Source organism: Marinobacter persicus (assembly GCF_900114155.1).
Classification (GTDB): domain Bacteria; phylum Pseudomonadota; class Gammaproteobacteria; order Pseudomonadales; family Oleiphilaceae; genus Marinobacter; species Marinobacter persicus.
In genome coordinates this window covers 1-57,671 of record NZ_FOSC01000002.1, presented here as the reverse complement: position 1 = coordinate 57,671, position 57,671 = coordinate 1, and the positions used below count along the sequence as shown (strand labels likewise).

Here is a 57,671-nt window from a genome sequence, read left to right as displayed (position 1 = left end):
GGCGCTGTTGAACATCACCCCGTCGGCAGCGATGGCGCTGTACAGGTTCACCACCTGCGGGTCGACACTGGCATGCTGTCCGGCGGATACCGGAAAGGCAAACTGGTTCTCGTGCATGTACAACAGGCAGGGCACTCCCGCCAGGGTCGGATGAAAGCCCTTGAGCGCCGCCAGGTCCACCATGGAAGTGGCGATCACGAGATCCCACTTTTCCTGAAAGCAGGGCTCGTTCAGCCAGGTTAGCGGGTTACCGCGAATGCGCCAGCGGAAATACCGGGGCGAGAGTACCAGGGTGTGCCATTGGCAATCCGGCAACATCGCCACCAGCTGCTCCCGCCAACGGCGGTGGCTGGCAGCATCGTAAGAAGACAACAAAAGAATCCTTGGCTTCTCATATTTGGGAGATACCATCGTATTTGTTCTGCCTCGGTTCGGTTTCTGTTCCAGGAAGAGCGGGATGCTGGCACTCATTGCGCTGATGATGTTCAGTGTCTTTTTGACGTGCGTCCGAGCGACCAAAGCCCCAGCACCGGGCCCGGCGCCAGCAGAAGCGCCACCCACACCCCCCAGCTACTCCACAGACTCGTCGTCAGCCAGATGGCGGGTAGCGTCAGGCCGTAACCGACAGCGTTCATGGCCGCCAGCGAAGAGCCGATGGACGCCCTTGGGGCGGTCTCGGCCGCCAGTGCCGAGAACTGGGGCGAGTCGGCAATGACCGACAGCCCCCAGACAAACAGCAAGCCGATCAACCACTGTGGCGGCAAACCACTCAGCCAGGGGTAAAGCAGGCACAGTGCCCCGGATATTCGCAAGGCCCAGCGGGCTACCCACTCGCTGCCCTTGCTGCGACTGAGCCAGCCGCCACCAATACAGCCCAGCGCACCAATGCCGATAACCGCGAAGGCCAGCCAGGGCACCCAGCCGCTGCCAAGGCCCAGGCGGGATAATTCGCGGCCAGCCAGCAATGGAATCAGTGTCCAGAGGGCATAAAGCTCCCACTGGTGCCCGAAATAGCCGCCCGCCACCGCTCGAAAACGCGGCACTCGCAGGGCTGCCAGACCATGGCGCAGCGGCACCGGGCCGGTGCTTTTAGGCAGATGAGGGCCATCTCCCAGTAATAACACCAGCGCCGCGCCAATGAACGCCAGTACCGAGGAACCCAGCAATGGCCATTCCCAGGGCAATCCCAACGTAGCCCCACGCATAAGGTGCGGCAGCGCCGTGCCCAGGGTCAGCATGCCCACCAGCCAGGCCAGCGCGGCACCCGCATATTTTGGTGTCCACGCGATCACCATTTTCATGCCCAGCGGGTAGATGCCGGCCAGGCAGAGCCCGGTGGCAAAGCGCAGGATAAAACCGAAGGTGGGCTGACTGGCCGCCAGCACAAAACCCGCGTTCACCAGCGCCCCCAACAAACCGGCAACGGCAAAAATACGACTGGCGCCGAAACGATCAGCCAAGCCGGTCACGGCAATCAATAGCGTGCCGGCAATAAAACCGCCCTGCACGGCCAGTGTCAGGCTGCCCAATTGCGACTCGGGCAGCCCCAGCTCACCGGCCAGCGACAACCAGACCCCGTTGATGCTGAACCACAGGGACGTGCCAAACAGTTGTGCCAGCACAATCACCGGCAAGGGATAACGCCGCAAGAATTCGATCATTATTGTTATCTTTGTTGTCAGCTGTGCATCTTATGACAGCAAATCCGGCCGCTGCTGTCGGTCTCCACGTTACAGCGGCGGGCGAGGGTTGCCCGGAGCCGCTCCCGGGCTCGACGAATGCGTGCCTTGGTGGCGGGGAGTGACAGACCGTGAGACTCGGCATACGCTACCTGAGACATGCCCCCCAGATCACAGGCCTCGATAATGTCTCGATCCGTGTCGGCCAGCAGCGGAAGAGTCCTGTGAATACATTGGTCCAGCTCATCCACTGGCGCCCGATCTACCTCGCGCTCATCCGGCAACTGTTCCGGCACCGGCACCCACTGCTTGCGCAACCGATACCGGTCGGTCAGCGCGTTACGGGCCACCTGAAACAACCAGGCACGCGGGCTGGTAAGCTCACAGAAGGTTCGTCCGGCCCTCATGGCCTTGAAGAACACATCCTGCAGAAAATCATCCGCCGTCGCCGGATCCGACAGCTGGCCGATCAGGAAATGACGAAGTTCTGCCTGATGGTCTTCCCAGGCTTGCAGTACACACTCAAACGCCATGCCGCTCAGGATACCCCGGTGAATGGATTATGAAACCTGGCAGTCATTGTAACCTGCCCGGGTGTTGGCTGCCGCCAAACCCCGGTTTTTCATTTTTTTTGAAAAAAGGCGCATCCTTTTGGGTGGCCGGTCGTCTTCATGGATAACCCTCTATTCTTTATCCATCAGACAACGGGCTTCCCGACTATGCTGGCGATTTTCACACAACTGGCCGACTGGCTCACCTACACCCTGATGGGGCTGAGTCCGGAGACCAAACTGGGCACCTCCATCCATTTCTTCATTGAAGACACCACCAAGATCCTGTTTTTGCTGGTGGTGATGATCTACGTCATCGCCCTGATGCGGGCCTCCCTGAACCTCGATCGGGTGCGCGCCTACATCCAGCGCAAGAATCGCACGGTAGGCTACTTTTTCGGCTCCGGCTTCGGCGCCATCACCCCCTTTTGCTCCTGTTCCAGCATTCCCCTGTTCCTGGGCTTCACCAGCGCGGGCATTCCGCTGGGCATCACCATGGCGTTTCTGTTCACCTCGCCCATTATTAACGAGGTGGCGGTGATCATGCTCTGGAGCCTGCTGGGCTGGAAATTCACCTTGGCCTACATCGTCATCGGCATGGCCGTGGGCATGATCGGCGGCATGATTCTGGATGCCATCAAGGGCGAACGCTGGCTGAAGGATTTCGCCGCCAAGGCTTACCAGAAGGCGGCGGAGCAGGCTCATGATTCACCGCACGACGTTGAAGTACCCGAAGCCCCGAAGCTGACCTTTAAAGACAGGCACAATTTCGCCAAAGACGAACTGAAAGAAATTGTCGGACGCATCTGGAAATGGGTGCTGATCGGCGTTGGCCTGGGCGCGGCCCTGCACGGTTTTGTGCCGGACGGCTGGTTTGCCGAGAACCTGGGATCCGGCCAGTGGTGGAGCGTACCGGCCGCCGTGTTCGCGGGTTTGCCCCTGTACTCCAACGCCACCGGGGTGATTCCGGTCATGGAAAGCCTGATCGTCAAGGGCTTGCCGGTAGGCACCACCCTGGCCTTCTGCATGAGCACCGTGGCCGCCAGCTTCCCGGAGTTCATCATGCTCAAACAGGTGATGACCTTCCGATTGCTGGCAATCATTTTTGCCATCCTGCTGGCCAACTTCATGGTGGTCGGCTGGGTGATCAATGCTATTGGCCCCTGGCTGTTTGCCGGGAGCTGACCTGCCTCAACAAACCCAACCGGGTAAACGATGAAAGGAGAACGCGATGAAAACGTTTGAAGTATTGGGTACAGGGTGCAAGAAGTGCACAAATACCGCCGAGAAAATCGAAAAAATGGCCAGTGAGCTGGGGCAGGATGTCGAGGTGGTAAAAATCACCGACCCGGCCAAAATCATGGAGTACCAGGTGATGTCCACCCCGGCCGTGGCGCTGGATGGGCAGGTGGTTCACAGTGGCTCGATTCCCACGAGTGACGCCATCGCCGAATGGCTCAAAGGCTGAAGTCTTGGCCCTAAAGAGCAGGCACCGGCGCCTGGCCGGTGCCTGCCAGTATCACGCCTCCACCAACCGCCGCTCCGGCAACATCAATGACAGCAACGCCGCAGTGGCCACCAGCCCCGCCGAAATCCAGAGGCAGGCCTCCAGCCCATACGCCTGGTACACCCAACCGGAAAGAATGGTGCCCAGCAGGCGGCCGGCGGCGTTGGACATGTAGTAAAAGCCCACGTCCAGCGATACGCCATCACCCCGGGCATAGCTGACAATCAGGTAGCTGTGCAGTGAGGAGTTGATGGCGAACAGTACGCCAAACAACAACAGGCCGCCGATCACAATGGCTTGAGCCGGCCAGCCGGCCATCAAACCACCGGCAATCAGCGCCGGAATCAACGCCAGCGCGGCCGCCCATAGCACCGCACCACTGCGGCCGTCCGTCTGTCCGGTAATGCGCGGGGCAATGGTCTGGATAAAGCCATAGCCGATGATCCAACTGGCCATGAAGCCACCCACCTGCCAGTGGTCCCAGCCGAAGGCGGTGGCCATGTACACCGGCAGGGCCACCACGAACCAGACGTCCCGGGCGCCGAACAGGAACATTCGGGCCGCCGACAACACGTTAATGGCCCGGCTCTTGGACAGGATATCGGTAAACTTCGGCTTGGCCTTGCTCTTGCCCAGGTCCTGTCCCAGCAGGAACAGGCTGGCCAGCCAGACCACCGCCAGCGCCACCGCCATCAGAATCACGGCACCCTTGAAACCGGCGGCCATCAGCAGCACACCGCCCAGGAAGAAACCCACGCCTTTCAGGGTATTCTTGGAGCCGGTGAGAATGGCCACCCACTTGTACAGCTTGCCCTGCTCGGTGTCCGGCACCAGCAGCTTGATGCCGCTCTTGGCGGACATCTTGTTCAGATCCTTGGCAATACCGGACAACGCCTGGGCCGCCATCACCCAGGGCACGGTGAGCATGGCCGCCGGCACCGCCAACATGGCCAGGGCGACAATCTGCAGGAACAGACCAATGTTCATGGTCCGGTTCAGGCCCATGCGGGCCCCCAGATAACCGCCCACCAGGTTGGTCACCACCCCGAAGAATTCATAGAAAACGAACAACAGGGCGATTTCCAGCGGCGAATAGCCCAGCTGGTGGAAATGCAACACCACCAGCATACGCAGGGCCCCATCCGTCAGGGTGAAGGCCCAATAATTACCGGTGATCACCAGGTACTGACGGATGGCGGCACTCATATCAGGCCAGCCCTACCTTGCGCGCCAGCTCGGCGGTGCGGTTGGCGTAGCCCCATTCGTTGTCGTACCAGGCGTAGATTTTCACCTGGGTGCCATTGACTACCAGGGTGGACAGGGCATCGACGATGGAAGAACGCGGGTCGGTCTTGTAGTCGATGGACACCAGCGGGCGCTCTTCGTAGCCCATGATGTCTTTCAGTTCGCCCTCGGCCGCCTCCTTCAGCAGCTGATTGACGGTTTCCACATCCGTGGGGTTTTCCACTTCGAACACGCAGTCGGTCAGCGAGGCATTGGTCAGCGGCACCCGAACCGCGTGGCCATCCAACCGGCCCTTCAGTTCCGGGAAGATCTCGATGATGGCCGTGGCCGAACCGGTACTGGTGGGAATCAGCGAGCTGCCACAGGCCCGGGCCCGGCGCGGGTCCTTGTGGGGCGCATCGATGATGGTCTGGGTGTTGGTCAGGCTGTGAATGGTGGTCAGCGAGCCGTGCTTGATGCCCAGCTTCTCGTGAATCACCTTCACCACCGGTGCCAGGCAGTTGGTGGTGCAAGAGGCCGCGGTGACAATGCGGTCGTTGGCCGGGTCGAAGATGTCCTCGTTGACACCCAGCACGATGTTTTTTGCGCCCGCTTCCTTCACCGGCGCGGTCACCACCACGCGCTTCACGCCCTGGTCCAGATAGGCCTGCAGCACTTCCACCTTGCGGTTCACGCCACTGGCTTCGATCACCAGGTCGCAGCCGGACCAGTCGGTATCGGCAATGGCCCGGTTTTGAGTCACGCGAATGCGCTGGCCGTCGATCACCATGTCGTCGCCCTCGGCACTGGCTTCATGGCTCCACCGGCCGTGAATGCTGTCGAAATTCAGCAGGTGGGCGAGACTGGCGGCGTCCGCCCCCGGATCGTTAATCGCCACAAATTCCAGCTCCGGCCAGCCCCAGGCTGCCCTTAATGCCAGCCGGCCAATGCGGCCAAAACCGTTAATACCTACCTTGATCTTGCTCATGGTGTTCTCCTTGCGAGATTCGCATTCAGTCGAGTAATCAGGAACAGCGCACCGGCCGGTCGGCCATGCTTTCCAGCCTTGCCAAAGGCGCATCAATCAGCGCCGCGTTGTGAATAGCGGTTTCTTCCAGCACCCGTCGCACCCACTCCGGCAGGGCCGGGTTCAGGTAATAATAGACCCATTGGCCATGCCTTTCGGTATCCAGCAAACCCCCGTCGCGTAAGGTGGCCAGGTGGCGGCTGACTTTTGGCTGGGACACCTCGAAGGCTTCGGTCAGCTCACACACGCACAACCGGCCCTGATGGCGGATCAGCAACAGGGCGGATAAACGCAATTCATCGCCGAGTGCCTTGAAGACGGATACCGGATTGAATTCAACCGGCTTCAGCCCGGTTTCCTTCTGGTGGACCAGAGTGAACAGGCCAATACGTTCCTTCAGCTCTTTAAGTGTGAGCGCGAAGGTGGCGTGCCGGTTGGTGGCGGCCGGGTCCGGAAAATCCCAGTGAATCTGCTGGGCTCCGGCATGTACCACGCCGCACTCACTGGCGGCCTTGTCGCACAGGGTGATCACGTAATCCCAGGGCTGCTCCTGCAAATCGGCCAGCTGTTTGCTGTGCAGGCCGGCGGTATCAATACCGGCTTCTTCCAGCACCTGCAGGGCCAGCGGATTCGGTTTGGCTGGGTCAGTGCCCGCGCTGGCTACTTCAAACTGGTCACCCGCCATATCACGGAGCACTGCTTCGGCCATCAGGGAGCGGGCGCTATTGGCAGTGCAAACAAACAGGACTCGGCGCTTCATACGATTTTCCATATATTCGTTTTCATGAATATCTGTTTTTGTGCATAATAGGATCATTCAGCCAATGAGTAAAGGAAGAGAACAGCATGGGCTTTTTCGAGCGTTATCTGTCGGTCTGGGTGGCTCTGGCAATTGTCGCCGGCGTGGCCCTGGGGCAACTGGCCCCGGTAGTACCGGAAACCCTGTCGCGCTTTGAATACGCACAGGTGTCGATCCCCATCGCCATTCTGATCTGGGCCATGATTTTCCCGATGATGGCGCAGATTGATTTCAGCGCCATCGTGGGCGTGAGAAAAGAACCCAAAGGCCTCGCCATTACCACCATAGTGAACTGGCTGATCAAACCCTTCACCATGTTTGCCATTGCCTGGTTCTTTTTGATGGTGGTGTTCGAGCCATTGATCGCACCAGAACTGGCCAGTGAATACCTGGCCGGCGCCATCCTGCTGGGCGCAGCGCCCTGCACCGCCATGGTGTTTGTCTGGAGCTACCTGACCAAAGGTGATGCCGCCTATACCCTGGTTCAGGTATCCCTCAATGACATCATCATGCTGTTCACCTTCGCGCCGATTGTGGTGTTCCTGCTGGGCATTTCCGACATCCAGGTGCCCTGGGATACCGTGCTGCTGTCGGTGGTGCTTTACATTGTCATTCCGCTGACAGCCGGCTACCTGACCCGCCGCGTGCTGATCGCCCGTCACGGGGAAACGTGGTACGACAACGTGTTCATGAAGCGCATTGGCCCGGTCACCCCGGGTGCATTGATTGTCACGCTCGTGCTGCTGTTTGCCTTCCAGGGCGAAGTGATTCTGGAAAACCCGCTGCACATCGCCCTGATTGCCGTGCCGCTGATCATCCAGACGGTGTTCATTTTCCTGCTGGCCTACGGCTGGGCAAGGCTGTGGAAGGTGCGCCACTGCATCGCCGCACCGGGCGCGATGATTGGCGCCAGCAACTTCTTCGAACTGGCCGTGGCCGCCGCCATCGCCCTGTTCGGCCTGCAGTCCGGTGCGGCTTTGGCCACGGTGGTGGGTGTGCTGGTGGAAGTGCCGTTGATGCTGGCACTGGTAAAAATCGCCAACAAAACCCGGGATAAGTTCCCCGCCTAGAAATTGGCTGGTTGGCGGCTCAGCCCCGCCAGAAATGCGGAGAGAACAGGACAAACACGCTGAGCAGTTCCAGCCGGCCCAGCAGCATGGCCCCCATCAACACCCATTTCGCGGCATCCGGCAGCGTCTGAAAGTTGCCGGCGGGCCCGATGGTGTCACCCAGCCCGGGCCCTACATTGGCAAGGGCGGTGGCGGCACCGGTCAGGCTGGTCACCAGATCCAACCCAAGAAACGCCAGAATGGCCGCTACCACCGCCAGTGTGGCGAGAAAAATAAATGAAAAGGCCACACTTGAGGCCACGATCTCATCGTTGATGATACGACCGTTGTAATGCCGGGCAATCACCGCATTGGGATGCAGCAGGCGAATGACCTGTTCCCGCAACAGCAGCATGGAAAGCTGGAAACGGAAGATTTTCATGCCTCCGCTGGTTGACCCGGAGCACCCGCCCACAAACGTCAGGAAAAAGAACAACACCACCACGAACGGCCCCCATAGCGAATAGTCCTGGGACGCGTAGCCGGTGGTGGTGACCACGGATGTCACGTTAAAGAGGGCATGCACAAAGGCATCGACAGCCGGGGCCTCTTCTTTCATGATCCGATACGCCGCAATCGTTGCTGCCACGATCACCAGGAATTTCAGGAAGAACCGGACCTGTTTATCCCTGAATAATGGCCCGGTCTGGCCATTCAACAACCTGACAAAAAGAAAAAACGGAATGCCGCCCAGCATCATGAAGAGGGTGGACGCAAATAGAATGGGAAGCTGTTCAAACTGCCCCATGGAACTGTCGGAAGTGGAATAACCACCTGTCGACACCGTCGTGAAGGCATGGTTCACGGCTTTGAACAGATCCATACCCAGAAGCCAGTAAGTCAGAATGCAGCCGAACGTCAGCGTGAAATAGCTGAAGACCAATCCGCGGGCCAAACGATTGGTCCGGGGAACTGCTTTCTCTGTCCACTCTGACGATTCGGTCGCGAACAACCGCATACCACCAATTCGCAGGAACGGCAGAATCGCCACCGCCATGCCGATGATGCCTATACCGCCCATCCATTGCATGATGGAACGCCACAGCAGAATGTCTCCGGGCAGGTGATCAAGACCACTCATCACCGTGGAGCCGGTGGTTGTGACCCCGGAGATACTCTCAAAAAAAGCGTCCGTAATGCTCAGATTCAGGTCGCTTAGCAACAGCGGCAAACTGGAAAACAGCGGAAGCACAACCCAGGAAGACACCGTCAGAATGAACATTTCCCGCTGTTTGAGCGGATGACGCTTTCGGCCAACACTCAAAAAAAGCGTCAGACCCACAACAAAGCAGATCGATGCCGATTTGACAAAGGCCAGCCAGTCAGGCGTTTCACCGAGCATCAAGAGGTTCACGGGCAACGTCATCAGAAAGCTGAGCAGAATCAGCAAAAAACCCAGAATCTGTATTACAGGCCGCAAGTTAAACAGTGCCATAGTTTAGGATCTTCCTGATTTTTCTCGGATCATTTTCGCCACCGCACAGCCTATGACGACACCGCTCAACTGCACGTAGGTAGAAAAACCGGCGTAAAGCAGATCTTTCGTTGAATGAGTGACCATGTAATCTCCCGGTAACGCGGCAAGGGTTGCCAGCCCAGCCAATAGGAATCCCCATTTCGCACTGTGTACCCAGGCAAAAAATACGACAGGTGCCATATAAGGGAAAATAGACAGCACCGGCTGCGCAGCCTGTCTATTAGCAATCGCCAAGAAACCAAGCCACGCAAGAGCGAGAACCAAGTGGCTCAGCATACCCTGCTTGAAACCAGACAACCCCATTTTTGCCCCCCCCCTGCGGTTAGGCAGCCCCGGGTGAAAGGTCGTAAGGAAACCATAATCCCACAGAATTTAGGACTACATAACTGCAATTTTTACGGCATTTTTACGGCCTCTCGTGCCGACTGAATACCAGGCCCCGAACGTTTAGAGCTACACTCTTTTACTGAGAAAAGCGACGGGATCTGGATCACCTTAATGATCAAAAAACAGCAATTTATTGTCATCGGTCTTGGCGTCTTCGGCGCTACAATCGCCCGGGAACTGACTCGGCTGGGACATGAAGTACTGGGTATCGACTCAGACGAACATTGCGTCGACCGATTGGCAGAAGACATTACCCATGCCGTTATTGCCGATGTTGCCGATGAAAATTCGCTGATCGAATTGAACGCAGGCAGTTACGATGCCGCCGTTGTAGCCATTGGCAGAAACGTAGAAGCCACTATGCTCGCCACGCTTCAACTCCGGGAGCTCGGCGTCAAAAAAGTCTGGGCAAAAGCGCTCACCAACCAACACCACCGAATCCTGGAGCGGCTTGGCGCAACGCGAATTATTGCCCCAGAGTTTGAGATGGGTGTACGGATTTCCCAGGAATTGAATTACCCGATGGTTCACAACTATCTCGGGCTTGATGATGACTATTTCATTGTTGATTTTCACACCACCGAGGATCTTGTTGACAAAACAATCGGCGAGGTGATCAATGGCGAGCCTGTCGAGGCACTTGTTGTAAAGCGGATGGCGGAAGCACACCCCCACCCGGATCACACCTGGAAAATCCGGAATGGCGACCGAATTGTGCTGGGTGGAAAGCTGGATGACCTGAGAGATTTGGTCAACCACCTATGAAGATACACTTTCTGGATTTGGTTTATCACCAAACTCCCGGGACAACACCAAACGCTAAAGGCATAAATCCTCCTCGGCTGTTGCTAGAGGCTTTTCTGGTTCTGATCGGGCTGGGCGCTTGCCTCCTGAAGCTACCGTTCGCCGCCGTTGAGCCGGTCACCTGGATGGAAGCGGCCTTTACCGCCACCTCTGCAGTTACCGTCACTGGCCTCGTGGTTGTGGATACCGGCAGTCAATACACCTTGTTTGGGCAGTTGGTGATACTGGCGCTGATACAGCTTGGCGGGCTGGGATTAATGACATTCGCCGTGCTCACCGCCCTCGCTCTGGGTTTCAAGCTGCGTCTGGAACACCAACTGGTCGCACAGGAAGCGTTCAACGAAATTTCCCTCCAAACGGCCAGACGTGCAGGCGGCTCCATTGCGCTGTTTGCAGTGACAGCCGAAGCCATCGGTATTGTGTTGCTCGGCCTGTTTTTCGTCCCGGAACTGGGATGGACCGAGGGTCTTTACCAGGCCTTGTTCTACACAATCTCAGCATTTAACAATGCCGGTTTTGCTCTGTCACCAGATAGCCTTTCTGCCTACGTTGAACATCCTGGCATCAGTCTGTCAGTGACGGCTCTATTTATCACTGGCGGCCTGGGCTATATCGTCGTCATGGAGCTCTTCGACAAGCGCTGCTGGTCGCGACTGTCGGTTTACGTCAAAGTCATTCTGTTGGCCACCTTGCTGCTGAACCTGTTTGCCACCGGCACCATTCTGCTACTTGAATTTGGCAACCCCGCTACTCTTGGTGCGCTGGATAGTTTCTGGGACAAGCTCCTGGCCGCCTGGTTTCAGGGCGTGACGCCACGCACAGCGGGCTTCAACACTCTCGATATTGGCGCGTTAACGGCCGGCACCAGCGTACTGATGCTGCTCCTGATGTTCGTAGGGGGTGCGCCGAACTCTACAGCCAGCGGCATCAAAATTTCCACGTTTGTCATTATGCTCGCCGCAACCCGTTCGTTTTTGCGGGGTAACCTGAATGTGAGTTTTTTCAAGCGCTCCCTCAGCAGCGAAACAGTGCTTAAGGCTCTCGCCACGGCAACCATTGGGATGGCAGTCGTGTTTTTGGGTGTTCTGTCACTGAGCATTCTGGTTGAAGATGAGTTTCTGGATATCGCCTTCGAGGTGGTTTCCGCGTTCGGTACCGTTGGCCTTTCCCGAGGCACAACCAGCGAACTGGGCACGGCAGGCCAATTGATCATCATGGCAATCATGTTGATCGGCCGTCTCGGCCCACTTACTTTGGGTTATACCCTGACAGTGCGCAGGAAATCCCGTGTGCGCTATGCGAAAACTGAGTTCCCGGTAGGTTAAACCACCGCAAAACTGACAGAGGCTCAGTCCACCTCGACACTCTTGAGGGCGTTCCAAGCCTCGGTGGTAGTTTCATGGAGTTGACCACTTTGCTGCTCAATAAACAGTGCCGCAATGTCGTTCCGGTCGGCCACAGCGGAACCTTCCTCGGTTCCCAGGCATAGCAAAGCTGTGGACCACGCATCTGCCCAGGTGGGATCTCCATCAATGACCGTTACCGACACTGTGGAGTGATCCACGGGCCAGCCGGTCCGGGCATCCAGCACATGGCTGTAGCGTTGGCCCCGATCATCAAAGTAATGACGGTAGGTCCCCGATGTCATCACAGATAAGGGCGTATCACGATGGATAGTGACCACCTTGTGAACCGATCGTTCGCTTGGTGCCGGCCTTTCAATGGCAACCCTCCAGGGCTCCCCGCCCGGCTTGTGACCCCGAGTCTTCAACTCTCCACCCAGCTCTACAAGATAATGTTCGATGCCAGCGGATTCGAGTACTTCAGCCATTTTATCCACGGTGTACCCTTGAGCGATTGAAGAAAGATCGACCTGAAGCCCTGGCGCGGACTTAATGAGTTCTGTGGTGGATCTCGTGGCCAAACGATCCATCCCGATGTCTTTCAGCCGGTTGTGGAGCTCAGCCTCTTCTGGAACAGAAACCTGCTGGCCACTAAACCCCCAAAGATCGAAAATGGGCTTGACTGTGAGGTCATAGCACCCTTGGCTGGCCAAGCTCACCTCCCGCGCGCGATTGATCAGGCTGACAATTTCGGGGCCTACCTCCACCGGCTCAGATGCTTCGGAGTGGTTAAACCGTTCAATAACACTGTCCGAGCGGTAGTTAGACATCAATGCATCAAGTCGCTCCAGCTCCGAGACAATCTCTGATTGAATGGTTTCGCTGTCTGCGCCATCCGGCTGCCAGAAGCTAACGTGCCAGGTCGTCCCTTGGGCGGGACCACTGAGTTTGGTCAGACCGGGCGGCTGGTTACACCCTGCCAACGCCAAAGTCAGAACGCTGGCCAATAATGTTTTCCAAAAGCGCCAACGCCAAAAGAAACTGAACAGATTTCGTAACAACGCGAACATTCCACACCTCTGAAGGGCAACGCAAAACGTCGAGAAGTCTACCCTGCCGCAATAGAAAGGTGGGGCGTTGTGTCGAATTTTTAACGCCTTTTTTACGCCCAGCCCCTGATTTGGTCATCGAATTTTTACGCCCGGCCCCAGCACCATGGAAAGGCGAACTCACAGAAGGAGATTGAGCGTGTCTATTTTCCTGTTAATTGTTTCTGTTGCAGTCGGCGGCTACCTAGTCGCCGCCCTGCTCTGGCCCGAGAGGTTCTGATCATGGCACTTATCGGTATCGGCATCATTCTGGGGCTGTTTGGCCTGTGTTTCCTGTTCATTGATCTGGAGGAACGGCTGTGAACGAGGTCATCATTATCTATGCGGTCACGCTGTTACTGGCATGGCCATTGGGCAAGTACATTGCGGGCGTTTTCAACGGCGGAAAAGGAACAGCCGGGGCTGTTTTTCTGCCGGTTGAAAGTGGCCTGTATCGGCTGTTCGGGGTAGATCCCTCGCAGCCCATGAGCTGGCAGGGTTACGGCAAGGCCCTGCTTAAACTGCATCTGGTACTGGTGCTGATCATATTCGGGCTGTTGATGGCTCAGGGGCTGCTCTTCCTTAACCCTGACGGTATTGGCGGCATGAGCTGGGACCTGGCGCTGCACACGGCGGTCTCGTTTCTGACCAACACCAACCAGCAACATTATTCCGGCCAGGCGCAACTGAGCTATCTGGCACATACCTTCGGCATTGTTACGCTCCAGGTGGTAACGCCGGCAGCAGGCATGGCGGCGCTGGTTGCGATTGTCCGCACCTTGCTGGGGCGCTCTGACAAGAAAAGTCAGCCCTCTTCCGATGGCACCGTGTCTGTCGGTAATTTCTACGAGGACATCACCCGCGCCGTTGTCCGTGTAATGTTGCCTGTAGCAGCGGTTGTGGCCCTCATTATCGCCTCGCAGGGTGTTCCCAACAGTTATGAAGGTGCCCGTACCGCGATCCCGCTGGACCAGACCGCTGGCATGACGGAACAGAATATTCCGATCGGCCCGGTAGCTCCCATGGTCGCTATCAAACAAGTGGGCACCAATGGCGGTGGCTGGTATGGCCCCAACTCCAGCGTGCCACTGGAAAACCCCACCCCTGTCAGCAACTTTGTACAGACGGTTTCCCTCGTCCTGATTCCCGCAGCTCTGGTCTTTGCCCTTGGCTTTATGACCGGCCGTCGCCGACTGGCCATGGTGGTGATGGGTGTAATGGTGGTGATGTCTGTCTCGCTCACTTCCGTTGCCATCTGGTCGGAAAACCAGCCAAACGCTGCGTTTTCTGGTCTGGCTGCGGAGGGTCCGAACCTGGAGGGTAAAGAAGTGCGTTTCGGTGCCTCTGCTACTGCGCTCTGGGGCAGCTGGACCACGCAGACCTCCAATGGCTCCGTCAACGGCATGCATGACAGCTTCAATCCCATTGGCGGCATGATTCCGATGATAGACATGTTCATCAACGTCACCTTTGGTGGTATTGGCGTCGGGCTTATTGGCTTCCTTCTATTCCTGTTACTGGCCGCCTTTCTTGGCTCTCTGATGATCGGGCGGGCACCGGAAATTGCCGGTAAGGCCCTGGAGACCAGGGAAATGAAGTTGGTATGTATCGCTTTGTTAATCCAGCCCCTGCTGATCCTGGGTTTCAGCGCCATCACGGTGGCCTTCCCGGCACTGACCGGTAACTCCAACCCGGGCTTCCATGGCATCAGTCAGGTTATTTACGAGTACACCTCAGCGTTTGCAAATAACGGCTCCGGTTTTGAGGGTCTTGGCGATGACAGCGTCTGGTGGAACGTGACCTGCGCGGTCAATCTCGCTCTCGGTCGTTTCATCCCCATCCTGGCACCACTGGCGGTTGCAGCCTCTCTCGCGGCCAAGCGTTCCGCTCCTGAAGGTCGCGGTAGCCTGAGCATAGATACGCCCACCTTCGGGCTGATGACTCTGGCGGTGATTGTGATGTTTACCCTGCTGAGCTTTATGCCGGTGCTGATTCTAGGCCCGATCGCTGAAGCCCTGGCTCTGATGTCCTGAGTGGAGAACGATGATGTCCAAGAAAACCCCTAAAATGACTGACTCGCTTGATCTGGGCAGCGTTGTTGGCCAGTCAATTAAGCGTCTTTCGCCGAAGGATCTGGCCCGAAATCCGGTCATGATGGTTGTCGGTGTCGGCACCCTGGTTACCTTCCTTCTGGGCCTTACCCACCTGGCCCAGGGTGAACCCGCCGGGCTTGATTTCGCCATCTGCGCCATTCTGTTGTTTACCGTGCTGTTTGCCAATGGCGCTGAATCCGTGGCCGAGGCTCGCGGGAAAGCCCAGGCAGGCGCACTCAGGGCGACAAGGAAAGATCTGAAAGCCCGCAAGCTGGACGGTGACCAGCATAAGGAAGTCGCAGCGACAGACCTTCGACGGGGCGACCGCGTGTTGGTGAAACCCAACGAGCTGATCCCCGCCGACGGTGAAATTGTCACCGGCGCTGCGACCATCAACGAATCAGCGGTAACCGGCGAATCCGCGCCTGTACTGCGGGAGGCTCGCACGGACAACAGCGGCGTGAGTGCCGGAACCAAAGTGCTTTCCGACGAGATTGTGGTTGAGGTAACGGTAGACCCCGGTAACTCGCTGCTGGATCGCATGATCGCCCTGGTTGAAGGCGCAAAACGTCAGAAAACCCCAAGCGAGCTGGCACTGTCGGTTCTGCTTGCCGCCATGACTCTGGTGTTCCTGATTGTGGTGGTGACTCTGGTGCCCTTCGGCGGATTTGTGGGGGCCACTCCCTCATTTTCGGTTCTGGTCGCACTGCTGGTGTGCCTGATTCCAACCACCATTGGTGGTTTGCTTCCGGCCATCGGTATCGCGGGGATGGACCGTGCCATGCGCGCGAACGTGATCGCTAAATCCGGTAAGGCGGTTGAGGTAGCCGGTTCCATCGATACCCTTCTGCTCGATAAGACCGGCACCATCACGCTGGGCGACCGCAAAGCCACCGCCTTTGAAGCCGTTCAGGGCGTAGCGCCTGGCACCTTGAGGGATGCGGCACTGCTGACTTCCCTGGCCGACCCGACCCCTGAGGGCAAATCGGTAGTCGCCCTGGCGCGAGACAAAGGCTCAGACGCTGAAGCTTCAGAGGGTACAGAGTTCATCGAGTTCTCCGCCAACACCCGCATGTCCGGTGTGGATCTGCCCGACGGTCGGATTCTTCGCAAAGGCGCCACGGATGCGATTCGCAAATTCATCACCGAGAATGGCGGACACTATCCGCAGGAAACCGACCGCCTGGTAGACCGGGTCGCCAAGAACGGTGCAACCCCGCTGGTGGTGTCTGAAGACAATCGCGTACTCGGCGTTATCGCCTTGTCTGATGTGATCAAGTCCGGGATCAAGGAACGGTTCGCCAAACTACGGGAAATGGGCGTTAAAACGGTGATGATTACCGGTGACAACCCGGTGACTGCCGCCGCTATTGCTGCCGAGGCCGGCGTTGACGACTTCGTCGCCGAGGCCACCCCGGAGCAGAAACTGGATATTATCCGCAAAGAGCAGGCTGAGGGCCGCATGGTGGCGATGATGGGTGACGGCACCAACGATGCCCCGGCCCTGGCCCAGGCCGACCTGGGGCTCGCCATGAATTCTGGCACTCAGGCAGCACGGGAGGCGGGCAATATGGTCGATCTGGATTCCGATCCCGGCAAACTGCTGCAGGTGGTGGAAATTGGCAAACAGCTTCTGATCACCCGAGGCTCACTGACTACCTTCTCCCTGGCCAATGACGTAGCCAAGTACTTCGCCATCCTGCCTGCACTGTTCGTAACGAGCCTGCCGGCACTGGACGCGCTCAACATACTGAACCTCTCGAATCCGATGAGCGCGGTGCTGGCGGCAACCATTTTCAACGCCTTGATCATACCGGTTCTGATTCCGTTCGCGTTGAAAGGTGTCCAGTTCAAGCCGGCCAGCGCAACGCAGCTGCTGCGTCGTAACCTTCTGATTTTCGGGTTGGGTGGGCTGTTGTTGCCGTTCGCGGCCATCAAGGCGCTGGACCTGATGCTTACCGTGGTCGTTTGAGGAGACCAACATCATGACTGAATCAAATTCTGTAGCCGCTAACCGCTCTGCTTCCTGGCTTACTGCTGTCAGAGCGGCCATTGTCTTCGTCTTGCTATGTGGAGGGTTATACCCCCTTCTGGTCACGACTGCTGGCAAGGTGATGTTTCCGCATCAAGCCTTTGGCAGCATGATTATTGTTGACGATATCGCAGTAGGATCCGAATTGGTTGGACAACCATTCACAGCCCCGGAATACTTTCACGGTCGGCCCTCCGCAGCAAACTACGATCCATTTTCCGTCGGGGGCTCGAACTACGCAGCCAGCAATCCCGACTTGCGGAGCCGCATCGCCGAGGATTCTGACAGCATTGCGCAAAGGGAAGGTGTTGCCCCTGACTCAATTCCTGTAGATTTGCTCGCAGCCTCAGGTTCAGGCATAGATCCTCACATCTCACCGGAATCAGCCATTGTGCAGGCTGAGCGTGTCGCAAAAGCCCGGGACATTCCCGTTTCCCGGGTAAACGAGCTGATTGCAAGATACACTGAAGGTCCCACACTGGGTATTTTCGGCCAGCGTCGAGTCAATGTTCTAAGGATTAACCTGGCACTGGATGGAAAGGAGTCTTTTGATTGAATAACGGCGACTATCATCGCCCCAACCCCGACGCGCTCCTGAAGACTCAGGAGCGTGAATCGGCCGGGGGGCTAAAAGTCTTTCTGGGAGCCGCCCCCGGTGTCGGCAAAACCTATCAGATGCTTCAGGCCGCCCATGAGCTGAAGCGGCAAGGTGTCGATGTTGTAGTCGGTATAGCCGAAACCCATGGGAGGGCCGACACTCTGGCCCTGTGCGAAGGACTTGAGCAGATTCCGTCAAAAGAGATCGAATACGCTGGCAATCGGTTTCGGGAATTCGATCTCGATGCCGCCCTGGCACGACAACCAGACGTGCTGCTGCTGGATGAACTGGCTCATCGGAATATCCCGGGAACCCGTCACCCGAGACGTTACCAGGACATAGAAGAACTGCTGGATCAGGGCATTACCGTCTGGACGGCGATAAACATCCAACACCTGGAAAGTCTATCGGATGTGGTTGCCAGTATCACGGGGGTGCGGATGCGAGAAACCGTTCCTGACTCCCTCTTGGAGCGCGCCCGGGACATTGTATTGGTGGATCTCGCTCCCTCGGAACTCCTGGAGCGCTTAAAACAAGGGAAGGTCTATGTCCCCGAGCAGGCCCGGGCCGCGATGGATGGATATTTCTCGCCATCCAACCTGGCGGCCCTGCGAGAGCTCGCGGTTCAGGCCATTGCCGAGCGATTGGATTCCGATGTGCGGGATACAATGCACTCCCGAGGGATCGAAGGCCCCTGGCACATTCGAGCCAGGATGCTGGTTGCGGTGGACGGATCGGGTCAGGGTGAAGCCCTGGTGCGCGCAGCTCGGCGGCTCGCCGAACGACGTAAGGCGCCCTGGACGGTGGTCACCGTGGACAATGGCCGGGCGGGCTCGGACGAGCGGCAACGACTGGAAAAAACGTTTGATCTTGCTTCCCGATTGGGTGCTGAGGTCAAAACCCTTCGAGGGCACAACGTGGCCGAAGAGATCCTGGCGTTTGCCCGGGACCAGAACGTTACCACGCTGATTCTCGGGCGCTCCCACAATCGCTGGTGGCACTTTAAAAAGTCCACCAGCCGCGCACTTCTGCAACAGGCGGAAGCCTTTGAAGTCACCTTTATTCCAGTACCCAGAAAGCAGCGCCGTCGGTTGATTGCATTGTCCGGCCAGCCATTCCAATGGAAAGACTATGCGTGGGCCGTGGCCAGTGTTGGCTTTGCCACAGTGATATCCATGGGACTTGAAAACATACTGCCACTGGGCAACCTTTCACTCATCTTTCTGACCTCTGTACTCTGGGTGGCGGCTCGCACCGGTATCCGGCCCGCACTGTTCACGGCGATATTGAGTTTTCTGACCTACAACTTCTTCTTTACAGATCCCCGGCTGACCTTCCAGATGACCGATACTGATGAACTTCTGACTGTCGTGTTCTTCCTGGTTATTGCTGTCACCGGTGGAAACCTTGCCGGCCGATTGCGAGACCAGGTTCAAATGTTGCGTGCCTCAAACGACCTCACCGACGACCAACTGGAGTTTACCCGTCGCCTCGCATCCGCACCTGATATTACATCGGTTCAGACAGAAGCTGTCGAGGCTCTATATGGGCAATTGAAACGACCATTGGTGATCGCGCAGCGGAGCCCAGAGAACGAGGCGATTGAAGTCGTGACCCTGGGCGGACCCTCTCATCCGTTAAACGATTCAGATCGATCCGCCATTGACTGGGCCATCAAAAACGCCAAACCCAGTGGGGCTTTTTCTGACACGTTGAACAGCCTTCCATGGCGCTTTGAACCCATCGAAGCCGACGGCGACGTATATGGCGTGCTCGGTCTGCGGGTAGACGACATGAGCCCGGAGTATTATCGCGGCCTGGCCATCAGCGTTTACGTGCATCAGCTAGGCCTGGCGTGGTTTCGTACCCGCCTGGCCGCGAACCTGTCCGAATCAAGGGTAGCCGAAGAAACCGAGCGGCTACGCTCTGCCCTGCTTTCTTCCATCTCCCATGACCTGCGCACACCGCTCTCATCCATGATTGGTTCCGCCAGCACCCTGAAATCCATGTTCCACAGACTGTCGGATGAGGATCGCGAAAGCCTTCTGGATACTGTACTCGGCGAAGGCGAACGTCTGGACCGCTACATCCGGAACCTGCTGGATATGACCAAACTGGGCCACGGTACGCTGAAGATTGAACGGGACTGGATCGCCCTGACCGACATTCTTTCCTCAGCGCTGAGGCGGACCCGGAACCTGATGTCGAAAGTCCGTGTTGAGCGAGAGGTAGAAGAGGATCTGCCGTTGCTTTTTGTGCACCCGGCTCTTATTGAGCAGGCGCTGGTCAATGTTCTGGAAAACGCCGCCAAGTTCGCACCGGATGGTTCAACTCTGAACATCCGGGCCCGCCGGGAGAATGATGAATTGATCATCGCCATTTCGGACGAAGGACCGGGCATTCCGGAGGATCAACGCGATCAGGTATTCGATATGTTCTTCACAGGAGGGGAGGGCGACCGGGGCCCTCACGGAAGTGGACTTGGTCTGGCCATTTGCCATGGCATGGTCGCTGCCCATGGCGGTCGCATTCAGGCTTTGGCCGGCCCGAATGGTCGGGGCGCCACCATCGAGATGGCATTACCCCTGCTAGAATCCCCTGGACAAGAGACCCATCAGGAAGCCAGTGAATGACAGTGCCAGCACAAAACCGGGAAAAACCCTGCGTTCTGATTATCGACGACGAACCGCAAATTCGGCATTTTCTGCGCATCAGCCTGAAAACCGAAGGCTACGAGCTACTCGAAGCGGAGAATGGTGAAACCGGATTGGGGCTATGTGCACGACATTCACCGGAGCTTGTGATTCTGGATCTGGGGCTGCCGGACATGGACGGTTCGGAAGTATTGGCTGGTCTGAGAGAATGGTCGTCCGCGCCGGTCATCATTCTGTCGGTCCGCGACAGGGAACTGGAAAAAGTGAAGGCTCTGGACCTGGGTGCCAATGATTACGTCACCAAGCCCTTTGGCGTCGATGAGTTGCTGGCCCGGGTTCGAACCCAGCTGCGCAGCCAGCAGCAACAAAATGCGTCCACTCCGGAAGCCCCGGTCGTGTTTGACGACGGCACCTTGTACATCGATCTTTCCCTTCGAAAAATCGTGGTAAACGACACCCCCATCAAACTCACCCCAAAAGAATTTGCCGTTTTAAAAGCTATAATGCTGGCAGACGGGAAAATCGTGACCCAATCGCAGCTATTAAAAGATATCTGGGGTCCGACGCACACCAAAGACACACACTACCTGCGCATTCTTATTGGAAGATTGAGACAAAAGCTGGGCGACGACCCAACCGAGCAACATTACATTCAGACGGAGCCCAGCGTCGGCTACCGGTTTACAGGAAACGATGACAAAGCGGGCAACTGACGCATTCAGTATCATCACTGACGACTCAACTCGTCTGTTCAACCCGCAGCCGCCCTGCTAAGATCGCTGCCGACTCTTACCACCCTGAATTCTGACTCAAACGGACCACCACAGAATGGACTTTTACCAAGCCCTGTTTCTTGGCCTACTCCAGGGACTGACCGAATTCCTGCCCATCTCCAGCTCCGCCCACCTGATCCTGACGCCCGCGTTTTTTGGCTGGGAAGACCAGGGCGTGGGTTTTGACCTGTCGGTGCACGTGGGCACGCTGCTGGCGGTGGTGCTCTACTTCCGGAGGGATGTGTTCGGCATCGCCAAAGACGGCCTGATTTCCATGGGCCAGCGCAGGCTCGTTGGACAGGGCGCGCTGGCGCTGTACCTGGTCATCGGCACCATCCCGGCGGGCCTGGCGGGGCTGGCGCTGCTGGACATGATCGACAACGAGCTGCGCGGCGCCGGGGTTATTCTCGTGACCACTCTGGTGTTCGGCCTTCTTCTGGGTGTTGCCGACTGGCTGCCCCGGCGCGAACGCACCCTGGATTCCCTCAGCTGGAAAGATGCCCTGATCGTCGGCCTCGCCCAGGCCATGGCCCTGGTGCCCGGCACGTCCCGCTCCGGCGTGACCATCACCGCCGGCCTGTTTCTGGGGATGAGCCGGGAAACCGCCTCCCGCTTCTCATTTCTACTGGCGATTCCGATTATTGTGCTAGCTGCAGCGGTAAAGTTGCTGGAAGTGGCCACTTCCGATGTGATAGTGGACTGGGGTGGCTTCCTGATCGGCGGTGCAACCTCCTTCATCATGGCCATCACCGCCATCCACTTCTTCCTCAAGTGGCTCAACAAGGTTGGTATGTGGCCATACGTGATTTACCGGATTCTGCTGGCCATCGTGATTTACGCGATGCTGATAGACTGAGTTCCCTAACCTGCTGATAACACGGGGAGAGCATTCATGCTGAGGTTTTACAAAATAGAGAACGGCCTGATCAAGGACCTGCCTGTCCCCGAAGGTGAGGAAAGAGCTTACCTCAAGCAGGCCGACTGGATTGATGCCTGCGAACCCACCGAGGATGAGCGACAGATATTGCAGAGTCTGGTGAAAAGCGACATCCCCGAGTTTGATGACGTTGAGGAAATCGAGGCCTCCGCCCGTTGCTTTGTCGACCACGCGGGCATTCACGTGCACTCGCTGTTTCTGAACCTGTCAGAAGGGCGTCATAGCACGGTCTCGGTGGCCTTCATCCTGCAGAAAAACTGCCTGATCACCATTCGCGAGACAGAGTTGGCTGATTTCCGGCTTCTGCGCATGCGGGCTCGCCGTGGACAGGTTGAAGCGCTCACGGTCTCGGAAATGCTGGTTACCATTCTGGAACAGAAAGTGGAAAACCACGCCGATGGCCTGGAAGACCTGCACCGGCAACTGGAAGATGTTAGTTATCTGGTTCTGGAAGATGAAGAAGCGGAACTGGATGATGCCATTGGCCAGCTGGCCAAGCTCGAGGATAGCAACGGGAAAACCCGTCTGTGCCTGATGGACACCCAGCGCAATCTGTCATTCCTGCTGCGCCACCTGCGACAGGAAGGCGATATCCGCGAAACACTGCGGGAAATCAACCGGGACATCGAAACCCTGATGTCGCACACCACCTTTCTGTTCGACAAGATCAACTTCCTGATGGACTCTACCCAGGGTTTCATTAATATCGAACAGAACCAGATCATCAAGATCTTTTCCATTGCTGCAGTCGTATTTCTGCCGCCCACCCTGATTGCCAGCATCTATGGCATGAACTTTCGGCATATGCCGGAACTAAACTGGCCCTGGGGTTACCCCATGGCACTGGGGCTGATGGTCCTGGCCGCGTTCGCGCCCTACTGGTATTTCAAACGCAAAGGCTGGTTATAAGCTGCAACTTCCGAACTGATCGGGTTCACATAAACAGGATTTTTAACCCGATCAGTACGATGACCACTCCGCCAACAAACTCTGCTTTGCCCTCCAGGAAGGCGCCGCTTTTGTTGCCAACAAAAACCCCGGCCATACTGAACAGCAAAGTCGTCACCCCGATAATCAAGCAGGCCAGCAACGGCGCCACGTCCAGCAGGGTCAGGGCAAACCCGGCAGCCATGGCATCAATACTGGTCGCAATGGCCAACATCAGCATCACTCGGTGGGTGATAATGGAGATATCATCCTCCACCCCTTCAGAGAAGGCTTCGTAGATCATTTTACTGCCAATCAGCGCCAGCAAAATGAACGCAATCCAGGGCGCATAGGCCTCCACCCAGCCCAGAACCCCTTTACCGCCCAGGTAACCAAGGAGCGGCATCAAGCCCTGAAACAGTCCGAAATACACCCCTGCCATAACCGCAAGAGAAGCCACTTTTCTCTGGTGCTTCGATCCCAACCCGATAGAAACGGCAAACGCATCCATACTCAGCGCTACTGCAAGAATCAACACTTCAAGCACGGTCTTCAAACTCCCTGATCAAGGTTTAATAATGGTCAACAAGCTTCCAGAGGCGCATAGGCCAGCACCAGCCACTTGGCGCCCTCATCGAAGTTCACCTGAACCCGGGTATGATGCCCGGTGCCCTCGCAGTTCATCACGATGCCCTCACCGAACTTCGGATGCCGAACCCGCTGGCCCAGACTGAAGCCGGACTGCTCGGCGGAATCCTGGCTGAACAGGCTGTCGTTAGGGCGGCCCACCATGGCCGGGCGGGTAACAGTATTGCGCAAGCGCACTTCCTGAATGCAGTCGCTCGGGATTTCCCGCACAAAGCGTGACACCGCGTGGAACTTCTCCTGCCCGTACAAGCGGCGGGATTCCGCGTAAGTGAGCACCAACTGCTTCATGGCCCGGGTAATGCCCACATAGGCCAGACGGCGTTCTTCCTCCATGCGGCCGGGTTCTTCCAGCGACATGCCATGGGGGAACAACCCTTCCTCTATACCGGCCAGGAAGACCAGCGGAAACTCCAGGCCCTTGGCCGAGTGCAGGGTCATCAGCTGCACGCTGTCCTCATGGTCCTCGGCCTGGGATTCGCCGGCATCCAAAGCCGCCTGGGCGATGAACTCCGCCAACGGGTCCACGCCCTCTTCCACCTCGAAATCCGACAGCGCATTCACCAGTTCTTCCAGGTTCTCCACCCGGGCCTGGCCTTTCTCGCCTTTTTCACTGGCGTGATAATCCTTCAGGCCACTGGACTCGATGGCCTGTTTCATCAATCCCTGGAGTGAGGCGTGCTCGACCATTTCAGACAGGGTGTTGATGATCTCCATGAACTTCTGCAGGCCGGTCTTCGCCCGGCCTTTTACCTGCCCGGCCGCCAGCATGCGCTCGGCCGCTTCCCACAGGGAAATGCCCTGTTCGGTAGCATAGGCACGCAATTCGGCCAGGCTCTTGGCGCCGATGCCACGGGTAGGAACGTTCACTACCCGCTCGAAAGCGGCATCGTCGCGGTGATACTGCACCAGGCGCAGGTACGCCAAAGCATTGCGGATTTCCTGGCGGTCGTAGAAGCGAAGCCCACCATAGACCCGGTAGGGAATGCCCTGGCGCATCAGAGATTCTTCCAGCACCCGGGACTGGGCATTGGAGCGGTAGAGAATGGCGCTTTCGCTGCGCAGATTGCCGTCCTGCACCCAGGCCGAAATGGTGTCAGCGATGTAGTTGGCTTCGTCCTGTTCATTGAAAGCCGCGTACAGATTGATGGGGTCGCCCTGGGGCCCATCGGTCCACAATTCCTTGCCCAACCGGCCGGTGTTGTTGGCGATCACCGCGTTAGCAGCTTTCAGGATGGTCTGGGTGGAACGGTAATTCTGCTCCAGACGCACCAGCCGGGCGTTGGGGAAATCCCGTTGGTACTGCTGGATGTTTTCCACCTTGGCACCCCGCCAGCCGTAGATGGACTGGTCGTCGTCGCCGACGATGGTGGACGGCACGCGGTTGCCGGCCAGTATCTGCAACCAGGCGTATTGGATGGTGTTGGTGTCCTGGAACTCGTCCACCAGGATGTGCTGGAAGCGCTGCTGGTAATGGGCCAACAGTTCTGGCTTGTGCAGCCAGAGCTCGTGGGAACGCAGCAGCAGTTCACCAAAATCCACCAGACCGCCCTGCTGGCAGAGCTTTTCGTACTGGCGGTAGATTTTCAGCATGGTGCTGGTGAAATGGTCGCCCGGATTTTCCTGGATGTGATCCGCCCGCAGGCCTTCGTCTTTCTGGGCGCTGATGAACCACTGGGCCTGCTTGGGCGGCCACTGGCTCTCGTCAATCTGGTTTTCCCGCATCACCCGCTTGATCAGCCGCAACTGGTCGTCGCTGTCCAGCACCTGAAAGTTCTCCGGCAGCCCGGCGTCTTTCCAGTGCGCCCGCAACAGCCGGTGGGCAATGCCGTGGAAGGTACCGATCCACAGCCCCCGGGTGGGAATATTCATCATCTGCTCCACCCGGTAGCGCATTTCCTTCGCTGCCTTGTTGGTGAAAGTCACCGCCAGGATGGACGTGGGCGGCACCTTGTCCACACCCATCAACCACGCCATGCGGTGCACCAGTACGCGGGTTTTGCCACTGCCAGCGCCGGCCAATACCAGCAGGTGATCGTTCTGGGCGGTCACGGCCTCGCGCTGGGCGTCGTTCAGGGGATCGATGATGTGGGAAACGTCCATAAAAATCCGTTCGCTACTGGTTAAATAAACAGGTGGGAAGTATAACAGCTGAAAAGCGGGATTTCTTTGGGCGGGGTTAGTCACTCGAAACTCGGCTCTCGAGTTCAGAGTATACGCACAGGGGCCGGTACTCCTCTCCAGGACACGCTACGAGCACATCCTTGTGCGCTTGACTGTGGCCATCCTTGGCCACAGACAGTCCTGGAGAGGAGTACCGGCCCCTGCGCTATCTCACTTTGGGCGAAGGCTTTTTAAAAGCCTCTGGGCACGGTCTGCGGCTCCACGAATTCAAACAGCCCTTCCAGACCACCTTCACGGCCAATGCCGGAGGCTTTCATGCCACCGAACGGCGCTTCCGGCGTGGGACCGGTGCCGGTGTTCCAGCCAACGTGGCCGAACCGCAGGCCGGCAGCGACTCGCTGGGCACGCTCAGCGTCGGAGGTAAACACATAAGAAGCCAGGCCGAATTCGGTGTCGTTACCGGCTTCGATCACTTCCTCTTCGGTGCGGAACAGGGCCATGGGCACCAGCGGGCCGAAGGTTTCTTCCTGGTAGCAGGCCATCTCGCGATTCACGCCCAACACAACGGTGGGCGGGAAGAACAGGCCATTGCCCAACTCGCTCGGCTGCTTGCCGGCCACCAGTTTGCCGCCTTTTTCCAGGGCATCTTCCAGATGGCGTTTGACCTTGTCGAAACCGGGCTGGTTCACCAGCGGGCCGATGTCGGTGTCTTCCTTCATGCCGTCGCCCACGGTCATTTTGTTGACTCGCTCGGCCAGCTTCTCGCCGAAGGCATCTGCCACTTTCTCGTGCACGAAGATGCGGTTGGCGCACACGCAGGTCTGGCCGCCGCCACGGAATTTGTTGGCAATCAGGTTGTCTGCAGCCGCATCCAGGTCGGCGTCGTCGAAGACGATGTAGGGCGCGTTGCCACCCAGCTCCAGCGACAGCTTTTTCACCTGCTCGGCGGTATCGAGAATCAGGCGGCGGCCCACTTCCGTGGAACCGGTGAAGCTGAGCATGGGCACGTCTTTGTGTTCACACAGCACCTTGCCGATCATGCTGGCCTTGCCCATCACCAGGTTGACCATGCCGTCCGGCAGGTCGAGTTTGTCCATGATGCTGAAGAAGGCAATCATGGTCAGCGGGGTTTCGCTGGCCGGTTTGATCACCGACGGGCAACCGGCCGCCAGGGCGCCGGAGAGTTTCTTGGCGATCATGCCGATGGGGAAGTTCCAGGGCACAATCAGGCCGGCTACGCCAATCGGGCGATAGTGAACCGTCCAGGTGCAATCCTTTGGTTTTTCCGGGATGGTGTGGGAGTCCAGTGCCTGCACGTGCTTGGCTGCGTAATCAAAGAAGCCAGCGGCGTACTCGACTTCGCCCTGTCCTTCTTTCCAGGGTTTGCCGTGTTCCATGCACAGGATGCGGCCGATTTCCTCACGGTTTTCCTTCAGCGCATCGCGGATGTCTTCCAGCCACTTTCGGCGGGTTTCGATGGAGTACGGGCTGGTCAGCCGAAGTGCCGATTTGCCTGCCTCAACCGCATCCAGAATGTCCTGCTCAGGCATGGAAGCGACTTTGGCAATCACTTCGTCCGTAGCCGGGTTGAATACATCGAAGGTGTTGCCGTCGGCGCTGTCTGTCCAGCGACCGCCGATGTAACCAGTGAGTTTTTCCAGCAGGGGTGACTCGATCATCTCGGCTCCTGTTCCATTATGGTGCGCGCGGGCGCGGCACCGGTTGCGTCAGTGAATAATGTCTTTCATAGTGGATCCTGAGTGCCGGCCTGTAAAGTCACTCTCGTTTTTTTGACCGGGCCAAGACACTGCCTATACTCGAATAGTCCCAAATCAACACGTTACCGGTAATTTTCCGGGGAGAGACTGCATGAAAGCGTATTTCCACCCGCATCAGGATTTGCATGTTCCGAAGACGTATTTCACCCGTGGCCAGATGCGCGAGCCACAAGAGGTGCCTGCGCGCACGGAGCTGATGCTGGAGGGGCTCAAAAGCATGGGCATTTCCGTGCTGCAGCCGGCGGACCAGGGCTCAGCACCGATTTCGAAGGTGCACGACCTGGGCTACCTGCGCTTTCTGGAGTCGGCCCACCGGCGCTGGATGGAGATGGGCGACTGGGGCGATGAAGTGATTTCGAACATCTGGGTACGTTCGCCCAACGCCCTGAAAGGCATTCTGGCCGAAGCCGGCCGTTATCAGGCCGACGGCAGTTGCCCGATTGGTGAAGGAACCTGGAAGGCCGCCTACTGGTCGGCGCAGACCGCTCTGGGAGCCGCCGATGCGCTGATGGCCGGTGAGCGCAACGCCTATGCGGTCTGCCGCCCGCCGGGTCACCATGCTCGCAAGGATGCTGCCGGCGGGTTCTGTTATCTGAACAACGCCGCCATTGCCGCCGAGCACATGAAGAGCCGGTTCCCGCGTACGGTGATTCTGGACACCGACATGCACCACGGCCAGGGCATTCAGGAGATTTTCTACGACCGCAGCGATGTGCTGTATATCTCAATCCACGGCGATCCCACCAACTTCTACCCGGTGGTCAGTGGTTACGAGGAAGAGCGTGGCGAAGGGGAAGGTTACGGCTACAACATCAACATGCCGATGCCCCACGGCTCCAGCGAGGAAGACTTCTTCACCAAACTGGATGAAGCGCTGGCCGCGATCCGTTTGTATCAGCCGGACGCCATCATCCTGACCCTCGGGTTCGACATCTACAAAAACGACCCGCAGGCCAAGGTATCGGTGTCTTCCGAGGGCTTCTGCCGGTTAAGTACCCACGTGCGTCAGCTGGGGCTGCCAACGCTGGTGATTCAGGAAGGCGGTTACGATCTGGAAGCCCTGACCACCAACGTGAACGAGTTCTTCAAGGGCATTGAAAGCTAAACCGGATCAGGCCGGGGCATAGACTTTCACGTTGTCATGCCCCTCGGCTTTCAGGTGGCCGGCATGCATACGGCTCATGGTGCCGCGGTCACAGTACAGCAGGTAGTGCCGGTTCTTCGGCAACCCTTCGATCTGCTGGTTCAGCTCATAGAACGGAATCTTCAACACGTCATTGTTGGTCAGGGTCAGCGGATCGCGCTCTTCCTCCGAGGGGTGGCGCACATCGATGATCACGTCATCCACCGCCGGCGTTTGCACCAGTTCCACTTCTTCCGGTGTCACGGTGCTGTCCAGCAGCTTCGCGATCGGCGTTTCTTCCCGGTTTTCAATGGCGCTGGCCAGGGCCTGCGGGTCCATGGCCGCCTCGTCGCCCTCCACCTTGTGCAGTTTGGCTCGGGTGGCCGGGCGCTGTGAAATCACGCCGCAGTACTCGGGCATGTTCCGGGCGAAGGATTCGGTGCCAATGTCGTGGGCTATGCGGATAATTTCCTGCTTATCCATGGCAATCAGCGGGCGCAGCACCACCCGCTCGCAGGCGCGATCCACCACGTTCAGGTTCTGCAGGGTCTGGCTGGACACCTGGGCCACGGCATCGCCCATCACCAGGCCCGACACATTCAGGGTTTCGGCAATTTCGGTGGCGGCTTTCAGCATCTGGCGCTTGAGCACCACGCCCCAATGGCGGTTATTCACTGAGCGCATGATCTCCGCCACCACCCCTTCGAACGGTACGGAAATGAATTTCACGCTGTGGCTGGCACCGTAACGCTCCCACAGGTAATGGGCCACCTGGCGCACCCCAACCTCGTGGGCGGTGCCCCCGAGATTGAAAAACAGGTAGTGGTTGCGCAGGCCCCGGCGCATCATCAGGTAGGCCGCCACGGAGGAGTCGTAACCGCCGGAGATCAGCGTCATCACCGTATCCACCGAGCCCACCGGGTAGCCGCCCATGCCCTCATGCCGGCGGGTGGCCACGTGGAAGCTGTCGTTCTTCACTTCCACCCGCACTTCCACCTGCGGTGATTTCAAGTCCACTCCGGCGGTGTCGTAGGCTTTCAGCAAGGCCGCGCCCACGGTACGTTCCAGATCAATGGAACGAAAATCGTGTTTACCAATGCGCCGGCCCCGAACCGCCAGGGTTTTGCCTGCAAGCCGGCCTTTGAAAGCCACCACCGTTTTTTCCGCCACGTCGTCCAGTGACTGCAGCGGATAAACCTCGATTTCCTGAATGGTGGAAATACCGGGAATGCGCAACAATTCGTCTATCACCGGCGAATACAGGCCACGGCCGGCGGGCACTTCAATATCCACCCGGTCCCAACTGCCCTCCACGCGGATGTCTTCATCCACCCGGCGCAGCAGTTTACGAATGTTCTGGCGCAGCTGACGCATCTGCTGCTGGCGAACGGGTTTACTTTTGATGGCCACTTCAGCGGCGGGACGAATAAGCAGTTTCATAGATCGGAGCTTTGTCGGATGGCGTATTAAAGATAAAGCCTTTAGTCTACCTTATTTGCAGGATTGCCTTAAAATCGGGCATTGCCGAAACATCAGGAGTTTCACCGTTACATGACTGAACCCAAAATCAACGCTCTGGTTTCCCCCGAAGGTTCACTGGAGATCCTTTCCGCCCACGAGGTAAACCGGCTCAAGGACAGAAGCGAAGGCGGTCTGTACCGCCTGTTTCGCCAATGCGCCCTGGCGGTACTGAACACCGGCGTGGAATCCGATGACTGCAAATCGCTGATGGAAGCCCATGCCGATTTTGACGTGCGCCTGGTGCCGCAGCCCCGGGGCCTGAAACTGGAGCTGATCAACGCGCCCGGCCATGCCTTTGTCGATGGCGAACTACTAAGAGCCATGCGCGAGCACCTGTTCTCGGTACTGCGAGACATCGTGTACACCCACTCCATTCCGCAGACCATTGCCGGTTTCCGGGGCGACAACCCGGAAGACATCACCAATCTGGTGTTCCACATTCTGCGAAATGCCCGGGTGCTTGAACCCGGCCGCCAGCCAGACATGGTGGTGTGCTGGGGCGGCCATTCCATTGGCCAGGAGGAATACCAGTACAGCAAGGAAGTGGGCCATCAACTGGGCCTGCGTAACCTGAGCATTATCACCGGCTGCGGGCCCGGCGCCATGAAAGGCCCGATGAAAGGGGCCACCATTGGCCACGCCAAGCAGCGGGTCAGAAACGGCCGCTACGTGGGTATTACCGAACCGGCCATCATCGGCGCCGAAGCCCCCAACCCAATCGTCAACGAACTGGTGATCATGCCGGATATCGAGAAACGTCTGGAGGCGTTCGTGCGTTGTGGCCACGGGGTGATTGTGTTCCCGGGCGGCGTGGGTACCGCCGAGGAAATTCTCTACCTGCTGGGCATCCTGCTACACCCGGACAACGCCGACCTGCCGTTCCCGGTGGTGTTTACCGGCACCCGGGAAAACGCCGAATATTTCGACATGATCGACAAATTCATCCGCAACGCGCTGGGTGATGAAGCGGCGAAAAAGTACCAGATCATCATCGACGATCCGGTGAAAGTGGCACAGGTGATGCGCACTGGCATCAAGGACGTGGAAACCTTCCGCCGCGCCATGCAGGACGCCTATTACTTCAACTGGATGCTGAAAATCGATCCGGTGTTCCAGATGCCGTTCGAGCCCAATCACGAGAAAATGCTGGCACTGCAGCTGCATCGGGATCAGCCGGTGCACATGATTGCCGCGAATCTGCGCAAGGCATTCAGTGGTATTGTCGCGGGTAACGTGAAAGAGAGTGGTATCAAACAGGTGCAGGAGAAGGGGCCGTTCGAGATTGCCGGCGACCCGACCCTGATCAAACCACTGGAAGCGATGCTGGAGCAGTTCGTGGCACAGAACCGGATGAAGCTACCCGGCTCGTCTGCCTACCGGCCGAGCTACCGGATTGTCAGCAGCGCGGCCTGAGCCGCACTGCTGTAACAGGCTGAAGGTTACTTACCGCCAGCCGGCAGGCTGGCGTAGTAGGCCGCCAGGTTGGCAATATCTTCGTCTGACAGGTTTTTCGCCTGCGGAATCATCAGAGCGGACTGACCACCAGAACGCTTGCCATCGCGGTAGGCTTTCATGGAATCAGCCAGATACTTTTCTTTCTGGCCAGCCAGGTTCGGGTAGATCGGCACCTGGGAGATACCGTTCTGACCGTGGCAAGCCACGCACACGCCGGAAATCGCCTTGCCGGCTTCGGCGTCTGCCGCCATGGAAGCCGCCGGAGCCATTGCACCCAGTGCGAACAGGCCAGCTACTGCATAAGTTTTGATGCTCATAGGGGTCACCCTCTCTTTTTCATTTTCTTTTAAGTACAGACTGGCCCAAAGCCAGACGGTATATGTAAGTTTCACTTATAGCACAGCAACTCAATGGCTCAAATGCGATTTATCAAGTACACCCGTGCGACTATAGTCCCGTTTTACTCCCGAAAGATGTAAAAGACAGTACGGATAAACCACAGCAAACCATTCTGGAGACAGCGACATGACCGTAGATGTTCAGGAACTGCCTTGCCGGGAAGGGCACATCGGCGTGCTGACCCTCAACTCCCCGAAAACCCTGAACGCCCTGTCCGAAGATATGGTCAGGCAGATCCAGGAGGCACTGGACAGTTGGGCAGACGACGAGCGCATCTGCCTGGTGGTTCTGCAGGGCAGTGGCGAGCGAGCCTTCTGTGCCGGCGGCAATATACGCGCTCTGTACGACGGCATGACCGGCGAGGGCGACACCGACGCGCCTGGTCGCTTCTTCACCCACGAATACCGGCTCGACTACACCCTGCACCGCTTCCCGAAACCGGTTGTGGCACTGGCCCACGGTGTCATCATGGGTGGCGGCATGGGCCTGCTGGCAGCCTGTCGCTACCGACTAGTAACACCGGATGTCACTTTGGCCATGCCGGAGATCACCATTGGCCTGTTCCCGGACGCCGGCTCCAGCTGGTTTCTCAACCGGCTACCCGGGCGCCTCGGCCTGTTCATGGGCCTGACCGGCGCCCGCCTGAACGTGAGCGATGCCATGCGCGTGGGGTTTGCCGACCTGATTATCGAGCACCAGCAAAGGGAAGGCATTTTGCCGCTCCTGCAGGAACAAAGCTGGTCCGGCGAGCCGGTACACGATGACATCCAGCTGTTCCGCCTGCTGAGTGAACAGGAAGCGGTGGATTACCGCAGCCTGCCTGAAGGGCATCTCGAACAGCACGAACAAACCATCGCCAAGCTGGCCACCGGTAGCGACTTACCAGCCATTGTCGACCGGCTGCTGGCCCATAAAAGTGATGACGCCTGGTGGCAGACTTGCATCGAAAACCTGGCCAACGGCTGCCCGGTCACTCCCTGGCTGGTCTGGCATCAGTTGGGCAAGGGACAGCAGATGTCACTGAAAGACATGTTCCGGATGGAGCTGGCCATTGCCATGGAATGTACCCGCCGGCCAGACCTGGCCGAGGGCATCCGCGCCCTGCTCGTGGACAAGGACAAAAACCCGCACTGGTCTTATCCGTCGGTGGCCGACGTCCCCCAGGAAGTGATCGAACAACATTTCCAACCAGTCTGGGATGATTCCAACGATCCCATGGGTCTAAGTTAAACAGCGCTGAGTGAAACAGGGCTAAGTTAAACTGGCCGGCCGTTTTTACCGAAGTCCGCCAGATAAGCCTGAACCAGCTGCCGCAAATCGGCTTCACCGGCTTTCTGTCCCTGGCAGAATCCCTGCAGACGCAGGGACTGCCAATCCCAGCCCTGCAGCACCGCCTTGCACCAGACATCCGCTTCGTCCCTGCCAGCCAGCCAGCCCATAAAGCTTTTCGAAGCAGACAAGCGGATGAGTACGGGCAAAGCCAGCTCAAAGCCCCGAAAACCATGGGCAAAACTGTGCAAATCCCGCCAGTCGTCCCCGGACAGCAGTTGAGTGGCCGGCAAATCCCGACCAATCTCCATTAACAGTTCCGCGGAAACTGCCTGCCAATGCCGTGGCAACAGCACCTGCCAGTGCCCGGAGAAACGGGCCGCCAGACTGTTGGCGAGCTCGATGCCAGCCCGAGACACCCCTTCCAGCATCTGTACCGGGAACTCACCGGTAGAGGCTTCCTGCTGAAGCCCCAGGCGTACCACCTGCAAACCAGAATGGCGCCAGAAACGAAGCAAACCCGGCTCACCACCAAAACTGGTGCCCAGATAATCCAGACCTTCCTGCTGGCAATAACGCCGGGCTGCCTCAACCAGACGCCTGCCCACGCCCTGCCCCCGGCTTTGGGCCAATACAGCAACCCGCACGATACGCAACCCGCACTGGCTGGCCGCCTCGGCAAAACCTCCGTGAGAGGCCAGAGATTGCGCCAGCAAATGTCCTCGCAGACGGCGCTTGCCCAGCATCACCTGCTGCGCCAACGCTTCCGGCAAGCCACCTTCTACCGTTGCCCAGAGCACGCCAACAATCCGCCCCCCGCAGCGGGCTAGCCAGCTTTGTGCGTTCGGATCATCCAGCCACTGGCGTAAATCCGAAGGCCTGGTGCGATAGTGGGCGTTTACCAACAAACCAAATGCTTCGGCCAATTCTGCCTCGTTGGCGTCGGCGGGCCGCCAGCTTTCAATTGTTACCCCTTCGGCCGACAACCTGTCCGCTGCTGGCGTCTCACCGGCATTCAACAAAAACAGCCGGAAAATCAACGCCTCCAGCGGGTCCTCCCGGGCCCAGCGAATCGGCTGGCTGAGTGTAACCTGCTGCCAATGGGGCGTTTCCCGATCCAGCACCTCCCGAAAACGTAAAGTAAAGCCCCGGCCGGTACCCTCGTAGCCATGCACCGTGCTGGCAAACGCCACCCGGGGCCAACCCAAAAGCACTTCGCGCAACCAATAGGCGGGAATGGCGGCTGCCTCATCCACCATGACCACTTCCGCCGCCGGCCGCCCGGCCAACAGCTCATCCACCGGCCAAAAACTCAAACAATGGCCATCGACAGTACGCAGCCAAAGCTCCCCCTCTTCGGCCAGCTCATCCCCCAGCCGCTGCCGGGCGTGCTCAAACAGCGTACGCACATTCTCGAATGCGGGAGCGGTCACCACCACCTGCTCCCGCCCCGCCAGCAACAACTCAGCCGCTGCCATGCCCAACGCCGCCGACTTACCCCGGCCCCGATCTGCCGTCACCACCAACGGCCTGCGCCGACGGCCCTGACCAAAACGAACCAGCTGCGCTACCAGCACCCGCTGCTCCGGCGTGGCACCGACACAAAAAACCTCACCCTCTTGCGGCTCAGGCAACGCTGGCAACTCGGTATGTGCAGCCTTCTTTTGATCTTCCACACGCGTTGCAGATACCCGAATAACGCCCGAAGCCTCCGCAAGAACCCGCGCCTGACGCGCCGCAAACCCATGCCATGGTGCCTGCTCCAGCCCCATACGCTGATAATCCGGGTCCGCAAACTCCCCCCAACGCGCCAGCGGCGGCATCAACCAGAACACCAGCCCGCCGGCTCTCAACGTACCCGCCAACGCCGCAAACCCATCCGGCGAGTTCCCCCGCCAGCCATCCCACACCAGCACATCCAGCTCCTGCCCCAGCCAGCGTTTGTACTGCTTCGCGGCAATCGCCGGCAAACCAGCTCTGGCAGCATCGTCACTGGCCCCGACCCACAATCCGCAGGCGGTCTGCAGTCCCTCGAGCTGATCAGTTACCCATTCCAGGCAACACGACGGTTCGCCCTCCACGAGCACAAGGCGACGCTGGCCGAGACGGGCTATTTGCTCAATGAAATGCTGCCAATTCAGGTTTGGGAAAGCTGGCATAAGGACTCATTAACTCCGAGAGAAGCGTTGGGCCGGGTAGGCCTTCAAAAAATTTGCGGAGCCATGGATGGCGGAGCATAAGCGCCACATGGATGTGCCGAAGGAGCGCTTTTTTGAAGGCCTACCCGGCCCAATGCGGGAATAAATGCACCCCACTATTAGGTTAGTCAGGCCAGAAGCAACGCCGATGCAAAGCCGATGTCTAATACGTCAGCCAAATGACCGGTAAACTTCAGACAATTATGAGCCACGCCTACTCCCACTGCCAGCAGCCAAGTACAATACCGCCATGCCTAGCCAACCCCAAGCACCAGACACCGACTTCCTGCCGGACTACCTAACCGACGAGCAGCGCGACATCATCACCGCCGGCTACGAACACTCGGTGATCACCGCCGTCGCCGGCAGCGGCAAAACCTCCACCCTGGCCTGGCGCATCCGCTACCTGCTGGCCCAGGGCCACGACCCGGACCGCATGCTGGTCCTCATGTTCAACCGCAGCGCCCGGGTCGATTTCGAGCGCAAGTTACAATCCGTGTGTCACCAGTCAGGCCTGGCGATCCCCGAGATCCGCACCTACCACGCCATGGGCCTGCGCCTGTACAAGCGCTTCGTGCGCGAAGGCTACCTGCCGGGGTTCTCCGAGAAAATCCTCACCGAACAGGAAATCAGCTACCAGGCCTGGCTGCTGACCCGACGCCTGGCCCCGGAAGACCTGGCCGACGAGATCCGCCGCAACAAGAAAGAATTCGTGGAAACCGCCACCGGCTTCATCGACCGAGTGAAAACCACCCTGTCCCCGGCCGAAATTGTCTTCGAAGAGCTGGGCTACTCCGACAAACACAAATACCTGGTGGACCTGTTCCACAGCTTCGAGCAATGGCGAAAACGCCAGGGCCGCATCAGCTACGCCGACATGCTCTACGAACCGGTGATGGCCATCCACCAGAACCCGCCGTTGCAGCGACTGGTGGGCAACAAGATGGATCTGATCCTGGTGGACGAATACCAGGACACCAACGAAATCCAGCACCTGCTGTTGCGCTACGTGGCCGGCGACCGGGCCCGGGTGACCGTGGTGGGCGACCCCGACCAGACCATCTACGAATTCCGGGGCGCCAAGCCTGAGTTCATCCTGCGCCGCTTCATCGACGAATTCGAAAGCCCGCTGGAACAGACCCTGAGCTACACCTTCCGTTACGGCCACCGGGTGGCGCTGCTGGCCAACCACCTGATCCACCACAACACCGGCCGCAAGGACGTACTCTGTCATTCCCACCCGACCACGCCGGGTACGGAAACCAGCCTGCATCGCAGCGACAACGACGGCGAAACCGTGCTGAACATTCTGCTCAAACAAACCGCCGAACAGAACAGCCAGAGCGCCATCCTGTTCCGGGTCTGGAGCCAGAGCGTGCCCATTGAGCTGAAGTTGCTGGCCCGCCAGATTCCCTACCGCATCGACGCCGGCAAGGGCGCCCTGTTCAGTCGCGAGGTGCAGGCCATTACCGCGCTGTTGAGGATCGTGACCGGACAAACCCGACAATTACCGGACCTGGACCGCCTGGAACTGGCCCGCCAGATTCTGCGCTTTCCCCACGTGGGCCTGAAAGAGCCGGAACTGGAAAACCTCGCCCAGTTCCTCGCCAGCTTCGACGGCGACTGGCACGAGCGCCTGCTGGCCATGGATTTCGACGCCCTGGCACCCATGGCCGCCCGCAAGCTACGCAAACTCGGCGAAGTGCTGGGCCAGTTGCGCAGCTACAAGGGCCCGGTGGCCGGCCTGATCAGCGTGTATGCCGAGCACACCGACCTGTACGAGGGCATCCGCAGCCTGGCGCTGACCCACGATGCCGCCGAGGAGCGCATCGACACAGTTCAAGGGTTCCGGGATTATCTGAAAAGCCTGGACGTGGACGCCGCTGGCGCCCTTGATCATCTGCACACCCTGAAACAGCAGGCCGGCGAGAAGCGCGACCAAGGCGTGCTGCTGTCCACCATCCATCGCACCAAGGGGCTGGAATGGCCAGTGGTGATCATTCCCGGCCTGCAGGAAAAATACCTGCCCTACAGCCCGCGCGCCACGGAAAACACCCAGGCCATCCTGGAAAGCGAACGGCGCCTGCTGTACGTGGGCATGACCCGGGCAAAGCACGCCCTGCATCTTATTACCCGCCCCGAAAGTACCCGCCCGCACCTGGACGGTGAGCAGGGCCCAAGCCGGTTCGTGCCGGAAATCTGTTACGAGCTGAGCCAGGAGCTGGGCAGTACACTGGATCAGCGGGCACCGGAAAACCAGCAGCCGCTGACCTTGAAAGTACCGCTTACCCCCGTCAGCCAGCGCTACGCCGAGCGCGAGGGCGTAACCCTTAAAGGCAGCCAGCAACCGGCAACAGACCAGCACAAGCCGGTATGGCAGCACAATCGGGTGCAACACGCGGTATTCGGCGCCGGTGAGGTACAAAGCGAAGACCAGACCTCCTTCGAGGTAAAATTCGACAAGGGCGACACCCTGAATTTCAGCAAAAAAAGCGCCCATTTATACTTTTCCCTGCCGGGTGATCCAGCAACCTCCTGATCTCCGTACAATCCCCAGCGTTTGAAAGCTATCAATTATTTACCATTTTTGGCTTACTGCACTACCTTTCCGGTAAGGCCTCATCTACCGGAAATATCGACAGGACCTGAGCAGAGACACCATCAGGTCACGAAAAACAGACAGGAGGTTCAGCATGAACATCATGCGCCCGGCCGCTGCGGCCGTACTTGCTTCATCCATCGCCATGCCTGCCCTGGCCGAAGACCAGCAGAGCATTTCCCTGACCCCGTTCGCCGGTTACCAGTTGTTTGATGACAAACGGGATCTGGACGAAAGCGCCACCTACGGCATCGGTATTGAATACCGCTTCCTGCCGAACTGGGCGGTGGAAGCCGTGTACTCCCGCGCCGATGCTGACCGCAAATACGTGGGCGGTGAGTCCAAGTTCGAAGAGATCCGTGTCGACGGCACCTACTACTTCGCCGGCCCGGACGCAGCGCTGACCCCGTACCTGTCCGCCGGTGTCGGCCATGCCGATTTCGGCATTGACGACACCGCCAGTTACGCCCACGCCGGCACCGACCACGACGAAACCCGCGTGAACATTGGTGGCGGTGTGCGTTACCACATCAGCGACATGGTGTCGGTCCGCGGCGATCTGCGTGAATTCCACGGCGTGGACGAAAGCACCTTTGACACCCTGGCCTCCGTGGGCCTGAGCCTGTCCTTCCACCGCACCACCTCCGACCCGCAACCGGCGGATGCCGACGGTGACGGCGTGGCCGATGCCAACGACCAGTGCCCGGGTACGCCGGCTGGCGTGGAAGTGAACAGCCGTGGCTGTGAGCTGGACAATGACAACGATGGCGTGGTCAACAGCAAAGATGAGTGTCCGAACACCACCATGGGTGCTGAAGTGAATGAGCAAGGTTGCGAAGGTGTGACCGAAACCGTGGAAACCATCAACCTGCGTATTCAGTTCCCGCTGAACAGCGCCGAGATTGGTAACACTTACGATGCTGAAATCCGTGCCGTTGCCGAACACATGGAAGAGCATCCGGAAACCGTCGCCGAGATTGCCGGACACACCGACAGCCTGGGTGCCGCGGACTACAACGAGCAGTTGTCCCAGCGCCGCGCCCAATCCGTGGCGGATCGCCTGGTTAATGTCCACGGCGTTGAGGCAGACCGGGTATCGGCCGTCGGCTACGGCGAAGCGGAGCCGGTTGCCAGCAACGAAACCGACGCTGGCCGCGCCCAGAACCGTCGTGTGGAAGCCCGCATCCAGGTGCTGCGTTAATCCCGCACCCGGATGGCTCCGGCCAGAAAGTGACAAAGGCGCCCTCGGGCGCCTTTGTTGTTTGTAGCTCAGGTTAGTTCGAGCCTCAGGCAACCTGCCTGACCGCATCCAGCAGGATGTTTCTCGGTGTCATCGAGCGGGGGCAAAATGTGCCCAGGCGCACCCGATAGCCCTGCTCCTGCAGAAACAGCGCGTAATCCAGCACCAGCCAGAGCTCGAGCGGCCGGCGGAACAGATGGCGCAGCAACTCCAGTCGCCGCACCTGCTGCCACAGCCGCTCACCCTCACGCCGCCAGTGTCGCCAGTCCACCGAAGCGGGCAAGACCAGCCCTTTTTGCCCGGCCGCCCAGCGGCAGAAAGCCTCAAAACCCTCGTGGTTGAGCCGGGCCGGGTGAGACGGCACCGGCCAGTACTCATCCACACCGCGCAATTCCCGTTGCAGGGCGTCAAAGCCCAGACGCCAGGCTCGCACCCTGGCCCCTTGCCGGCGTTCCCGCAAAGGCGCGGTGACCGTTTCCTGTACCGCCAGTTTCAGCGCTCCGTGATCCAGAACCAGCCGGTCCTGTTGCTGCCTGACAAAGCCGGATAAAGGCTGGTGAACCGGCTGCCGGGTTCGCTGGTAACAGCAGGGAGACAGAACCAGGCGGGGCGCGCCGGCCCGGCTGCCCCGCACCAGCCATTGCCGGTGCAGATCACCGCAGGCATGCAGCGCCACCCCCTGATAACCGGCGGGCCAGTGCAGATCATCGGCCATGACATCCTGCAGACCGATGGTGACCGGGTCCTGGTACCGTTCGGCCAGCCGGTTGCCATCCGCCACCAAAGCAGAATCCCATTCAAACCCCGTTACTGGCTGTGCGCCCCGGGCCGCCAGGGTTCTGCCCAGATGCCCCTTGCCACAGCACCAGTCCAGGACCGGACCAAGCAACGGACCGGCGGCCGCCGCAAAAGCGCCGGCCTGCAGTCGCTTGCGCCCGGGCATGTCCACCGCCCGGGTTTCCGGCAGAGCGGTTTGCTGAATGCCTTTTTCATCCGTCAGTTCGGGCAAATGCACCAGGTCAGACCACTGGCCCAATTCCGGTAAGTAAACGGCTGCTTGCGAGGCCAATTCCGCCAGATTGTCCTGCCAGTGATCACAAAGCTCGTCCGGCAGCTGCATCAACCAATCGGCCAGTTCCGGATAAGGCGCTGTCCACCCGGGATTCGGCTGCATGAACGGCACCGGTCGCCAGAGCGCTTCGTGCCGTTTCAACCAGCCATCCAGTCGCTGCCAGCGTTGCTGCAGATCAGGGTCCGGCCCGCCCAGCTCTTCACCCGCTTCGCCTCCCACCATAATCAGAAACGGTCCGGGCGGAAGGGGTCGAGGGGGACTGCCGGTTCCTCGCCCTCGATCACCTGGGCAATCACCGAGGCACTGCCGGCAGACAGGGTCCAGCCAAAAGTGCCGTGGCCGGTGTTCAGGTACAGATTCTCGCGCCCGGCGCGGCCGATGATCGCTGGCCCGTCCGGCGTCATCGGGCGGAAACCGGTCCAGCTCTCGGCCGCCTCCAGATCGGCACAGCCCGGGAAACGGGACTGCACGGATTTTTTGATGGTGGCCAACCGGGACTCCGGAATATCCCGGTTGAAATCCGCCAGCTCGACAAAGCCGGTGGCACGCAAGCGATCCCCCAGTCGAGTGGAAACCACCTTGTAATGGTCATCATGAATGGTGCTGGTGGGTGCCTTCGCCGGATCACTCAAAGGCACCGTCAGGCTGTAACCCTTGACGGGGTAGATGGAAATATCCACCCCCAGCGGCCGCACCAGCTCCGGCGACCAGCAACCGGCACAGACCACCACGGCGTCGGCGGCCAGGGTTTCCATCTGACCCTCGGCGTTCTTCAGGCGCACGCTGTGCACCCGCCGGTGATCGGCCAGCAGGTTTTGCACCTCGACGTTGTAGCGAAACGTCACGCCCAGATTCTCACACACCGCCGCCAGTTCCCGGGAGAACAAGTGGCAGTCGCCGGTGCCGTCAGTATCATAGCGGATGGCGCCGTGCAGGGGGCCGTTGCCGATCATGCCCGGCTCCACCTCTCTGACCTGTTCAGGAGTCAGCAGGCTGGCCTCAATACCCATCTCGTTCAACAGCAGGTGCAGCTCCCGGTACTCGGCCATGGCCTCGGGCGTGCTGGCCAGGTGCAACAGCCCCTTGTGATCGCCATCAAACCGAAGATCATGCTCCTGCTCCAACGCCAGAAACCGCTCGCGGCTGTATATGCCCAGGCGCAGCATGGCGCGCTTGTTCAGCCCGAACAGGCCCGGTGACGTGGCGTAGCGGAAAGTGGCGAACATGAAACGCAGGGCCGCCAGTGACGGCGGCACGCCCAGCTTCAGCGGACCGTCCTTTTGCACCAGCCAGGGCAACGCCTTGAACATGATGTGCGGATCGGCCCAGGGATAGACCACGCCGTAGGAGCGCTGCGCGGCATTGCCCTTGCTGGTTTCATTGCCGGCCACCGAGTGGCGCTCCAGCACCGTGACTTCATGGCCCCGGCGCACCAGTTCCCGGGCCGTGGTAACACCGACCACACCACCACCAATGACAAGCACATGCATGGCAACCTCCTTAGAACGGCGTCCGGAACATCGTTCTCCGGCTATTTGACGCCGTTTTTCGCCAACAGTTCACGGTATTCCGCCAGCACATCCGGCGATTCTTTCGGATACTCCGGTGCCAGCTGTTTGAGCTTCTCCGCCAGCAAGGCGGCAATAATGGCCCGGGCCTGGGGCTTTCGGTCGCCGGGAATCATGTACCAGGGCGTTTCATCGGTGTGGGTCGCCGCCAGGGCTTCCTCAGCGTAGGCCTGGTACACCTCACGCTTCTTCCAGCCCTCGATGTCGGACGGGTCAAACTTCCAGCGCTTGCGCGGCTTGTCCAGGCGCTTGAGCAGCCGACGCTTGTGTTCGTCTTCGGACATGTTCAGCCACACCTTCATCACGCAGGTGCCTTCACTAATCAGGTGATGCTCAAAATCCCGGATTGCCCGGTAACGAGCTCCCCAGTTATACGTTTCCACATCGCGTACGGGCCATACCCGCTCGCCAATCACCGCCTCGTGGTGGCTGCGATTGAAGGCCACCATCTGCCCATACGCCGGCAGATAGGGCGTTACCCGCCAGAGAAAATCGTGGGCGGCTTCGAACGCATTCGGGCGACTGAATGACCATGCATGAAAGCCACCGGGATCGGCGTAGGTGGCCAGGGTGCGGATCAGGCTGTCCTTGCCACTGGTATCCGGGCCATGAATCACCAGCAGCAGGGCCTGCTTCTGGTTGGCCCAAAGGCGGCGCTGGTATTCCCCGATTTCCTCGAGGCTGGCTTCCAGTTTGGGTACCTTGCGATCATCGTCGAGAAAGGTCGGGTATTGGTCAAATCCCGGCTTGTCAGGATCAAGAAACCAGGACTTTGCAAACTCCGAATACTTCATCAAGGAAACTCCCTATCGCTGTCTTTAACATCTGATATGGGCCAAACTGATACAATCCGCCCCGAAAACGTACACAATAGCATTCTAAACGCTGATTTTTTTGACCCAGGCAATTGGACATGAGCAAAAAACGCCGCGAAATCCCTGTATTCGAGCATCCGATCATCGAGACCCACTGCCACCTGGATTATCTGAAAGACCGCCCTCTGGAAGAGACCCTGGAGCGCACTCGCCAGGTGAATATTGAGAGGGTGATCACCATTGCCGTGTCGCCGGACAACCTGGCCACCGTGCGAGAGCTTAGCCAGGCCGAGCCCTGGGTATACGGCACTCAGGGCATTCACCCGCACGAGGCGGAAACCTATACCGACGCGGTAGAAGAAGAGATTCGCGCCCACGGCAGCGATGAGAAAATTGTCGCCATTGGCGAGATTGGCCTGGATTACTTCTACGATCACGCCGACCGCGAAGTGCAGAAAGACGTATTCCGCCGCCAGTTGCAGATCGCCTGCGACCTGAACCAGCCGGTGGTTATCCACAGCCGCGAGGCGGACGACGATACCATCGCCATTCTGGGCGAATTCGAAAGCACCCTGAAGCGGCGCGGCGTCATCCACAGTTTCACCTCGGGCCCGGAGCTGGCACAGTACGCGCTGGACCAGGGCTGGTGCCTGGGCTTTAATGGCATCACTTCCTTCAACAAGGCCGAGAACGTGCGCGATATAGTGCGCATGGCGCCCATTGAACAGATCCTGCTGGAAACCGATTCGCCGTTCCTGACCCCGGTGCCCTACCGTGGCCGGGAGAACGCGCCCTTCTATCTGCCCTTCGTGGCCGAGAAAATTGCCGAGGTAAAGGAGCTCCCGCTGGAGCAGGTCATTCAACAGACGTACCTGAATAGCCTGAAAACGTTCTTCCCGGCGGCATAACCCGCCGCCCCGTCAGCAGGCCACCCGGTCAGGATCGACACTAGCCAATAACAAAAGGGAACATGCCATGATCTCATCGATTTTCCAGGTCCTCGGCGGCCTGGCGTTGTTCATGCTGGCCATGGAAATGATGACCAACGGCCTGAAAAACGCCGCCGGCCATCAGCTGCGCCATCTGCTCGGCACCTGGACCAAAACCCCGATCCGGGGGCTGATGGCCGGCGCCGTGATTACCGGTATCGTGCAGCACTCCGGTGCGGTCACCGTGGCCACCATCGGTTTTGTCAACGCCGGCCTGCTAACACTCAAGCATTCGCTGGGGGTCATTTTCGGCTCCAACATCGGCACCACCATGACCGGCTGGCTGGTCAGCCTGGTGGGTTTTGGCTTCAAGATTGAAGCGATGGCCCTGCCCCTGCTGGCCGCCGGTGTGGGCCTGCGCATGATCAGCAAAGTGCCGCGCAACCAGTTTCTGGGGGAGTCGCTGGCCGGCTTCGCGCTGTTTTTCCTCGGCCTGTCGATTCTCAAGACCGCCCTGGAAGGTGCCGCCGGCGGCTTCACCGATGGCGGCATGATCACAAGCGACTATGGCCTGCCTATGTTCCTGCTGATCGGCCTGGTGGCCACCGTGCTTACCCAATCTTCCAGTGCGTCGCTGGCCATTGTGCTGACGGCCGCCGCCGGTGGGCTGATCGGGCTGGAAGACGCCGCTGCGGCGGTGATCGGTGCCAACCTGGGTTCCACCTCCACAGCGGCACTCTCGGCTCTTAAAGCCACCGCCAACGCCCGCCGGCTGGCCATCGGCCATATCCTGTTCAATCTGGTGACCGGCGCCATTGCCCTGCTGATCATGCCGGGCATGCTCTGGGCCGTGGGGGCGGTGACCGACCTGCTGGAGCTGGAATCCAACCCGGCGGTGTCCCTGGCCATTTTCCACACCCTGTTCAACGTGCTGGGGGCAGCGGTCATGCTGCCGTTCACCGCGCCCTTCGCCCGTTTTCTGGGCCGGCTGTTCCGCAGCAAGGAAGAGGATAACGCGCAGCCAAGGTACCTGGATGACACCCTGATCACCACGCCGGAACTGGCCATTGGCGCGGTGGACCAGGAAATGAAGCGGCTGATCCGCCACACCCGGGGCCTGTTGCGAGTATGCCTGGACCGGGAAGCGCTGAACGAGGCCCAGATCGGCCCGAAGGCCGACGCTATTCGCAACCTGAACGCGGCAATCACCGATTACATCGGCCGGCTGAATGCGGAAAAAATGCAGATCTCCATTGTCGAGGCCATGGCGATCAGTTTGCGCACCTGCCGTTACCTGGTCGAAGCCACGGATCTGGCGCCAAAGCTGCTGGCCATGCGCCGGCTGAGCAACCGCACCGATTTTGCCAGCCTGGAAGAAACCCACCAGCAGTACCTGGATATTCTGCGGGACCTGGTAACCTCCGAGCAGCCGGCACCGGAAGTGCTGGCCCGGGCCGAACAGCTTTATCAGGCGCTGAAGAGTGAAACCCTCCAGCTGATGGTGCGCCACACCAGCGCCGCCGGGCCCGGCGAGCAGATGCTGGATACCCTGAGTGGTGTTCGCCGGCTGTCTGACCAGTGGGCCAAGTCCCTGCACTGGCGTTCAGCCACCGACCTCCTCAACCGGGACTTTCACGATCACAACAGGTTCTCGGAAAACCCGCAGTAACGGTTCCGGCCCTGGCGCTTGGCCTGATACATAGCCTGATCGGCCTGCCGCAGCAGCTGGTCGGCATCCAGCTCTTCGGCCTGCGGGTAGAGGGTATAGCCCACGCTGACCGAAATCTCGACACTGTGGCTGGCTACCCAGGCCGGCTCCGCCACGGCCTTCAACAGACGTTCCAGCAGCGCCTGCAGGGCGTCGTCACCGTCGACATTGACAGCAATGGCGGCGAACTCGTCGCCGCCCAGCCGGGCCAGCGTATCTTCCTCACGCAGTACCGTACGCATGCGCCGGCCCATCTCGATCAGCAGTTCGTCACCGGCGTCGTGACCGAAAGCATCGTTGACCGGTTTGAATTCATCCAGATCAATATAGATCACCCCCAGCTGGTAGCCATGCCGCCGGGCCTGAGCCATGGACTGGTGCAGACGCTCGGCAAACAGCACCCGGTTGGGCAGGCCGGTCAGCGCATCGTAGTGAGCCATGGTGCGAAGCTTTTTCTCGGATTCCTTCAGGCGGGTGATGTCACTGAACACACCGACAAAATGACTAAGCTGTTTTTTGTCGTCGAACACGCTGCTCAGGGTCAGGTTGAGAATCAGCCGTTGCCCGTCACGACTGCGACTGCGGAATTCGCCGCTCCACACCCCGTGCTTGCGCGCCGCCACCAGAATGGCACTACCCTCATCCACCGGCATGGGCGGCAGGCTGCCAACCGACTCACTGCGTTCGCGGCCAGTGATCTGCTGATAGGCCTCATTAGTATCGATCACCACACCGTGGGAGTCGGTAATGAATATGGCTTCCCGGGCATTATCGAACACCTGCACAGCCAGACGCATACGGTCTTCGGCTTCCTTGCGGCGGGTAATGTCATACCAGGAGCAGAGAATAAACGGTACATCAAAGCCATGCTCGTAAACCGGTGCCAGGGTCATGTCGACCCAGACATCGGAGCCGTCGGAGCGGACAAAGACCCATTCGGCGTTCACCACGTCGCCCAGTTGGGTCCGGCGTAACAGGCCATCGATTTTTTGTGCGGAAATGTCTCCATCCGGCTGGGTATCGCGGGAGAAAGCGGCCAGGGTTTTGCCCAGCAGTGAAGACTCACCGGAATAGCGCAACAACTCGATGGCCGCACGATTGCAGTCCACCAGTTCGGTGCCCCGCAGCATCAGCATGGGCTGTGGCCAGTTGGCGACCAGTTCCCGCTGGCGACGCTCCTCCCGGGCCAGTTGCCGGCGCTTGCGGCCCAGCCAGATACTGGTAAACACCAGCAGTACAAACAGCACGGACACGGTAATGACCCACACCCGGTACTGATGCAATACATCTACCCAGGTGATCTTTGGAGCCTCGTCGTAGGGCGCCACTCTCAAGGTCCGGGCCAGGTGTTCCACCGACTGGTAATCCGCCGGTGGCGAAAACCCCGCCAGGCCTGCCGCCCGCGCCGCCGGGTGTTCCGGCTCCAGGGCAAACAGTGCCGAGGCAATGCGCCGGACCTGCCGGCCATCCACATGGGGCAGGGATACCAGCGGCCATTCCGGGTAGAGACGGGTAGAAACCTGGAAAGGGTAACCGGTGAGATTCTGCGGATTAATAACCTTGAGCTTGCCGGCCAGTTCCGGCGTCTGGGCAATGCGGTCTTCCAGGACCCCGGAACGGATAAACCCTACATCGGTATCGCCATTGACCACCGCGCGAATGACCCGGTCATGATTGCCCAGGTAGAGCACCTTGCTGCTGCGCCGTACATCAATGCCCACCGTTTTCAGCTCCAGGGCCGGCGCCTGATAACCGCCCATAAAGTGAATACCGGGGGTGGCAATGCTGGCACCACGCAGGTCTTCCAGCTGTTCAAGGTCGTCCCGGTCGGCACGGGTAAATATCAGCCCGCCGATGCTGCTGGTGCTCTGGCCCTGCCAGTCACGCAGCAGGGTGGCCAGCACGCCGGTCAGGCTGCGCTCGCTGCGGATCAGCAGGAAATGACTGGGATTGGTGAGGAACAGGTCCACCTGGTTGGTGGCAATGGCGCGGTTCAGGGCTTCCTGGTCGTGCACGGCCAGCTCTATATCAATGCCGGTACGGTCGCTCAGATAGCTCACCAGGGGTGCGTACTGGTCCTGCATGCGGGAGTCTGAACGGTAATCCAGCACCGCCAGGGTGAGAGACTCCCGCGCTTGCGGTGTTGATGCCCCCGGGATCACGGCTTTGGCCTGCAAAACCGGGCCCGACAGCAATAGCAGCGAGATCAGTAAACCGCCAAACCAGCGCTTCATACCGGCCCCCGGGGCAGATAATCTCGGCTACACAGATTGTCCAGGTCCGGCACTACTTCAACGAGGCCTTCATTCTTCAACAGGTGGGCCAGACGGCCGGCCACCGACTCCACCCGACCGCCGGGGGCCAGGTAGCGGCGATTGGCAGCCAGTTGCGGCAGCATTACCGTGGCCATGGCCTCGCGCACCGCGTCCGGCGAGACGCCCTGACGGGAGGCAATGCGATAGACTGCATCGTGCCGGTTACGCACAAGGTGACGCAGCCCACGAAAATGCCCGCGCACCAGGTCTGCCACCGCCTCGGGATGTTTCCTCTCCACCTCCTGGCGTACCACCAGCAAATCGAAGATGGTGTCGGGTATCTGGCTGCTGTCGAACAGGCGTACGGCTCCGGCTTCTTCCAGGCGCGAGGCTATCGGCTTGTAACTGACGGATACGTCGATCACACCCTCGTTCCAGGCCCGCAGATGCTCGCTGACGGGTAAATCCACGATGGATATCTGGTCTGTACTCAAACCGGCCTGGTCAAGCATGGCCAGCAACATCACCCCGGAAACGCCATCCAGCTCGACCCCGACAGAGCGGCCAACCAGGTCGGACAGCTGCGTGATTCCCGGACGAGTCAGCACCATGTCGGCGCCAACGGAGACATTGGTGACCGCCACCACGCGCACCGGCACTCCACCGGCGGACACGCGCAGGGCCTCGTCGAGAGTCAGGGCGGCGGCATCGAGCTCCCCGGACAGCAGGCCGCTGATCGAGTTTTTCGCGGACTGGCCCTTGCTCAGCTGTACCGACTCTGGCAACCAGTCAAATTCTTCGGCCAGGTACAGGGTTTCATAGCCAATCCAGGGGTGGACGCCGGTCTTCAGCGGCGTTTTTTGAGTACAGCCAACCAGACTGCCGGCCATGGTTGCGGCCAGAGACAGCCGCAGCGAGAGTTGTAGAAAAGATCGGCGGTGCATTCATTGCTCCGGGGGAAAACAGGCCACATCCGTAGCGTTTCGACACATAATAAACCGGATCACTATAACTGACTATGTGACCAAGGCATTGCACCGCATCAATTTGCAAGATTCTGATGGGCAGCCCCGGAGAAGTTTAGCCGAACGACAGAAACACACCCATCAAAACCGGAGACAGGAAAGACAGCAGGAAACCGGAGGCAATCGCCACCGGCACACAGGTGAGTCCGCCGGAGCTGCGGATCACCGGCAGGGTGAAATCCATGGCGGTGGCGCCACCATAGCCGATGGCCACGGCCGGGCGAGTACCGATGATGAGCGGAATCAAGGCGAGAGCGATGATTTCCCTCAACACGTCATTGAGGAAAGCCACGCCGCCCCAGGCCGGACCCAGGGCATCGCCAATGACAATACCGGAGAGCGAATACCAGCCAAAGCCGGAGGCCAGCGCCAGCGCCTGGTGCCAGGGCATCTCCAGCCAGGGCACCAGGGCCAGCCCGGCCAGCAGGGAGCTGGCCACCAGCACCAGGGCAATGCCCAGGCCCTGACGGTTCATCAGCAACTTGCGTAGTGACAACCCGGCATTACGCAGCTGCAGGCCGATCAGGAACAGCAACAGCATCAGCGCCCAGGTGGCCACGTCCTCCACCATTGGCAATTGGGGGAACAGGAAATAACCGAGCAACACGCCGGCCAGCACCGCCAGCAAGGGCTTCAGGCCGGCCAGAAACAGCCGGCGATAGCCGGGACGGGCGGTATCGCTGCCGGCTTCCACCGACATGGGCTGCCAGCGGTGGAACAGCCACAGGCCCGCCACATTCGCCACCAGCAACACCAGCACCAGGCTGGTGACCTGCGTGGCCATGGCACCCAACTGGTCCAGCAGCCCCTGCATCTGGCCCAGGCCGAGACCCAGCAGGCCAAGGATGAAATACACCAGGGTTTCGACAGTGTAGTGGATCACCGTCATTAGCCGGCGGTTGGTCAGGGCAATGGCAAACCCCAGAAACAGGGGCGCCAGAATCAACAGGGCACCGGTCAGCATGACGACCTCGAGAAAAGGATGTGGACAGGCGGGAAATTCAGTGCAGTTTCTCGCCGGAGCGGTCCTGCACCAGCACCCAGGGAGCGATGACCACCGCCCAGAGCTCGGCGTTGCGGTCATACCAGGCGCGGGCCAGGTCCGGGGAGACTTCACCCACCTGGCCGGCACTCAGCCAGTGTTCAAACTGGGCTTTGTTGTCGGCGGACAGCTGGGCGGCGACATTCAGCAGGTCGAGCTCCGGCGCCACGCGCACCACCTGACCACGGGCGTAGTAGGTTTGCAGCTCGTGCCAGTTGATCCGGGAGGTTTCCAGATTGAGCTTGGCTTTGAGTTCTTCCGGGGATTCGGCAGATGACATGTTGACCTCGATTAACCTGAGTTTTCCGGCGCGCAGACTACCGTAAATCGAGAGAGTTCGCATCCGGCTGGCAGTTCACCAACGCACGAATCTGGTCCCCGAGGGTCATCGGGTCAAACGGTTTCGGGATCACGCCAATGGCGCCCATGGCCCGGTATTCCTCCACCTCCGACGGTTGCAGGCGGGCGGTCATGAACACCGCCGGCACTTTCAGACCCTCTGGCCGGTTGCGCAGGGCCTGCAGGGTTTGCGGGCCATCCATGCCCGGCATCATCACATCCAGCAACACCAGGTCCGGCTCAAAGTCGTCAATTTGCGCCAATGCCTGCTGGCCGGATTCGCACAAACACGTCTCAAAACCGCCAACATCCACCAGCGCCAGTTCCGCCACGGCGCGGATGTCCGGGTCGTCTTCCACATACAGAATCCGGTTCAGCGCTTCACTGGCCATGCCCTACTCCTCCGCCGGTTCGGTCTTGCTGGTGACGTTCACTCCCAGGCGCTCAAGAAGGCTCTGGCAGGTTTCATCGTCCTGACGACCCTCGGCAATGAGTGCGGCAGCGCGCATGATCAGCCGGTCATTGCGCACGGCGTCTTTCTGCAAAAAATGCACGGCGCCAATCAACTCACGCAGGTCCAGCGACAGGCGCCACTGCACTTTCAGGCGGTTGCCATAGGCCTGTGCCCACTCCTGCAGGCACTGTTCGGCCTGGTCTTCCTCAAGTTTACCGCCCTTGCCGACAAACTGGTTGATCACCGAAATCACCGCCAGCTCGCCCACCCGGCTTAACAGCCCGGCTTTCTGGAACATTTCCGGGCGTTTTTTCATAGACAGGGCGATGCGCTGGGCCTCGCGCCCCACTTTCAGCGCCTGCTCCTGATACTCCGAGGCCAGTTTTGCCAGCTCCGGCGACTGGATTTTGCGCCCCACATCCAGCGACATGGCCAGGGCCTGGTTCAGCGCCATGGGCACGCCCATCAGGTTGATGGCATCTTTCACCGTCTCTACCGGTTTGCCGGTGCGGCGGAACGAGCTGCCGTTGGCGACATCCAGCAGCCGGGTCACCAGCGCCGGCTGTTCACGCCAGCGCTCAGCCAGGTTGGCCGGCGAGAGTTCATCAGCCCGGGCAATCAGCTCCATGATCTCCGCCGGGTCCTGTTCGCCGGGCAGCTGGATGACATGCTCAAGGGATTCCTCGAGCATCGTCTGCAGGTTCAGCTCGTTTTCAGCCACCGGGCCCGGCTCAATCAGGGCAGCCAACCGTTCATGCACCATTTCCACGCTGAAGGGCTTGGTGATATAGCCACTGATGCCATAGTGGGCTGCCTTGAGGACGGATTCCCGGTCTGAACGGCCGGAAACCATCACGATGGGCAAGTCCTTGTCGCGTTCGCGCAAGTGCCGGACCAGCTCAAGACCAGAGCCATCCGGCAGATTCCAGTCGGTAATCACCAGCTCAAACGTCTGGCCGTTGGCGCCAGCGATGGCGTCTTCCACGGTCCGGAACTGCTCAACCGTGGCACCGGGGTAGGCACTGGCGATCACTGTTTCCAGCAACTCCGCCACCAGTTCATCGTCTTCAAGTACCAGTACGTTCATACCGTGGGTCCAGAATTCCGTTCGTCGTCGCCAAACACGGTAACACCGTTACGCCCGGCGCGCTTGCGTTGATACAAGGCCTGGTCGGCGGCGTCCACCGCGTCGTCGCCAGTCACATAGTTATTGATAGCAGCCACACCGGCCGACAGGGTTACGCCGAAGGATTCGTTGTTACCATTAAAAGTCAGTTGACTGAATGCATCGGCAATATCAGTAAACAACCGGCGCGCCGCTTCCGTGTCACAGTGCGGCAGCACCACCAGGAACTCCTCACCGCCGTAGCGGCCGATCATATCGGTTTCCCGCAAGCGGTTACGCAGCGTGTTGGCCAGGGCCTTGATCACCATGTCGCCGTACCGATGACCGTAAGTGTCATTAATCTCTTTAAAATGGTCCAGATCCACCATCACCACACTGGCCGGATGGCCATCACGACGGCAACGAGCCAGTTCTTTCTCCGCTTCGAGCTTGATCAGCGAGTGTTTGAGAAGGCCGGTCAGGCTGTCTCGGTTCATCAGGCGGAACAACTGCCGGGCGCGGAAACAGCGGATGCGCACCGCCCGCACCAGGTAACCGTCAGACACGGGCTTGGTCAGAAACTCATCCGCCCCCCGGGACAGGGCTTCCAACTGGTTGTCCCGGTTGTCTTCAGAGGACAGATAGATAATAGGCAGGCTCAGCCATTGCGGATCAAACCGCACCATGCGCGCCAGGGTCACGCCGGAGTAGGGACCCAGCTGCACGTCCATCAACAGGATATCCGGCCGGAAGCTGGACAACTCCGACATCAGCCGCATGGGGTCTCTTACCCAGCACACATCGATACCGGCCGAGCGCAAAACCAGAAAATAGTGCTCCGCCAGTTCCGGGTCATCCTCCACCAGCACCACGCGGCCCTGAACCCGGCTGCTGCGTTCCAGCGCCAGGTATTCGATGCGCTCGGCCAGCTCGGGCAAATCCGGTGAGCGACCGAAAAAGCCATCTGCGCCAAGTGCAGCCATCTGATAGCGGCTGTCGAAAGACACGTCTTCACTGAGACAGACCAGCGGCATACGCCTGACAGGCTCCTGCACACTGGCATCGAGCTGTTCCATGATGCCGGCAATACGACCATCCGCACACAGAATCACGGTGGCAACGCCGGTTTCCGTAGCCAGCGTTTGGATAATCTCTGCATCGGTACCGGCCATCACCCGACAGTCGAAACCGTAGGCAGCCAATGCGCCGGCCAGCCATTCGTAATCGGTATTCCGGGCGGGCACAATTCGCACCGCCACTCTCAAGCCATGACTACCTTCCAGGCGTTCGGTGGTTTCAGCCATGGCCTCGTCTTCGGCAACGGGCATGGGCGGGCTTTCCAGCATGGTCCGCAGGGCCAGAATTTTCTCTACCGCCAGAGTGGAGACAACCGGCCCCTGGCCGCTGGCAGCCTGGGCCTTGAGCATTTTCTCCAGACTGCGGGCCGCCTCGCCCAACTCCGGAAAACCGAAAGTGCCTGCCGAACCCGCCAACCGGTGCAGGCGGGCGCAGACATCTTCCATCACGGCCTGGTCAAAGCCCTGTTCCCGCATGACTTGTGCCCGGCGTTCGAGCTCTTGCAGATCTTCGGCAGCCCGGGTGGCGAATCGCTCGCGCAAATCCGCCAGACGGGATGACACATCGCCGGAGGCTGCTGAATCCTTGATCATTGTTCTATCCGGGTTTCGTTTGGATTGGTTGATATAATCCTCTATTCTCCGGCCCATAAAAACACGTTTGAACAACCGGTGCCATAATCACTTGGGGTTAGCCTTGAAAAACCTGTCCTTTGGCAGCCGCTTTGCGGTAATTGCCGTCTGCAGCACGGTGTTGACCGTCGCCCTGCTGGCCACTTCGGCCTACCAGCAACTGGTGGCGGATTTTGAAGAAGTGCTGACCCAACGCCAGCAGCTGGAAACCGAAACCTACGCCAGCCGGGTCAATCAGCGGCTGCAGGTGCGCCTGGCCGCGCTTGGTGCCCTGGCGGCGCAACTGACCGACGGCGAACACCTGCTGCCCCCGGATAAACTGGACACCATTCTGCGCCGCCAAACCCTGTTGGCCGAGTATTTCGACCTGGGCCTTCTGGTCTTTGATGCCGATGCCGTGGCCATCGCCGAAGACCGTTTTGTCGAAGGCCGGCTGGGCACGTCCTATGCCGACCGCACGCATTTCCGGGAAGCGCTGGAAAGCGAAAGCCCGTACATCAGCCAACCGATCATGGGCCGCACCACCGGCACACCACTGGTTTCCTTTATCTACCCGATTCACAACGATGACGGTCTGTTGCTGGGCTTTGCCGGCGGCAGCATTGACCTGGCCCGGACCAACCTGTTGCCCGACCCCGGTGAGTTCCAGGGCGAAGCCGTGTTCAAGGTGCTCGACACCCAGTATTTCACCCGGGTCGATACCATCGACCCGGACAACCTGATGCCAGAGTTGCCCCACCCCGGCCAATCCGAACTGATCGACGCGGCCCTGTCCGGCATCACCTCCGGCGTGGTGGTAGAAACCGACGGGCAGCGATGGATTTACGCCACCCGCCATCTGGAACGGGTAGGCTGGCTATTCCTGCGAGCGGCTCCCTACGAAAAAGCCCTGGCACCGGCACGGGCCTCGTTCACCCAGTTTGTCGCCATCAGTGTGATGGTGCTGCTGGTCATGGCGATGCTGGTTCTGGCGTTGTCGCGCACCGTCTCCGGCCCGCTGGAACTGATGGCCGCCAAAATGCGCCGGATGACCGACCACATGGACAGCCCCGGCCGCCTGGATGAACGCGGGGCACCGGAAATTCGCAGCGTGGCGCGGGCCTTCAACCATCTGATGGACGAGCGGGAGGCATTGGATAACCTGAAAAGCCACTTTGTCTCCAATGTCAGCCATGAACTGCGCACACCGCTGACCTCCATCAACGGCTCCCTGAAACTGTTGGCCTCCGGCAAGACCGGCGAGCTGCCGGAAAAAGCCGACAAACTGGTGAACGTGGCGCTGCGTAATTCCGAACAGTTGCAGCGGCTGATTTCCGATCTTCTCGATTTCAACAAGGCCGTGGCCGGTCAACTCGAAGTGAACCTTGCACCGCAGCCGGTGGAAGCCACGCTGAGAAATGCCTCCAGCGCGGCCCGTGCCTACGCCCAGAACCACAACGTATCATTGAAGGTAGAGCCGACACCCGGCCTTTCAGTCATGGCTGACCCGCACCGGTTGCAGCAGATACTGGACAACTTCATCAGCAACGCCTGCAAATTCAGCCCGGAAGGCGCCACTGTCCGCCTGAGCGCCAGGCAACAGGGCCCGCATGGGGCGAGAATCATCGTCAGTGATGAAGGCAGCGGTGTGCCGGAGCACTTCCTGCCTCGCCTGTTCCACCGCTTTGCCCAAGCCGAATCCGGCTCCAGCCGCGCCAAGGCCGGCACCGGACTGGGCCTGGCCATCTGCCAGGAGCTGGCGCATTTGATGAATGGCCAGGTTGGGTATTATTACCGCGACGGCGCCCATTTCTGGGTTGAGCTGCCGCTGGCTAACAGCAAAAAGGACGATGCACCATGAAAATCCCGGCACATCCAACAGAAGAGCGACAACGGCTGTGGGCACTGGAAGCCAGCGGCCTGCTGGACACACCACCGGAAGAACGGTTTGACCGCATCACCCGCCTGGCCGCTCAGCTGTTCGACGTTCCCATTGCCCTGGTGTCGCTGATCGACAAAGAGAGACAGTGGTTCAAGTCCTGCTATGGGCTGGGCGTTCGGGAAACTGCCCGGGATATCTCTTTTTGCGGCCACGCCATTCTGGGCCCAGACCTCTTCGTGGTGGAGAACGCCCTGGAAGACGAGCGTTTTGCCGACAACCCACTGGTTACCGGCGCCCCGGACATTCGCTTTTACGCCGGCGCGCCCCTGACTGACCGCACCGGCCTGCGTCTGGGCACGCTGTGCCTGATTGACCGCACGCCACGGGCTTTCTCCGCGCAGGACCGGGAGAACCTGCGCAGTTTTGCAGACATGGTGGAGCGAGAGATTCAGCTGCATGACCTGGTGGCAGATGTGATCCATTATCGGAAAACGGAGCAGATCAAAAACGAATTCATCTCCACCGTTAGCCATGAATTGCGAACCCCGCTTACCTCCATTGCCGGCTCCCTGGAACTGGTCATGGGCGGTGCCACCGGCCCGCTTCCCGATAAAACCGAGCAAATGCTCGCCATCGCCAGGCGCAACACGAACCAGTTACGCGTGTTGATTGATGACCTGCTGGACATCGAAAAACTGATCAGCGGCAAAATGGTCATGCATAACCAGACCCAGCCACTGGCCGAAACCATTCAGGCTGCCATCGAGGATATCCGGCCCTACGCCGCTCCACGTAATATAAGCGTTGAAGCAAAGTTACCCGAAGCCAATATTTGCGCCAACTTCGACCCCGTGCGCCTGAAACAGGCACTGGCCAATTTGCTGTCCAACGCCGTGAAATTTTCACCGGACGGTGAAACCGTGCAAGTGGAGCTTCAGGAACGGGACAAGCAGGCCGTGATGACCATAAAAGACCGGGGGCCAGGCATTCCCGAGGAATTCCAGCCACGAGTGTTCCAGCGTTTCGCCCAGGCCGACAGCTCCTCCGCCCGCAGCAAGGAAGGCACCGGCCTTGGTCTGGCGATCACCAAAGAACTGATGGCGGCCATGGGCGGTGATGTAGGGTTCGATTCAGAGGTGGACCAGGGGACGGTGTTTTGGGTGGCTTTGCCCCTGAGCTCCGAATTCTGACCCAACAAAATCGGGATAGGGGGGAACCAATAGGTTCCGCCCCTCCCACACCACCCGGCATGCGGGTCCGCACCGGGCGGTTCGAGAAGTTGAGGTTTCACGAGAGTCTCGGCACTCCCAACCGATCGAAGTAGGCAATGGTCAGCACATTATGGATGGCAGAGCGACTGTTATGCCACCAGCGACGACTCAGCGCCGCCACGGATTCAGCAACCCAGGAACTCGCGCCTAAGCGGATCAGCTCCCGGTAGATCGTCTTGCCCCGTCGCCAGTGCCGGAGGTGGAGCATTCTCAGGCGGCGACGTATCCACTCATCCAGTGATCGCCAGATGCGAGGCGTTTGTGCCAGCCTGAAGTACCCTTTCCAGCCGAGCAGATAACGGCGGAGCTTCTCCACCACCTGTGCCATGCTGCGACCACCTGATCCCCGGGTCAGTTGCCTGATCCTGAGCTTGAACGCCTGTAACGCTTTGGTCGATACCGCGCGTCGAACGTCTCCATCCCTCCCTTGCCACAGAGCGTAGCCGAGGAACTTGCGACCGAACACGCTGGCGACTGCACTTTTGGATTCGTTAATCACCAAGCGCAGTTTGTCGTAACACCGGCGTAGCAGGCGCATCACCCGCTCTCCCGCCTTGTGACTGCGAACGTAAACGTTGCAGTCATCGGCGTAACGAGCGAAGCAGTGCCCCCGGCGTTCCAGCTCTTTATCCACCTCGTCCAGCAGAACGTTGGCCAGTAACGGCGACAACGGCCCGCCTTGCGGCGTGCCCTCATGCCGATCCATGACCACACCGCCATCCATGATGCCCGCGTTCAGATACGCACGCACCAGCCGGATGATTCCGGGGTCGTTTATGCGTTTCTTCAGGCGGTCGATCAGGATGTCGTGGTTAACCCGGTCGAAGAACTTCGACAGGTCAACGTCCACCACGATGTGGCGACCCTGTTGGGCGTAGCGTTGCGCAGCCAGCACCGCATCGTGGGCCCGGCGGCCCGGGCGGAAGCCGTAGCTGTGCTCGCTGAAGGTGGGATCAATCAGAGGTTGCAGCACTTGCAACAATGCCTGTTGAATCAGACGGTCGGTGACGGTGGGGATTCCCAGTTCCCGCTCACTGCCGTCCGGTTTCGGGATGCCTACCCGACGAACGGGTTGTGGTTGGTAGGAGCCGCTCAGCAGTTGCTGGCGAAGCTCCGGCCACACCCATCGCAGGTGTTCCGCGGTTTGGGCAATATCCA

The 57,671-nt window shown here is 59.3% G+C and carries 48 protein-coding genes (1 of these 48 running past the window's edge); 22 read left to right on the top strand and 26 right to left on the bottom strand.

The genetic code is table 11. The features are described 5' to 3' along the window. From BMZ63_RS02240 to BMZ63_RS02230, 3 genes are all read right to left on the bottom strand, one after another. On the bottom strand, positions 1 to 372 hold the beginning of the coding sequence (locus BMZ63_RS02240) for a tRNA-queuosine alpha-mannosyltransferase domain-containing protein (RefSeq protein ID WP_373296665.1). Its footprint begins 711 nt before the window's first position; the window shows 372 of its 1,083 coding nt (coding positions 1-372); the start codon lies at positions 370 to 372; its stop codon lies beyond the left edge, outside the window. 113 nt (positions 373 to 485) lie between these two features. Further along, on the bottom strand, positions 486 to 1,661 hold the full coding sequence (locus tag BMZ63_RS02235; protein WP_091701103.1) for an MFS transporter: 1,176 nt from the start codon (positions 1,659 to 1,661) through the stop codon (positions 486 to 488). A gap of 17 nt (positions 1,662 to 1,678) precedes the next feature. Further along, complete coding sequence (locus tag BMZ63_RS02230; RefSeq protein ID WP_091701100.1) at positions 1,679 to 2,212, bottom strand: sigma-70 family RNA polymerase sigma factor; 534 nt, start codon at positions 2,210 to 2,212, stop codon at positions 1,679 to 1,681. 138 nt (positions 2,213 to 2,350) lie between these two features. Between BMZ63_RS02230 and BMZ63_RS02225 the strand changes: the two genes are divergently transcribed. Beyond that, a complete protein-coding gene (locus BMZ63_RS02225) occupies positions 2,351 to 3,415 on the top strand; it encodes a permease (protein ID WP_227663481.1) in 1,065 nt (354 codons plus the stop codon). Positions 3,416 to 3,461: 46 nt separating this feature from the next. Then, a complete protein-coding gene (locus tag BMZ63_RS02220; protein ID WP_091701093.1) occupies positions 3,462 to 3,698 on the top strand; it encodes a thioredoxin family protein in 237 nt (78 codons plus the stop codon). A gap of 51 nt (positions 3,699 to 3,749) precedes the next feature. Here BMZ63_RS02220 and arsJ read toward each other — a convergent pair whose 3' ends face one another. From arsJ to BMZ63_RS02205, 3 genes are read right to left on the bottom strand one after another with little or no spacing between them, the layout of a single operon-like run. Continuing rightward, positions 3,750 to 4,943, bottom strand: a complete 1,194-nt coding sequence (arsJ, locus tag BMZ63_RS02215) for an organoarsenical effux MFS transporter ArsJ (protein WP_091701091.1) — start codon at positions 4,941 to 4,943, stop codon at positions 3,750 to 3,752. A 1-nt stretch (position 4,944) separates the two neighbouring features. Beyond that, positions 4,945 to 5,949: an ArsJ-associated glyceraldehyde-3-phosphate dehydrogenase gene (locus BMZ63_RS02210; protein WP_091701088.1), complete on the bottom strand. Its 1,005-nt coding sequence runs from the start codon at positions 5,947 to 5,949 to the stop codon at positions 4,945 to 4,947. A 37-nt stretch (positions 5,950 to 5,986) separates the two neighbouring features. Further along, positions 5,987 to 6,748, bottom strand: coding sequence for a metalloregulator ArsR/SmtB family transcription factor (locus BMZ63_RS02205; protein WP_091701086.1), 762 nt, complete (start codon positions 6,746 to 6,748; stop codon positions 5,987 to 5,989). Between the two features lie 86 nt (positions 6,749 to 6,834). Between BMZ63_RS02205 and arsB the strand changes: the two genes are divergently transcribed. Then, on the top strand, positions 6,835 to 7,857 hold the full coding sequence (arsB, locus tag BMZ63_RS02200) for an ACR3 family arsenite efflux transporter (protein ID WP_091701083.1): 1,023 nt from the start codon (positions 6,835 to 6,837) through the stop codon (positions 7,855 to 7,857). A gap of 19 nt (positions 7,858 to 7,876) precedes the next feature. Here arsB and BMZ63_RS02195 read toward each other — a convergent pair whose 3' ends face one another. Then, complete coding sequence (locus BMZ63_RS02195) at positions 7,877 to 9,331, bottom strand: TrkH family potassium uptake protein (RefSeq protein WP_227663480.1); 1,455 nt, start codon at positions 9,329 to 9,331, stop codon at positions 7,877 to 7,879. 3 nt (positions 9,332 to 9,334) lie between these two features. Further along, the gene (locus BMZ63_RS02190) at positions 9,335 to 9,676 is read right to left on the bottom strand and encodes a hypothetical protein (protein ID WP_091701080.1); all 342 of its coding nucleotides are present in this window, start codon (positions 9,674 to 9,676) and stop codon (positions 9,335 to 9,337) included. 195 nt (positions 9,677 to 9,871) lie between these two features. Between BMZ63_RS02190 and BMZ63_RS02185 the strand changes: the two genes are divergently transcribed. Continuing rightward, positions 9,872 to 10,525 (top strand): potassium channel family protein, encoded by a 654-nt coding sequence (locus BMZ63_RS02185; RefSeq protein ID WP_091701078.1) that lies wholly within the window; start codon positions 9,872 to 9,874, stop codon positions 10,523 to 10,525. Next, positions 10,522 to 11,889, top strand: a complete 1,368-nt coding sequence (locus BMZ63_RS02180; RefSeq protein WP_091701075.1) for a TrkH family potassium uptake protein — start codon at positions 10,522 to 10,524, stop codon at positions 11,887 to 11,889. The genes BMZ63_RS02185 and BMZ63_RS02180 overlap by 4 nt, the downstream gene beginning before the upstream one ends. A 23-nt stretch (positions 11,890 to 11,912) precedes the next feature. Here BMZ63_RS02180 and BMZ63_RS02175 read toward each other — a convergent pair whose 3' ends face one another. Beyond that, positions 11,913 to 12,977: an FAD:protein FMN transferase gene (locus BMZ63_RS02175; RefSeq protein ID WP_091701071.1), complete on the bottom strand. Its 1,065-nt coding sequence runs from the start codon at positions 12,975 to 12,977 to the stop codon at positions 11,913 to 11,915. 145 nt (positions 12,978 to 13,122) lie between these two features. Between BMZ63_RS02175 and kdpF the strand changes: the two genes are divergently transcribed. From kdpF to corA, 8 genes are all read left to right on the top strand, one after another. Beyond that, on the top strand, positions 13,123 to 13,236 hold the full coding sequence (gene kdpF / locus BMZ63_RS15285; RefSeq protein WP_081698952.1) for a K(+)-transporting ATPase subunit F: 114 nt from the start codon (positions 13,123 to 13,125) through the stop codon (positions 13,234 to 13,236). 79 nt (positions 13,237 to 13,315) lie between these two features. Continuing rightward, complete coding sequence (gene kdpA / locus BMZ63_RS02165) at positions 13,316 to 15,028, top strand: potassium-transporting ATPase subunit KdpA (protein ID WP_091701068.1); 1,713 nt, start codon at positions 13,316 to 13,318, stop codon at positions 15,026 to 15,028. Positions 15,029 to 15,041: 13 nt separating this feature from the next. Then, a complete protein-coding gene (gene kdpB / locus BMZ63_RS02160; protein ID WP_373296664.1) occupies positions 15,042 to 17,060 on the top strand; it encodes a potassium-transporting ATPase subunit KdpB in 2,019 nt (672 codons plus the stop codon). 13 nt (positions 17,061 to 17,073) lie between these two features. After that, positions 17,074 to 17,676: a potassium-transporting ATPase subunit KdpC gene (kdpC, locus tag BMZ63_RS02155; protein WP_091701063.1), complete on the top strand. Its 603-nt coding sequence runs from the start codon at positions 17,074 to 17,076 to the stop codon at positions 17,674 to 17,676. Beyond that, positions 17,673 to 20,351: a sensor histidine kinase gene (locus BMZ63_RS02150; RefSeq protein ID WP_091701060.1), complete on the top strand. Its 2,679-nt coding sequence runs from the start codon at positions 17,673 to 17,675 to the stop codon at positions 20,349 to 20,351. Before kdpC ends, BMZ63_RS02150 begins: the two co-directional genes overlap by 4 nt. Next, positions 20,348 to 21,085 carry a response regulator gene (locus BMZ63_RS02145; protein ID WP_091701057.1) on the top strand — a complete coding sequence of 246 codons (738 nt, stop codon included), beginning with the start codon at positions 20,348 to 20,350 and terminating at the stop codon, positions 21,083 to 21,085. The genes BMZ63_RS02150 and BMZ63_RS02145 overlap by 4 nt, the downstream gene beginning before the upstream one ends. Positions 21,086 to 21,200: 115 nt before the next feature. Continuing rightward, on the top strand, positions 21,201 to 22,001 hold the full coding sequence (locus tag BMZ63_RS02140; protein ID WP_091701054.1) for an undecaprenyl-diphosphate phosphatase: 801 nt from the start codon (positions 21,201 to 21,203) through the stop codon (positions 21,999 to 22,001). Positions 22,002 to 22,037: 36 nt separating this feature from the next. Further along, a complete protein-coding gene (gene corA / locus BMZ63_RS02135) occupies positions 22,038 to 22,991 on the top strand; it encodes a magnesium/cobalt transporter CorA (protein WP_091701051.1) in 954 nt (317 codons plus the stop codon). A gap of 25 nt (positions 22,992 to 23,016) precedes the next feature. On the opposite strand, the gene BMZ63_RS02130 is transcribed toward corA, so the two are convergent. From BMZ63_RS02130 to BMZ63_RS02120, 3 genes are all read right to left on the bottom strand, one after another. Next, positions 23,017 to 23,556 (bottom strand): manganese efflux pump MntP, encoded by a 540-nt coding sequence (locus BMZ63_RS02130; protein WP_091701803.1) that lies wholly within the window; start codon positions 23,554 to 23,556, stop codon positions 23,017 to 23,019. Between the two features lie 35 nt (positions 23,557 to 23,591). Further along, positions 23,592 to 25,757, bottom strand: a complete 2,166-nt coding sequence (uvrD, locus tag BMZ63_RS02125; RefSeq protein WP_091701048.1) for a DNA helicase II — start codon at positions 25,755 to 25,757, stop codon at positions 23,592 to 23,594. Between the two features lie 251 nt (positions 25,758 to 26,008). After that, complete coding sequence (locus BMZ63_RS02120) at positions 26,009 to 27,457, bottom strand: NAD-dependent succinate-semialdehyde dehydrogenase (RefSeq protein ID WP_091701045.1); 1,449 nt, start codon at positions 27,455 to 27,457, stop codon at positions 26,009 to 26,011. 190 nt (positions 27,458 to 27,647) lie between these two features. Between BMZ63_RS02120 and BMZ63_RS02115 the strand changes: the two genes are divergently transcribed. Then, complete coding sequence (locus BMZ63_RS02115; protein WP_091701043.1) at positions 27,648 to 28,661, top strand: histone deacetylase family protein; 1,014 nt, start codon at positions 27,648 to 27,650, stop codon at positions 28,659 to 28,661. Between the two features lie 6 nt (positions 28,662 to 28,667). On the opposite strand, the gene thiI is transcribed toward BMZ63_RS02115, so the two are convergent. Next, the gene (gene thiI, locus BMZ63_RS02110; RefSeq protein WP_091701040.1) at positions 28,668 to 30,119 is read right to left on the bottom strand and encodes a tRNA uracil 4-sulfurtransferase ThiI; all 1,452 of its coding nucleotides are present in this window, start codon (positions 30,117 to 30,119) and stop codon (positions 28,668 to 28,670) included. A 111-nt stretch (positions 30,120 to 30,230) separates the two neighbouring features. On the opposite strand from thiI, the gene ppnN reads away from it, so the two are divergent. Further along, positions 30,231 to 31,613: a nucleotide 5'-monophosphate nucleosidase PpnN gene (gene ppnN / locus BMZ63_RS02105; protein ID WP_091701037.1), complete on the top strand. Its 1,383-nt coding sequence runs from the start codon at positions 30,231 to 30,233 to the stop codon at positions 31,611 to 31,613. 26 nt (positions 31,614 to 31,639) lie between these two features. On the opposite strand, the gene BMZ63_RS02100 is transcribed toward ppnN, so the two are convergent. Further along, positions 31,640 to 31,972 (bottom strand): c-type cytochrome, encoded by a 333-nt coding sequence (locus BMZ63_RS02100; RefSeq protein WP_091701034.1) that lies wholly within the window; start codon positions 31,970 to 31,972, stop codon positions 31,640 to 31,642. Positions 31,973 to 32,180: 208 nt separating this feature from the next. Here BMZ63_RS02100 and BMZ63_RS02095 point away from each other — a divergent pair, with 208 nt between their 5' ends. Next, positions 32,181 to 33,284, top strand: a complete 1,104-nt coding sequence (locus tag BMZ63_RS02095) for an enoyl-CoA hydratase/isomerase family protein (protein ID WP_091701031.1) — start codon at positions 32,181 to 32,183, stop codon at positions 33,282 to 33,284. Positions 33,285 to 33,310: 26 nt separating this feature from the next. Here BMZ63_RS02095 and BMZ63_RS02090 read toward each other — a convergent pair whose 3' ends face one another. Continuing rightward, positions 33,311 to 35,482 carry a tRNA(Met) cytidine acetyltransferase TmcA gene (locus BMZ63_RS02090; protein ID WP_091701028.1) on the bottom strand — a complete coding sequence of 724 codons (2,172 nt, stop codon included), beginning with the start codon at positions 35,480 to 35,482 and terminating at the stop codon, positions 33,311 to 33,313. Positions 35,483 to 35,771: 289 nt separating this feature from the next. Between BMZ63_RS02090 and BMZ63_RS02085 the strand changes: the two genes are divergently transcribed. Both BMZ63_RS02085 and BMZ63_RS02080 read left to right on the top strand, forming a co-directional pair. Further along, positions 35,772 to 38,060 (top strand): ATP-dependent helicase, encoded by a 2,289-nt coding sequence (locus BMZ63_RS02085; protein ID WP_091701023.1) that lies wholly within the window; start codon positions 35,772 to 35,774, stop codon positions 38,058 to 38,060. 154 nt (positions 38,061 to 38,214) lie between these two features. Beyond that, the gene (locus BMZ63_RS02080; RefSeq protein ID WP_091701020.1) at positions 38,215 to 39,321 is read left to right on the top strand and encodes an OmpA family protein; all 1,107 of its coding nucleotides are present in this window, start codon (positions 38,215 to 38,217) and stop codon (positions 39,319 to 39,321) included. An 85-nt stretch (positions 39,322 to 39,406) separates the two neighbouring features. On the opposite strand, the gene BMZ63_RS02075 is transcribed toward BMZ63_RS02080, so the two are convergent. From BMZ63_RS02075 to BMZ63_RS02065, 3 genes are read right to left on the bottom strand one after another with little or no spacing between them, the layout of a single operon-like run. Further along, positions 39,407 to 40,654, bottom strand: coding sequence for a methyltransferase (locus tag BMZ63_RS02075; protein WP_091701018.1), 1,248 nt, complete (start codon positions 40,652 to 40,654; stop codon positions 39,407 to 39,409). A gap of 2 nt (positions 40,655 to 40,656) precedes the next feature. Continuing rightward, a complete protein-coding gene (locus BMZ63_RS02070; RefSeq protein WP_342351332.1) occupies positions 40,657 to 41,967 on the bottom strand; it encodes a D-amino acid dehydrogenase in 1,311 nt (436 codons plus the stop codon). Then, positions 41,964 to 42,794 carry a polyphosphate kinase 2 family protein gene (locus tag BMZ63_RS02065; protein ID WP_091701012.1) on the bottom strand — a complete coding sequence of 277 codons (831 nt, stop codon included), beginning with the start codon at positions 42,792 to 42,794 and terminating at the stop codon, positions 41,964 to 41,966. The genes BMZ63_RS02070 and BMZ63_RS02065 overlap by 4 nt, the downstream gene beginning before the upstream one ends. A 119-nt stretch (positions 42,795 to 42,913) precedes the next feature. Between BMZ63_RS02065 and BMZ63_RS02060 the strand changes: the two genes are divergently transcribed. Both BMZ63_RS02060 and BMZ63_RS02055 read left to right on the top strand, forming a co-directional pair. Next, positions 42,914 to 43,723: a TatD family hydrolase gene (locus BMZ63_RS02060; protein ID WP_091701010.1), complete on the top strand. Its 810-nt coding sequence runs from the start codon at positions 42,914 to 42,916 to the stop codon at positions 43,721 to 43,723. Between the two features lie 67 nt (positions 43,724 to 43,790). Next, positions 43,791 to 45,413, top strand: a complete 1,623-nt coding sequence (locus tag BMZ63_RS02055) for a Na/Pi cotransporter family protein (protein ID WP_091701007.1) — start codon at positions 43,791 to 43,793, stop codon at positions 45,411 to 45,413. Here the strand turns inward: BMZ63_RS02055 and BMZ63_RS02050 are convergent. The 7 genes from BMZ63_RS02050 to BMZ63_RS02020 all read right to left on the bottom strand — a co-directional run bounded on the left by BMZ63_RS02050 (position 45,383) and on the right by BMZ63_RS02020 (position 53,342). Then, on the bottom strand, positions 45,383 to 47,686 hold the full coding sequence (locus tag BMZ63_RS02050) for a diguanylate cyclase domain-containing protein (protein ID WP_091701004.1): 2,304 nt from the start codon (positions 47,684 to 47,686) through the stop codon (positions 45,383 to 45,385). The two genes, BMZ63_RS02055 and BMZ63_RS02050, sit on opposite strands and share 31 nt — an antisense overlap. Then, the gene (locus BMZ63_RS02045) at positions 47,683 to 48,651 is read right to left on the bottom strand and encodes an ABC transporter substrate-binding protein (RefSeq protein WP_091701002.1); all 969 of its coding nucleotides are present in this window, start codon (positions 48,649 to 48,651) and stop codon (positions 47,683 to 47,685) included. Before BMZ63_RS02045 ends, BMZ63_RS02050 begins: the two co-directional genes overlap by 4 nt. 136 nt (positions 48,652 to 48,787) lie before the next feature. Next, positions 48,788 to 49,696, bottom strand: coding sequence for a LysO family transporter (locus BMZ63_RS02040; RefSeq protein ID WP_091700999.1), 909 nt, complete (start codon positions 49,694 to 49,696; stop codon positions 48,788 to 48,790). A 37-nt stretch (positions 49,697 to 49,733) separates the two neighbouring features. Continuing rightward, entirely contained in the window at positions 49,734 to 50,054 is a 321-nt protein-coding gene (locus tag BMZ63_RS02035) for a DUF2288 domain-containing protein (RefSeq protein WP_091700996.1), read from the bottom strand. 37 nt (positions 50,055 to 50,091) lie between these two features. Beyond that, entirely contained in the window at positions 50,092 to 50,505 is a 414-nt protein-coding gene (locus BMZ63_RS02030) for a response regulator (RefSeq protein ID WP_091700994.1), read from the bottom strand. A gap of 3 nt (positions 50,506 to 50,508) precedes the next feature. Beyond that, complete coding sequence (locus tag BMZ63_RS02025; RefSeq protein WP_091700991.1) at positions 50,509 to 51,654, bottom strand: response regulator; 1,146 nt, start codon at positions 51,652 to 51,654, stop codon at positions 50,509 to 50,511. Beyond that, positions 51,651 to 53,342 carry a diguanylate cyclase gene (locus tag BMZ63_RS02020; protein WP_091700989.1) on the bottom strand — a complete coding sequence of 564 codons (1,692 nt, stop codon included), beginning with the start codon at positions 53,340 to 53,342 and terminating at the stop codon, positions 51,651 to 51,653. The genes BMZ63_RS02025 and BMZ63_RS02020 overlap by 4 nt, the downstream gene beginning before the upstream one ends. A 103-nt stretch (positions 53,343 to 53,445) precedes the next feature. On the opposite strand from BMZ63_RS02020, the gene BMZ63_RS02015 reads away from it, so the two are divergent. Both BMZ63_RS02015 and BMZ63_RS02010 read left to right on the top strand, forming a co-directional pair. Further along, positions 53,446 to 55,221, top strand: coding sequence for a sensor histidine kinase (locus tag BMZ63_RS02015; protein ID WP_091700986.1), 1,776 nt, complete (start codon positions 53,446 to 53,448; stop codon positions 55,219 to 55,221). Then, positions 55,218 to 56,432, top strand: coding sequence for a GAF domain-containing sensor histidine kinase (locus BMZ63_RS02010; protein WP_091700983.1), 1,215 nt, complete (start codon positions 55,218 to 55,220; stop codon positions 56,430 to 56,432). Before BMZ63_RS02015 ends, BMZ63_RS02010 begins: the two co-directional genes overlap by 4 nt. Before the next feature lie 97 nt (positions 56,433 to 56,529). Here the strand turns inward: BMZ63_RS02010 and ltrA are convergent. After that, positions 56,530 to 57,671: group II intron reverse transcriptase/maturase (ltrA, locus tag BMZ63_RS02005; protein ID WP_091700980.1), on the bottom strand; the 1,142-nt coding region annotated here is incomplete at its 5' end.

Excerpts from the sequence above, each read along its gene's own strand:
- BMZ63_RS02235 (WP_091701103.1), bottom strand. The coding sequence starts at position 1,661 with ATGATCGAATTCTTGCGGCGTTATCCCTTGCCGGTGATTGTGCTGGCA.
- BMZ63_RS02230 (WP_091701100.1), bottom strand. The coding sequence starts at position 2,212 with ATGGCGTTTGAGTGTGTACTGCAAGCCTGGGAAGACCATCAGGCAGAA.
- BMZ63_RS02225 (WP_227663481.1), top strand. The coding sequence starts at position 2,351 with ATGGATAACCCTCTATTCTTTATCCATCAGACAACGGGCTTCCCGACT.
- BMZ63_RS02220 (WP_091701093.1), top strand. The coding sequence starts at position 3,462 with ATGAAAACGTTTGAAGTATTGGGTACAGGGTGCAAGAAGTGCACAAAT.
- arsJ (WP_091701091.1), bottom strand. The coding sequence starts at position 4,943 with ATGAGTGCCGCCATCCGTCAGTACCTGGTGATCACCGGTAATTATTGG.
- BMZ63_RS02210 (WP_091701088.1), bottom strand. The coding sequence starts at position 5,949 with ATGAGCAAGATCAAGGTAGGTATTAACGGTTTTGGCCGCATTGGCCGG.
- BMZ63_RS02205 (WP_091701086.1), bottom strand. The coding sequence starts at position 6,748 with ATGAAGCGCCGAGTCCTGTTTGTTTGCACTGCCAATAGCGCCCGCTCC.
- arsB (WP_091701083.1), top strand. The coding sequence starts at position 6,835 with ATGGGCTTTTTCGAGCGTTATCTGTCGGTCTGGGTGGCTCTGGCAATT.
- BMZ63_RS02195 (WP_227663480.1), bottom strand. The coding sequence starts at position 9,331 with ATGGCACTGTTTAACTTGCGGCCTGTAATACAGATTCTGGGTTTTTTG.
- BMZ63_RS02190 (WP_091701080.1), bottom strand. The coding sequence starts at position 9,676 with ATGGGGTTGTCTGGTTTCAAGCAGGGTATGCTGAGCCACTTGGTTCTC.
- BMZ63_RS02185 (WP_091701078.1), top strand. The coding sequence starts at position 9,872 with ATGATCAAAAAACAGCAATTTATTGTCATCGGTCTTGGCGTCTTCGGC.
- BMZ63_RS02180 (WP_091701075.1), top strand. The coding sequence starts at position 10,522 with ATGAAGATACACTTTCTGGATTTGGTTTATCACCAAACTCCCGGGACA.
- BMZ63_RS02175 (WP_091701071.1), bottom strand. The coding sequence starts at position 12,977 with ATGTTCGCGTTGTTACGAAATCTGTTCAGTTTCTTTTGGCGTTGGCGC.
- kdpF (WP_081698952.1), top strand. The coding sequence starts at position 13,123 with ATGGAAAGGCGAACTCACAGAAGGAGATTGAGCGTGTCTATTTTCCTG.
- kdpB (WP_373296664.1), top strand. The coding sequence starts at position 15,042 with ATGTCCAAGAAAACCCCTAAAATGACTGACTCGCTTGATCTGGGCAGC.
- kdpC (WP_091701063.1), top strand. The coding sequence starts at position 17,074 with ATGACTGAATCAAATTCTGTAGCCGCTAACCGCTCTGCTTCCTGGCTT.
- BMZ63_RS02145 (WP_091701057.1), top strand. The coding sequence starts at position 20,348 with ATGACAGTGCCAGCACAAAACCGGGAAAAACCCTGCGTTCTGATTATC.
- BMZ63_RS02140 (WP_091701054.1), top strand. The coding sequence starts at position 21,201 with ATGGACTTTTACCAAGCCCTGTTTCTTGGCCTACTCCAGGGACTGACC.
- corA (WP_091701051.1), top strand. The coding sequence starts at position 22,038 with ATGCTGAGGTTTTACAAAATAGAGAACGGCCTGATCAAGGACCTGCCT.
- uvrD (WP_091701048.1), bottom strand. The coding sequence starts at position 25,757 with ATGGACGTTTCCCACATCATCGATCCCCTGAACGACGCCCAGCGCGAG.
- BMZ63_RS02120 (WP_091701045.1), bottom strand. The coding sequence starts at position 27,457 with ATGATCGAGTCACCCCTGCTGGAAAAACTCACTGGTTACATCGGCGGT.
- BMZ63_RS02115 (WP_091701043.1), top strand. The coding sequence starts at position 27,648 with ATGAAAGCGTATTTCCACCCGCATCAGGATTTGCATGTTCCGAAGACG.
- thiI (WP_091701040.1), bottom strand. The coding sequence starts at position 30,119 with ATGAAACTGCTTATTCGTCCCGCCGCTGAAGTGGCCATCAAAAGTAAA.
- ppnN (WP_091701037.1), top strand. The coding sequence starts at position 30,231 with ATGACTGAACCCAAAATCAACGCTCTGGTTTCCCCCGAAGGTTCACTG.
- BMZ63_RS02100 (WP_091701034.1), bottom strand. The coding sequence starts at position 31,972 with ATGAGCATCAAAACTTATGCAGTAGCTGGCCTGTTCGCACTGGGTGCA.
- BMZ63_RS02095 (WP_091701031.1), top strand. The coding sequence starts at position 32,181 with ATGACCGTAGATGTTCAGGAACTGCCTTGCCGGGAAGGGCACATCGGC.
- BMZ63_RS02090 (WP_091701028.1), bottom strand. The coding sequence starts at position 35,482 with ATGCCAGCTTTCCCAAACCTGAATTGGCAGCATTTCATTGAGCAAATA.
- BMZ63_RS02085 (WP_091701023.1), top strand. The coding sequence starts at position 35,772 with ATGCCTAGCCAACCCCAAGCACCAGACACCGACTTCCTGCCGGACTAC.
- BMZ63_RS02080 (WP_091701020.1), top strand. The coding sequence starts at position 38,215 with ATGAACATCATGCGCCCGGCCGCTGCGGCCGTACTTGCTTCATCCATC.
- BMZ63_RS02075 (WP_091701018.1), bottom strand. The coding sequence starts at position 40,654 with ATGGTGGGAGGCGAAGCGGGTGAAGAGCTGGGCGGGCCGGACCCTGAT.
- BMZ63_RS02065 (WP_091701012.1), bottom strand. The coding sequence starts at position 42,794 with ATGAAGTATTCGGAGTTTGCAAAGTCCTGGTTTCTTGATCCTGACAAG.
- BMZ63_RS02060 (WP_091701010.1), top strand. The coding sequence starts at position 42,914 with ATGAGCAAAAAACGCCGCGAAATCCCTGTATTCGAGCATCCGATCATC.
- BMZ63_RS02055 (WP_091701007.1), top strand. The coding sequence starts at position 43,791 with ATGATCTCATCGATTTTCCAGGTCCTCGGCGGCCTGGCGTTGTTCATG.
- BMZ63_RS02050 (WP_091701004.1), bottom strand. The coding sequence starts at position 47,686 with ATGAAGCGCTGGTTTGGCGGTTTACTGATCTCGCTGCTATTGCTGTCG.
- BMZ63_RS02045 (WP_091701002.1), bottom strand. The coding sequence starts at position 48,651 with ATGCACCGCCGATCTTTTCTACAACTCTCGCTGCGGCTGTCTCTGGCC.
- BMZ63_RS02040 (WP_091700999.1), bottom strand. The coding sequence starts at position 49,696 with ATGCTGACCGGTGCCCTGTTGATTCTGGCGCCCCTGTTTCTGGGGTTT.
- BMZ63_RS02035 (WP_091700996.1), bottom strand. The coding sequence starts at position 50,054 with ATGTCATCTGCCGAATCCCCGGAAGAACTCAAAGCCAAGCTCAATCTG.
- BMZ63_RS02030 (WP_091700994.1), bottom strand. The coding sequence starts at position 50,505 with ATGGCCAGTGAAGCGCTGAACCGGATTCTGTATGTGGAAGACGACCCG.
- BMZ63_RS02025 (WP_091700991.1), bottom strand. The coding sequence starts at position 51,654 with ATGAACGTACTGGTACTTGAAGACGATGAACTGGTGGCGGAGTTGCTG.
- BMZ63_RS02020 (WP_091700989.1), bottom strand. The coding sequence starts at position 53,342 with ATGATCAAGGATTCAGCAGCCTCCGGCGATGTGTCATCCCGTCTGGCG.
- BMZ63_RS02010 (WP_091700983.1), top strand. The coding sequence starts at position 55,218 with ATGAAAATCCCGGCACATCCAACAGAAGAGCGACAACGGCTGTGGGCA.